Genomic DNA, 57671 nt, shown 5'->3' with positions numbered 1-57671 from the left:
GCGCAAGGACTACCCGCTCGGCGGGATCCCCGTCGAATACAAGGGCGCGGAGATCCCGCCGCCGGACCAGCGGAGGTCGTACTCGTGAGCACCGAGAACCTGTCCGACGTCACCACGGGCACGTCGACCACCGAGACCGGCAGCGACAGCACCGACGACGTCAACTACGCCGATTCCCGCGACACCACCGAAGGCCGCGTCTACTCGGTCTCCGGCGGCGACTGGGACGACGTCGTCGCCGACGCGGCGCACGACGAGCGCATGGTCATCAACATGGGCCCGCAGCACCCGTCGACGCACGGCGTGCTCCGGCTCGTGCTGGAGATGGAGGGCGAGACCGTCACGCAGCTGCGGTCGGTCATCGGCTACCTCCACACCGGCATCGAGAAGAACTGCGAGTACCGGACCTGGACCCAGGGCGTCACCTTCGTGACGCGGATGGACTACCTGGCCCCGCTTTCGACGGAGATGGCGTACTGCCTCGGCGTCGAGAAGCTGCTGCAGATCGAGGCCCCGCGCCGCGCGCAGCTGCTGCGGGTGCTGCTGCTGGAGATCAACCGGATCGGCTCGCACCTGGTCTACATCGCCACCGGCGGCATGGAGCTCGGCGCCACCACCGCGATGACGCTCGGCTTCCGCGAGCGCGAAGAGGTGCTGCACCTGCTGGAGCACCTGACCGGCCTGCGGATGAACCACGCGTTCATCCGTCCCGGCGGCCTCGCGCAGGACATGCCGGCGGACTACCGCGAGAAGGTCACCGAGTTCGTCAAGACGATGAAGCAGCGCCTTCCGCTGTACGACAAGCTGTTCACCGGTCAGCCGATCTGGCGCAACCGGCTCAAGGGCGTCGGGTACCTGCCGGTCGACGCGTGCCTCGCGCTCGGCGTCACCGGCCCGGTGCTGCGGTCGGCCGGTCTCCCGTGGGACCTCCGCAAGACCGAGCCGTACTCCTGCTACGACGAGTTCGACTTCGACGTCCCGGTCGACAACGGTGCCGACTGCTGGTCGCGCTACCTGATCCGCGTCCACGAGATGCACGAGAGCCTCAAGATCATCGAGCAGTGCCTCGAGAAGCTCGAGCCGGGCCCGGTCATGGTCGAGGACAAGAAGATCGCGTGGCCCGCGCAGCTGTCCATCGGCAGCGACGGCATGGGCAACTCGCTCGAGCACGTCAAGAAGATCATGGGCCAGTCGATGGAGTCCCTGATCCACCACTTCAAGCTGGTCACCGAGGGCTTCAAGGTGCCGGCCGGCCAGGTCTACACGTCGGTCGAGTCGCCGCGCGGCGAGCTGGGCGCGCACCTGGTCTCCGACGGCGGCACCCGGCCGCTGCGGGTCCACGTGCGCGAACCGAGCTTCGTGAACCTGCAGTCGATGCCCGCAATGGCCGAAGGCGGCCTGGTCGCGGACGTGATCGCCGCGATCGCCTCGATCGACCCCGTCATGGGGGGAGTGGACCGATGAGCACAGCAGTTCCCGAGCCGGGCCCGAACTACTCCGCGACGACGCACGCCGCGGCCGGGCCCGACACCGACGTCGTCGCCATCGCGCCCGACCCGGAAGTCGCCGCCGGGATCATCACCGAGACGCCGCTGGAAGACATCTTCGACGCGGACATCCACGCGAAGGCGCAAGAGCTGATCGCGCGCTACCCGATGTCCCGCTCGGCGCTGCTGCCGATGCTGCACCTCGTGCAGTCGGTGCAGGGGTACGTCAGCCAGGAGGGCATCGCGTTCTGCGCGAAGCAGCTCGACCTGTCCGACGCCGAGGTCAGCGCGGTCGCGACGTTCTACACGATGTACAAGCGCAAGCCGTGCGGCGAGCACCTCGTGAGCGTCTGCACCAACACGCTCTGCGCGGCCATGGGCGGCGACGCGATCTACAAGCGGCTCCAGACGCACCTGGGCTCCGACGCGGAACCGCTGGGGCACAACGAGACCGCGGGCACGCCGAACGAGCCGGGCTCGATCACCCTCGAGCACGCCGAGTGCCTCGCGGCCTGCGACCTCGCACCGGTCATCCAGGTCAACTACGAGTACTTCGACAACCAGACCGAGGACAAGGCCGTCGCGCTGGTCGACGCGTTGCAGGCGGGGAAGAAGCCGGCCCCGACGCGCGGCGCGCCGCTGACGAGCTTCAAGGGCGCCGAGCTGCAGCTCGCCGGGTTCTTCCCGGAGGACGAAGCGGCCTACCGCCGGGACGTCGACGGCCCGTCGCAGGCCGTCGAGACACTGCGGGGCGCGAAGCTCGCGCAGGACCGCGGCTGGGTCGCCCCGGTGGCGTCCGATGTCCCGCTTCCCGAAGTGGAGAAGAAGTAATGGCTGACCCCATCACTCCGGTCCTCACGAAGCGCTGGCTGTCCCCGAACTCCTGGCAGATCGGGACGTACGAGGCACTCGAGGGCTACACCGCCGTCCGCAAGGCCCTGGCGGGGACGCCGGAGCAGCTCGTCCAGCTGGTCAAGGACTCCGGCCTGCGCGGCCGCGGCGGCGCGGGCTTCCCGGCCGGCATCAAGTGGTCGTTCATGCCGCCGAACTTCGACAAGCCGCACTACCTGGTGATCAACGCCGACGAGGGCGAACCTGGTACCTGCAAGGACATCCCGCTGATGATGGCGGACCCGCACTCGCTCATCGAGGGCTGCATCATCGCCTCGTACGCGATGCGGTCCAACCACTGCTTCATCTACGTCCGCGGCGAGGCGCTGCACTGCATCCGCCGGCTCAACGCGGCCGTGCGCGAAGCCGAAGCGGCGGGTTACCTGGGCGAGAACATCCTGGGCTCGGGCTTCGACCTCAAGATCACCGTCCACGCGGGCGCGGGCGCGTACATCTGCGGTGAGGAGACGGCGCTGCTCGACTCGCTCGAGGGACGTCGTGGCCAGCCGCGGCTCAAGCCGCCGTTCCCCGCGGCCGCCGGTCTCTACGCGGCGCCGACCACGGTCAACAACGTCGAAACCATCGCGAGCGCGCCGTTCATCGTCAACGGCGGCTCCAGCTGGTTCCGCGAGATGGGCCGCGAGAAGTCGCCCGGCCCGAAGATCTACTCGATCTCCGGCCACGTCGAGAAGCCCGGCCAGTACGAGTGCCCGCTCGGCACCACGCTGCGCGAGCTGCTCGACATGGCGGGCGGCATGAAGGACGGCATCCCGCTCAAGTTCTGGACCCCGGGCGGCTCGTCCACCCCGATGTTCACCGCCGAGCACCTCGACGTTCCCCTGGACTTCGAAGGCGCGGCGGAAGCAGGCTCCATGCTCGGCACGACCGCCGTGCAGGTCTTCAACGAGACCGTGTCGGTGCCGTGGGCCGTGATGAAGTGGACGCAGTTCTACGAGCACGAGTCCTGCGGCAAGTGCACGCCGTGCCGCGAAGGCACGTACTGGCTGGCGCAGATCCTCGAGCGCATGGTCGAGGGCCACGGCACCGAGGAGGACATCGACACCCTCCTCGACGTCTGCGACAACATCCTCGGCCGGTCGTTCTGCGCCCTCGGCGACGGCGCGGTGTCGCCGATCCAGAGCGGCATCAAGTACTTCCGCGAGGAGTTCCTCGCGCTGTGCGAAGCGAACCGGCACGAACAGACCAAGCCCGAACTCGTGGGAGCGCAGGCATGACGATCGCGCCCGACAAGCCAGAGACCACCGAGACGCCGGTCCCCGAGGGCCACGTCAAGCTGGTCATCGACGGCGAAGAGGTCATCGCCCCCAAGGGCGAGCTCCTCATCCGCACGGCCGAACGCCTCGGCACGGTCATCCCGCGGTTCTGCGACCACCCGCTCCTCGACCCGGCCGGCGCCTGCCGCCAGTGCCTCGTCGAGGTCGAGATGGGCGGCCGGCCGATGCCGAAGCCGCAGGCGTCCTGCACGATGACCGTCGCCGACGGCATGGTCGTCAAGACGCAGCTGACGTCGCCGGTCGCGGACAAGGCCCAGCAGGGTGTGATGGAGCTGCTGCTCATCAACCACCCGCTGGACTGCCCGATCTGCGACAAGGGCGGCGAGTGCCCGCTGCAGAACCAGGCGCTGGCCCACGGCCGCACGGAGTCGCGGTTCGTCGACACCAAGCGGACGTTCCCGAAGCCGCTGCCGATCTCGACGCAGGTGCTGCTGGACCGCGAGCGCTGCGTGCTCTGCCAGCGCTGCACCCGGTTCTCCCGCGAGATCGCCGGCGACCCGTTCATCGAGCTGCTCGAGCGCGGCGCCCACCAGCAGATCGGCACCGCGGAGACGGCGGACGTGCTGGACATGGCGTCACGGACGACCAGCGGCCAGCCGTTCCAGAGCTACTTCTCCGGCAACGTCATCCAGATCTGCCCGGTCGGCGCCCTCACGAGCGCGGCCTACCGGTTCCGGTCCCGCCCGTTCGACCTGGTGTCCGCGCCGAGCGTCTGCGAGCACTGCTCGTCCGGCTGCGCCGAGCGCACCGACTTCCGGCGCGGCAAGGTCCAGCGCAAGCTGGCCGGCGACGACCCCGAGGTCAACGAGGAGTGGATCTGCGACAAGGGCCGCTTCGCCTTCCGCTACACCGGCGCCGAGGACCGCATCAAGCGGCCGCTGGTCCGCAACCGCGAGACCGGTGAGCTGGAAGAGGCGTCCTGGACCGACGCGCTGCGCGCCGCTGCCGAGGGCCTCACCGCGGCTCGCTCGAACGGTGGGGTCGGCGTCCTGCCCGGTGGCCGGCTGACCGTCGAGGACGCCTACGCGTACTCGAAGTTCGCCCGCGTCGCCCTGCAGACCAACGACGTCGACTTCCGCGCCCGCCCGCACTCGGCCGAGGAGCTCGCGTTCCTCACCTCGCACGTCGTGGGCGTGACGCCGGAGTCCGGCGTCACCTTCGGCGAGATCGAGCGGGCGCGCACGGTCCTGTGCGTCGCCTTCGAGCCCGAGGACGAAGCGCCGATCGTGTTCCTGCGGCTGCGCAAGGCGGCCCGCAAGAACCGCACCCGGGTCGTCCACTTGGGACAGTGGACGACGTCGTCGGTGCGCAAGACGTTCGGCGAGCTGCTCGCCTGCGTCCCCGGCCAGGAGGCCGCGGCCGTCGAGGGCATCGCCAAGCACGCGCCGGACCTCGACGAGGCCCTGCGCGGCGAAGGTGCGGTCGTCCTGGTCGGCGAGCGCGCCGCCCAGGTGCCCGGCCTGTTCTCGGCCCTGCACGACCTGGTCGAGCGCACCGGCGTCCGGCTCGCGTGGATCCCGCGCCGCGCCGGCGACCGGGGTGCGCTGGCCACGGGCTGCGTGCCGACGCTGCTGCCGGGCGGGCACCGGGTCGGCGACGACGCCGCGCGCGTCGCCGTCGAAAACGCTTGGGGCGTCCCGATCCCGGCCACGCCGGGCCGCGACACCACCGGCATCCTGCGGGCGGCTTCGGCCCGCGAGCTCGGCGGCCTGGTCGTCGGCGGCGTCGACCCGTTCGACCTGCCGGACCCGGACCTCGCGCTGCGCGCGCTGGACAACGCCGGCTTCGTCGTCAGCCTCGAGCTCCGCCACAGCGCGGTGACCGAGCGCGCGGACGTCGTGCTCCCGGTGGCGGCGTCCGACGAGAAGGCGGGCAGCTACCTCAACTGGGAGGGCCGCACCCGCCCGTTCGACGTCACGCTCGAAGGCACCGGCGCCCTGCCGGACTGCCGGGTGCTCGACACCCTCGCCGTCGAGATGGACGCCGACCTGTTCACGCAGACGCCGGCCGCCGCCCGCGGCGACTTCGAGAAGCTCGGCCCGGCCTCGGCGTTGCGCTGGGGTCCGGTCGAGGCGGAAGCCGGCGGAGCCACGAAGGTCCCGGGTGCGGGCCAGGCGGTCCTGTCGACTTGGCGCCAGCTCATCGACAACGGGTCCCTGCAGGACGGCGAGCCGCACCTCAAGGGCACCCAGCGCACGCCGGTCGCGCGGCTGTCCGCGAACACCGCGGAAGGGCTGGGCGTCACCGTCAAGGTGAGCACCGAACGCGGCGCGATCACGCTACCGGTGGAGATCGCGGACCTGCCCGACGGCGTCGTGTGGCTGCCGGGCAACTCCGACGGCTCCGCCGTGTTGAAGACGCTCGGCGCCGGGCACGGCGCCGTCGTGAACCTCGCTGGAGGTGGGCAATGACCCCGCTGCTGACCACGCTTTTAGGGGACACTGCCGCAAGCAGCGTCCCCGACGCGGCGACGCGGGCGGCGCTGCTGGCGGACGACCCGTTGTGGCTGATCCTGCTCAAGTGCGTGGTCATCCTGCTGATCGGGCCGATCATGACGATCTTCCTGATCGTCTGGGAGCGCAAGGCGGTCGGCCGGATGCAGAACCGGCCCGGCCCCAACCGGGTCGGCCCGGGCGGCTACCTGCAGTCCCTCGCGGACGCGATCAAGCTGCCGTTCAAGGAACAGATCATCCCGGACACGGCCGACCGCAAGGTGTACTTCCTCGCGCCGGTCATGTGCGTGGTGCCGTCGCTGATCGCGCTGTCGGCCATCCCGTTCGGCCCGGTCGTGTCGATCTTCGGCGAGCGGACCGTGCTGCAGCTGCTCGACCTGCCGGTCAGCGCGCTGGTGATCCTGGCCTGCTCCTCGATCGGCGTCTACGGCATCGTGCTCGCCGGCTGGTCGTCGGGCTCGCCGTACCCGCTGCTCGGCGGCATGCGCAGCGCGGCGCAGGTGATCTCCTACGAGATCGCGATGGGTCTCTCGATCGTCGCGGTGATCCTGCAGGCCGGCTCGCTGAACCTGGCCGACATCGTCGGCGCGCAGCACAAGGTGTGGTTCCTCTACCTGGTCCCGAGCTTCGTGATCTACCTGATCTCGATGGTCGGCGAGACCAACCGCGCCCCGTTCGACCTCCCCGAGGCCGAGTCGGAGCTGGTCGGCGGCTTCCACACCGAGTACAGCTCGATGAAGTTCGCGATGTTCTTCCTCGCCGAGTACGTCAACATGGTGATCGTCTCGGCGTTCGCGACGACGCTGTTCCTCGGCGGCTGGATGGCCCCGTGGCCGCTGTCGCTGATCGGGAACAACGTCCTCAACACCGGCTGGTGGCCGGTGCTGTGGTTCTTCGCGAAGATGTTCGTCCTGCTCTTCGGGTTCATCTGGCTGCGCGGCACGCTGCCCCGCCTGCGCTACGACCAGTTCATGCGCCTGGGCTGGAAGGTCCTGGTCCCGCTGAACCTGGTGTGGATCATCATGGTGACCTTCGCGAAGGTCATCGCCTGGAACACCGCGTCCATCATCATCGCCGCGGTCGCCATCTTCATCGTCCTCGCCCTGTTCTTCTACGTCCGCGCGTCGGGCCGCGAAGAGGAGAGCGAGACGATCCCGGTGACCGGCGGCGGTTTCCCGGTCCCGCCGCTGGACCTGAAGGTCCCGCAGACCACCCCGCGTCAGAAGGCCCTGGCCAAGGCCGAGGCGAAGGCGGCCCGCCGCAAGCCGGCGGCCGTCGGTACCGCACAGGAAGGAGCGCAAGATGGGGTTTCTTGATCCCGTCAAGGGCTTCGGCGTCACCTTCGGGATGATGTTCAAGAAGGTCGCCACCGAGGAGTACCCGGAGGCGGGCGCGCCCGCCGCCCCGCGCTACCACGGCCGGCACCAGCTGAACCGCCACCCGGACGGCCTCGAGAAGTGCGTCGGCTGCGAGCTGTGCGCGTGGGCGTGCCCGGCGGACGCGATCTTCGTCGAGGGCGGTGACAACACCGAGGAGGCCCGGTACTCGCCGGGCGAGCGGTACGGCGCGGACTACCAGATCAACTACCTGCGCTGCATCGGCTGCGGTCTCTGCATCGAGGCGTGCCCGACGCGGTCGCTGACGATGATCAACTTCTACGAGCTGGCCGACGACGACCGCCAGCGGCTGATCTACACGAAGGAAGACCTGCTCGCCCCGCTGCTGCCCGGCATGGAGCAGCCGCCGCACCCGATGCGGCTGGGCGAGAACGAGCAGGACTACTACGTGAACGGCCCCGAACTGGCTCGCGGGGAGGCTTCGAAGTGATCACCGCACTTCTGGCCCAGGCCCCGACCGGTGCCGCCGCCGGCGTCACGACCGGCGAGGCCATCGCGTTCTGGATCCTCGGGCCGCTGTCCCTGCTCGGCGCGCTCGGCATGATCTTCTCGCGCAACGCCGTCCACTCGGCGTTGTGGCTCGTGCTGACGATGCTGAGCCTGGGCGCGCTGTACATGATCCAGTCGGCGCCGTTCCTGGGCTTCACGCAGATCATCGTCTACACCGGCGCGATCATGATGCTGTTCCTGTTCGTGCTGATGCTGGTCGGCCGCGAAAGCTCCGACTCGGTCGTCGAAGTCCTCCGTGGACAGCGGCTCGCCGCCACCGTGCTCGGCATCGGGATGGCCGCGCTGCTGGCCACCGGCATCTACCGGGCGATGGAGAACGTCACCCCGGCGACCCCGCTCGACTCGACGACGTCGGCCGGCGGCGGTCCCAAGGGCCTCGGCAAGCTGATCTTCACCGACTACCTGTTCCCGTTCGAGCTGACGTCGGCGCTGCTCATCACCGCCGCCATCGGCGCGATGGTGCTGGCCTTCACCGACCGGCACGCCAAGGGCGGCAAGAAGACGCAGAAGGAACTGGTCGTCGAGCGCTTCCGCGGCGAGCACGACCGGCCCTCGCCGCTGCCCGGCCCGGGTGTCTTCGCCACCGCCAACTCGGTGGCGACGCCGGCGCTGCTGCCGGATGGCTCGGTCGCCCCGGAGTCGCTCTCGGCGATCATCGAGTCCACCTCGGCGATCGAGCTGGCGAAGGAACGCAAGCTCGTCAAGGACGAGGGCCCGCACCCCGACGCGCACGCGCTGGTCGGCTCCGAGGGCGCTTCGGAAGGGGAGAAGGAATGACCCCCACGTACTACCTGCTGCTGTCGGCGCTGCTGTTCGCGCTCGGCGCGGTCGGCGTGCTGGTGCGGCGCAACGCGATCGTCGTGTTCATGTGCATCGAGCTGATGCTCAACGCCGTGAACCTGTCGCTGGTCACCTTCGCCCGGATCAACGGCGGGCTCGACGGCCAGATCATGGCGTTCTTCGTCATGGTCGTCGCGGCCGCCGAGGTCGTGGTCGGCCTGGCGATCATCATGGCCATCTTCCGCACCCGGCGCTCGGCTTCGGTCGACGACACCAACCTGCTGAAGTACTAGGAGACACCGAGTGACCGCATCATCGTGGCTGCTGGTGGCCCTTCCGGCTCTCGGCGCGCTCGTCCTGTTGCTGGCGGGCAAGCGTTCCCGGGCGTGGGGGCATCTGCTCGGCTGTGCCACCGTCACCCTGGCTTTCATCTACGGGCTGATCCTGTTCTTCAGCGCGAACACGAGCACGGCGACCGACGTCAAGGTGTACTCGTGGATCCCGGTCGGCCAGCTGCAGGTGGACTTCGGGCTGCGGATCGACGCGCTGTCGCTGACGTTCGTGCTGCTCATCACCGGCGTCGGCATGCTGATCCACTACTACTCGATCGGCTACATGGCCGACGACGAGGGCCGGTACCGCTTCTTCGCGTACCTCAACCTGTTCGTCGCGTCGATGCTGATCCTGGTGCTGGGCAACAGCTTCGTGACGCTGTACCTCGGCTGGGAGGGCGTGGGTCTCGCGTCCTACCTGCTCATCGGCTGGTACCAGGGCCGCCCGTCCGCCGCGACCGCGGCGAAGAAGGCGTTCCTGATGAACCGCGTCGGTGATGTCGGGCTCGCGCTGGCGATCTTCATCATGTTCAAGTACGCGGGCTCGACCGGCTACGCGCAGGTCTTCCAGGCGGTCGGCGACGGCAAGTTCTCGCCGGCGGCGATCACCGCGATGGCGATCCTGCTGCTGCTGGGCGCCTGCGGTAAGTCCGGCCAGTTCCCGCTGCAGGCGTGGCTACCGGACGCGATGGAGGGCCCGACCCCGGTGTCGGCCCTGATCCACGCGGCGACGATGGTGACCGCCGGCGTCTACCTGGTGGCCCGCTCGAAGGACATTTTCAACGCCACCGAAGACGGCCGTTTGATCGTGACGCTGGTCGGCACGGTGACGCTGTTGCTCGGGTGCATCATCGGCTGCGCGTACGACGACATCAAGAAGGTCCTCGCGTACTCGACGGTCAGCCAGATCGGCTACATGATGCTCGCCGTCGGCCTCGGGCCCATCGCGTACGCGCTGGGCATCATGCACCTGGTGGCGCACGGCTTCTTCAAGGCCGGGCTCTTCCTCGGGGCCGGGTCGGTCATGCACGGCATGAACGACGAGGTCGACATGCGGAAGTTCGGCGGCCTGCGCAAGAAGATGCCGATCACCTTCATCACCTTCGGCCTCGGCTACCTGGCCCTGATCGGCATCCCGCCGCTGTCGGGCTTCTTCACCAAGGACGCGATCATCGAAGCGGCGTTCAGCCAGGGCGGCTGGCGCGGCTGGGTCATGGGCGGCGCGGCGCTGCTCGGCGCCGGACTCACCGCCTTCTACATGACCCGCCTGATGGTGATGACGTTCTTCGGCAAGGAGCGCTGGAAGGACATCAACACAGCGTTGGAGCTCGATCCCGCAAGCGGATCTTCGGGCGACGGCCCACGGCCTTTCCACCCGCACGAGTCCAAGGCCGTCATGTGGGTCCCGATGGCCGTCCTGGCGGTCGGCTCGGTCGGCGCCGGCGCGTTCTTCGCCCTCGGTGACCGCTTCGCCGAGTGGCTGACCCCCTCGGTCGGCGAGCTGGTGGAGGAACACCACGCGCCGTTCGACGCCTGGGTGATCTCCGCGGCCGCGATCGTGTTCTCCGTGCTGGGCGTGCTGATCGCGTACCTGATCTTCCGCCGCGACGTCCCGGTCGAGCAGCCCCAGCGGGTCTCGTTCGTCACCCGGGCCGCGCGCAAGGACCTGTACGGCAACGCCCTCAACGAGACGCTGGTCGCCCGTCCCGGCACCTGGCTCTCGCGGGCGCTGGTGTTCGTGGACAACCGCGGCGTCGACGGCGCGGTCAACGGCCTGGCCGCCGGTCTCGGTGGCGGTTCCGGCCGGCTCCGGCGGCTCCAGACCGGGTTCGTCCGGTCCTACGCGCTGTCGATGCTGGGCGGCACGTTCCTGCTTCTGGCGGCTCTCCTGCTGGTGAGGTTCTCCTGATGACCTGGTTGCTCATCCTCATCCTGGTGCCGCTGGCCGGCTCCCTGGTGCTGGCGTTCCTCAAGGGGAACGACCGCGCCGCGGTGCTGGCCGCGCTGGGGTTCTCGATCCTCGAGTTCCTGCTGGTGATCCCGTTCTGGGCGAGCTACTCGCCGTCCGGCGCGCGGCTGCAGCAGACGTCGAGCTTCGACTGGATCCCCAGCTTCGGCGTGCACATCGCGTTCGGCACCGACGGCATCTCGCTGATCATGATCGCGGTGATCGCGCTGCTGGTGCCGATCGTCGTCGGCGGGCTCGGCACGCTGGACAAGCTGCCGCCGGGCCGCAGCGCGGGCGGGTTCCTCTCGCTGATCCTGCTGCAGGAGGCGCTCACGATCGGCGTGTTCGCCGCGACCGACGTCTTCCTGTTCTACGTGCTGTTCGAGATCATGCTGATCCCGATGTACTTCCTCATCGGCGGTTACGGCGGCGCGAACCGGCAGTACGCGGCGGTGAAGTTCTTCCTGTATTCGTTCCTCGGCGGCCTGATCATGCTGGCGTCGGCGATCGGGGCGTACTCGCTGGCGTCGGACAAGCTCGGCAAGGGCACGTTCGACTGGGCCACGCTGGTGACGGTCGTGCGCGACGCGCCGCTGTCCACGCAGATCTGGCTGTTCCTCGGCTTCTTCCTCGCCTTCGCGATCAAGGCGCCGCTGGTGCCGTTCCACACCTGGCTGCCGGACGCGGCGGGGGAGGCGCCGATCGGCGTCGCCGTCCTGCTGGTCGGCGTGCTGGACAAGGTCGGCACGTTCGGCTTCCTGCGCTACTGCCTGCCGATGTTCCCGGACGCGAGCAAGACGCTGGCGCCGCTGGTGCTGGTGCTCTCGGTGATCGGTGTCCTTTATGGATCGATCCTCGCGGCGGGGCAGCGGGACATGAAGCGGTTCATCGCCTACGTCTCGATCGCCCACTTCGGGTTCATCTCGCTCGGTATCTTCGCGTTCAACGAGCAGGCGATGGTCGGCTCGGCGACGTACATGCTCAACCACAGCATCGCGACCGGCATGCTGATCGTGGTGATCGGCCTGGTGATCGCGCGCGGCGGGTCTTCCCGCATTTCGGACTACGGCGGCATGGCGAAGGTGACCCCGTTGCTGGCCGGGCTGTTCCTGCTCGCGGGTCTGTCCACATTGTCCCTGCCGGGCACCAACTCGTTCGTCTCCGAGTTCCTGGTGCTGATCGGGGCGTTCGTGGACCAGCCGGTGTACACGATCCTCGCCACGGTGGGCATGGTCCTGGCCGCGGCGTACGTGCTTTGGCTCTACCAGCGCGTCATGCAGGGCCCCGTCCGCGGTGACGCCCTGATCGGCGTCGGCGGGGGCCCGGGTACGGCTCTCGCGCCGGAACTGGGCGCCAAGAAGGCGATTCGCGACCTTTCCGGTAGGGAGATCGCGATCCTCGCGCCGCTGGTCGTGCTGGTCCTCTTCCTCGGCTTCTACCCGAAGCCGGTGCTCGACACAGTCAGCCCGACGGTGCAGCAGACGCTGACCGCGGTCCAGGGAGGCAAGTAACCGTGCTCGACATCCTCCTGACGCAGGCGCCGGAGGCGGTGCAGGTGCCGTCGGTCGACTACCCGGCCGTGCTGCCGATGCTGATCGTCTTCGGCGCGGCGTGCGTGAGCGTGCTGGTCGAGGCGTTCGCGTCGAAGCGCTCGCGGTTCGGCCTGCAGGTCGGGCTGAGCCTGGCGGCGATCGTCGCGGCCGGCGTCAGCCTGGTCCTCTACGCGACGGGCAGCGCGCCCGCGGGCGGCGTCAAGACGTTCAGCGGAGCGATCTCGATCGACAAGCCGGCGCTGTTCCTCTGGGGCACGCTGCTGGCGCTGGCGGTCGGCGCGGTGCTGCTGGTTTCCGACCGCGTGGTCGAGCCGGGCGGCGCACTGGTCGCGCAGGCCGGCATCCGCCCGGGCACGGTCCAGGACCGCGCCCAGACGGCGACGGTCATGCAGACCGAGGTGTTCCCGCTGACGCTGTTCGCGCTCGGCGGCATGATGGCGTTCTGCGCGGCGAACGACCTGCTGACGATGTTCATCGCGCTGGAAGTGCTGTCGCTGCCGCTGTATCTGATGTGCGGCCTGGCCCGTCGTCGCCGGTTGTTGTCCCAGGAAGCGGCGGTCAAGTACTTCCTGCTGGGCGCGTTCTCGTCGGCGTTCTTCCTTTATGGACTGGCGCTCCTGTACGGCTACGCGAACTCGGTGAAGCTGGCGGACATCGCGGCCGCGGCGGCGGGTTCGGACCGCTCGGACACGCTGCTGTTCGCCGGGCTGGGTCTGCTGGTGGTCGGCCTGCTGTTCAAGGGTTCGGTCGGCCCGTTCCACACGTGGACCCCGGACGTGTACCAGGGCGCGCCGACACCGGTGACGGCGTTCATGGCGGCGTGCACGAAGGTCGCGGCGTTCGGCGGGATCCTGCGGGTGCTGTCGGTGGCGTTCTCGTCGACTTCGTGGGAGTGGCGCGGAGTCCTGTGGGGCGTGGCGATCATTTCGATGGTGATCGGCGCGGTGCTGGGTCTGACGCAGACGGACGTCAAGCGCATGGTGGCGTACTCGTCGATCGCGCACGCGGGCTTCCTGCTGGTGGGCGCGATCGCGATGACTCGCGATGGACTCTCCAGCACGCTGTTCTACTTGCTGGCGTACGGTTTCACGACGCTGGCGGCGTTCGGCGTGATCAGCCTGGTGCGCGATTCCTCGGGCGAGGCAACGCATCTCTCGGCGTGGGCCGGTCTGGCCAAGCGGTCGCCGTTGGTGGCCGGCGTGTTCACGTTCTTGCTCTTGGCTCTCGCGGGCATTCCGTTGACGTCCGGTTTCGTGGGGAAGTTCGTGGTGTTCTCGGCGGCGCTGTCGGACGGAATGGCGCCGTTGGTGGTCGTGGCGCTGGTGTTCAGCGCGGTGGCGGCGTTCTTCTACCTGCGGGTGATCGTGCTGATGTACTTCTCCGAGCCGGCGGCGGACGGGCCCTCGGTCTCGGTCCCGGGCTTCGGCACGGGAACGGCGATCTTCCTCGGCACGGCGGTGACGCTGGTGCTGGGCCTGGTCCCGGCGTTCGCGCTGGGCTGGGCCGGCGCGGGCGGTTTCGCTTCTTGAGGTTTTCTCTTCAGGCCGCCACCCCGTTCACTTGGGGGTGGCGGCCTTCAGTTTGTGGCTCAGCTGGCTGTTCTCCCCGGGGACGACGCTGATGTAGCCGTTCGCGAGGGCGATCCCGACGCGTCCTTCGTCGAGGTCGAGGTAGCTGACGGAGTTCTCGTCGGCGTACAGCTGCCCGAGGCCGAAGTGGGGCTGCTGAAAGAAGGCGTCGAGCTGCTGAGCCGCCCGGCTCCGCGCGGGGGCGTCGTCGAAGACGTCACTGACGGCCTGGGTGTCCTGGAACTCTTGTTGCGGCAGCGAAAAGGGCTTGATCGGCGCCGGACGGCACGGTGGTAGTTCGGCGACGAGGGCGTCGGCGGGATGGCTGTCGGGCGAGACACCAGTCAGTTCGACGTGTTCGCCCCGGCAGACCACGGTGACGGCGGTCCGCCCCCGCGAGGCGGTGAGAATTCCGATCTGCTCGGTGACGTCGCGGGCGTAGGCGTAGAACTGTTTTGAAGGCCGGTCGAGCAGGTGCAGAACGTCTTCGAATTCGGGCGTGAAGCGATCGCCTTGGGTGAAGCCGTATTCGCTGAGTTCTTCGAAGGCTTCCCGATTCACTCGCGCGGCCGCGGACGGCGGGACGTAGCGCAACCCACCGGCGAGGACCGGGTGCGGATCACCGCACCCGGTGGCGCGCATGGCGGTGAGCAGGGTGGTCAGCGAGAATCGTGCGTCGATCACTTCTTGGACCGGTTTTCGCCGATGACCGGGGGCATGGGCTTTTCGGTGAATCCGCCGAAGGTTTCGTCGGGATCGGGGTTGCGGAGGTAGGGGGCGGACTTCTTTTCCTTGTCTTCTTCTTTGCCGCCACGCCCGCCGGCGAGGCCGCCCATGGGCATGCCGTTGGCGCCTCGTGCACCAGCGGCGCCTCGGGCGGTGCCCCCGGGGAGCCGTTCTTCCGGCATACGGGCACCGGTGCCGGTGCCGGTGCCGCGTCCGCCGGTTCCTGCTCCTGGCCCTGCTCCTGTGCCGCGTCCTGTTCCGGTGCCTGGCCGGTAGCCGCTGCCGGTGTTACTGCCGTAGCCGCCGGTGCCGGGCCCGAAGCCGCCGGTGTAGCCACCGGTGCCGGGTCCGAAGGGGGCGTAGGTGTTGGCCCCGCCGAGGTTGCTGACGGACTGCCCGGTGGGCCCGAACTGATACCCGCCTTGAGCGGCGGGAGGCAGGACGGGCTTGGGGACGTAGCTGTTGGCGTGGGTGTTGTCGATGTTGGTGGTGCCGGGCTGTTGGACCTGGTTCTGGAACTGGTTTTGATTCTGGTTCTGAGCCTGGTTGGTGAACTGGTTTTGAACCTGGCGCTGTCCGGGTTGGACGGTCTGCCGGTCCTGCTGCGCCGGAATCCGAGTCTGGTTGGGATTCCGGGCCCACTCACCGGTATCGGTGGGTCCGGAGGTCTTGGATTGCGTGCCGTCCACGGGAGTGGTCATGGAGACGGGGGCACCGGAGCCGGCGAGTTGGGCGTACTGGGCGGGCATCTGACCGCCATTGGTGCTGCTGGCGGAGTGATAGGCGCTGAAGGCTTCGATGTTGGCCTGGCTGTCAGCCTGCCAGCCGGCGACCTTGGTGTCGTAGCCAGGCCCTTGCCCGGTGAAGACGTGAAGAACGTCCGCAGCGGTGATGGGCGGGGGCTGAGGAGCAACGGGCTTGACGGAGTTCTTTGCGGTCCCAAAGGCATCCATCTGAGCCCCGACGGCGGTCTGGGCAGTCTTGAGGTGAACGGCATCATCAGCGGCGGCTTGCACAAGGGGAAGGGTGGCGTCAGCGGCAGCTTCTCCAGCGCCACCCTGCCACCCGGACAGCGTCTTGGCGCGCAGGGCGCTGATCCGTTGGGCCCGTTCAACCATGCGCGTGGTCAGGTGTCCCGCGCTGTCCTGAGCATCAGCGAGCGAGCCGATGCCTTCGCCGCCAGTGATTTGTTCGTAGATTTGCGCTGCAGTCAGCGGGCCCTCGGTTGCCATTAGTTCGCTCCGCGGAGGTTGCCGAGCACCTGCGAAGCGATGTCGTGGGCCGCATCACAGGGATCTTTCTTGCCGATGTTGCCCTCGGACTGAGCAACGTGGATGTCGACTGCTTGGGTGTCGCTCACTCCCAGGGCCACAGCACAGCGGCCGCGAGTCGTTCGCTCGTCGTTCACGCCGTACGCGACAACTGGGAACCCGTCGATAGCTGCCAGGGGCTGGAAGAACCGGTACTGCTTGCCCTGGGCTGCATAGACACTGGTCAGACCGAGTTGGTCTGCATTGGTGAAGACGACTGTGACGCCTGCCTGGGAGACGCGAGGTGAATCCCAAGCACAACTGGGCCCGGCGGGCGCTTGCAAGTCGGATTTCCCAGAAACTCCGGGGCCGAGTAGCTCTGCGACCTGTGCGGCTTTCAGCGCATCACAGGGAGCCTGCTTGAATCGTGTCACATCAATCGGATTTGGCACCTTTGGTACTCCCGGACCTGGAACGGCGCTGCCGCTCTCCGGCGGGGTAGTCGTGCTAGCTGTATCGGTCGAAGGCGAGGGTGTACCCGGGTTCGTGGTCGAGCATGCCGTAATGGCGAGCAGCAATGCGCTGAGCATGAGGACGGTGCGGCGCATCAGAGACTGCCTCCGGCTTGCTTGATTTGGGTGGTCTGGTCGTCCTCGGCCCGCGCGTACTTTCCCAGAGCGGCCTTGAACTTGGCAGCCATACTCCGGCAGTACTCTTCGCGCTGGCTCAGTGTCTGGAGCAAAGCGTCGCCCGAACACTGAATCCTCTCCGCATTGCCACCGCTCGCGTACTCGGTGCCGGGGCCCTGAGTACGTGCGAGGATGACCGCGTACTCCTGGTCGAGCTTGAACTCGTTCGCCAGGTCGTTCCACTCGTGCATCAAGGCACGAAGCGTGGCCTCGTCGTACTGGAACCCCGCCCCGCCGCCGGCGGAAGCCCCACCGACCTCGCCCCCATAAGACCCCGCGGGTCGCGTAACCGGACGCAGCGGTGCCCGCCGTGTCCCATGCGGGTCATACACCTCAGACACCACAGAACCCCGTCGTCATCAGCTCTCCCCTAGCTCGCAGTGTGCTCCAACCCCAACACCCTGCGTATCCGACGGCCAGCACACTACCAGGGTTCCCACCCCGAAAAACCCGAACGACGAGGGCCGCGGCCGTCCTCTCGAGAACCTCCCCGGCCGCGGCCCTCGAAGCCGCTATGGCGTCGGTGAACAGGAAGTGTGACCCAGCACCACCTGGCCGCTCACCCCCGACGCCGGCAGGAAGTCGATCCGGAGCATCGTCAAGCCGATGCTCCCGTCGCCCGGGAGGTTCTGGATGTTGAACACCGCGTTCGCCAGCACCGTCCCGTTGGACTTCTTGATCGGCGACACGTATCCCACCGGGACCGGGCTCGGCGGGTTCGGGATGCCCGACATCCCGCCATAACTCCAGTTCGCGTTCGTCTGCGTCTGGGTCGCCACGCACTTCACCGTGAACGTCGACAGCTTGACGCGGGGGCCGCCCGCGCTCACCAGGGCCGACAGCTCGAAGTTCTTGCCCGTTGCCGTCGACGTCGTCGACGTCGCGTCCGTGTTCGGGTCCGTCACCGTTGTCGTGCAGGACGACGTCCCGCCGCCGAACGTGATGCCCGTCTTCGTCACCACCTGGGCCGTTGCGCTCGTCGGGCCTTCCACCGAACAGTGACCCTGCGTCGGCACCGTGATCGTCGAGCCCGCCTTCGTGAACGATGCCGAGCCGATGTTCGCCACGCCCGCCTGCGGCTCGGCCTGGGCCGGCGCGACGCCGGCGCACAGCCCGGCCACCAGCAGTGTTCCCGCGAGCCCGGCCCGCCCCGCGATCGTGTTGCGCATTCCGAGTCCTCCTTGAGTGATCTCCCTGGAGGCAATATCCGCCCGCCGGAGACGTCCGTTGCGCCCGAAAACGCTGATCACTCCTTCGGGGATCGCGAACCACCCGTCGGTGGCGGGGGCCCGGGTGTCGTGTTCGTCACCGTTTCCGCTGGACAGCGGGTAAACGACCGCGCGGGGTAGCCACTACGCTCAAGGCATAACCCGACCGGTGCACGAGTAGAGCGGAGCCGACGTGTCTGTGCCTTCCCCAGCCCCCGGGGCGGGATCCCTCCCCGCTGCGCCGGGTGGCGCCCTCGAGGACCTGCGCGCGTCGGTTGGCCTGCAGATCGCCGACGAGACCCTGCTGCGCGCCATCGCCGGCGGCCTGGCCGACGTCGAGAAGCTGCTGCGCGAGGTCGTCCGCAGCGACGTCCAAGCCGTCAACGACGCCGCGTTGCACCTGGTCGAGGCGGGGGGCAAACGTTTTCGCCCGCTCTTCACCCTGCTGTCCGCGCAGTTCGGGCCGAAGCAGGACGACCACGTCGTGATCGCCGCCGCCGCGGTCGAGCTGGTGCACCTCGCCACGCTCTACCACGACGACGTCATGGACGAGGCCGACATGCGCCGCGGCGCCGAGAGCGTCAACGCGCGCTGGGACAACACCATCGCCATCCTCACCGGCGACTTCCTCTTCGCGCACGCCTCGCGCCTGGTCGCCGACCTGGGGACGGACGCCGCGCGGATCATCGCCGAGACCTTCGGCGAGCTGGTTACCGGCCAGATGCGCGAGACCGTCGGCCCCGGACCGGGTGACGACGCCGTCGCGCACTACCTCACCGTGATCGCCCAGAAGACCGGCTCGCTGATCGCCACGTCGGGCCGCTTCGGCGGCATGATGTCCGGCGCCGCCGAGGAGCACATCCAGGCGCTGCGCCGCTTCGGCGACATCATCGGGACCGCGTTCCAGATCTCCGACGACATCATCGACATCGCCTCGCCGTCCGACGAGCTCGGCAAGGCGCAGGGCACCGACCTGCGGGAAGGCGTCCGGACGCTGCCCATGCTGTACGCGCTGGCCGACCCGGGGACCGACCCGCGCCTGATCGAGCTGCTGTCCGGCCCGATCGCCGACGACGACCTCGTCCGGGAGGCGCTGGAGCTGCTGCGGGCCAGTAGCGGACTCGAACGCGCACGCGTCACCCTTTCCGACTACGCTCAGCGCGCGCGAGCCGAGCTGGCCGCGTTGCCCGCGTCACCCGCCCGGGACGCGTGCGAGTCGGTCGCCGACTACCTGGTCGCGCGCACGCACTAAACAGGGGCTGGAAAGAGATGTCCATTTTCGGACAAGTTTGGCTGTGGAGTCTCGCGGCGTTCTTCGTCGGGGTGCTGCTCACCTGGCTGGTGCTGGTGCTGCCGCTCCGCAAGAGCGTCCGCAAGCTGGAGAGCTCGCTGGCGCAGGCCCACGCCGACGCCGCGCGCACGCCCGCGAACGCCGCCGGGCTGGCCACGCCGGGCACCGAGGTGTTCACCCGGCCGGAGCCGCGGCCCGAGCCGGTGCCGGCGCGCGAGGAGACCTCCTACCCCGGCACGCTGGTCGCCGCGGGGCCGTTCAACCGCGACGACGTCCACGACGACATCGACGCGGACTTCGCCGAGCTGGACTCGCAGGTACCGCCGGGGACGCACGACCCCGACCAGGCCTTCCGGCCGGAGCCGCAGCCGGAGCCGGAGGACGACGCCGCGTACCGGGCGTCGGAGACGCAGATCCTGCCTTCGCTCGCCCAGCCGGAGACCGACGACCCGTACCGCGCCGCCGCGACCGAGTACCTGGCGCCGGAGGAGGAGGCGGAGCCCGCGACGCCGGCGCTTTCGCGGCTCGAGCAGCAGCTCGACCCGGAGCCCGCCGCCGGTTCGCTCTTCCAGACCCCGGCGGACGAGCCGGTCCGGCAGGCGCCGGACTGGTTCGACGACGACGTGCCGTCCGAGCGGTCGGCGTTCGAGGAGCCGGTGGAGCGCACGCGCTACCTCGGTTCGGTCGGCGGCGAAGCCCCCGAAGCACCCGAAGCCCACGAAGAAGCCGAGGAGGCGCCGCAGCCGCAGTACGCGTTCGGCGGCGACGACGCGGCGAACGGCGACCTGGACGTGCCGCCGGAGACCCCGGCCGAGGCGACGCAGGTGCTGCCCAAGCGGCAGCCGCGCGAGGCGCTGCGCGGCGGGTTCGACTCGCCCCAGCCGATCCAGCCGTCGATGCGCACGGTCGAGCGGCGCGAGACCGACCTGGCCGGCGCCCACAGCGGTTCGCTGTTCGAGCCGTCGGTGCAGCCGAACCAGGCGGCCGTCGCGGCGCCGGAGCCGCCGCCCGCGCGGCAGGCGGCCGGCGACGCGGTGCCGCCCGGCCCGTTCGGCCCCGGCTCGGCGATGCCGCGGCCCGGCGGCGGCCGGCCGAGCGACGCGTTCGAGGTCAAGGCCAGCGTGACGGCATTGCGGTACTGCACCGAGGAATCGGCGCAGTTCCCGAAGATGGTGGCCGAGGTGTGGTTCCGCACCGCCGAAGACGCCGAGCGCGTCGGGTTCCGTCCGCTCAGCTGACGTCAGGCCGCCTGGAACAGGACCATTGCCGCGCCCCCGGGATCGGTGACGACGACCAGTGAGCCGACGGGGAGGTCGGTGCGTTCCCGCACCACCTTTCCGCCCAGCTGCACGGCTTTCGCCGCCGCGGCGTCCACATCGGACACCGGCGCGTAGGGCAGCCACTGCGGTGCGCGGTCGTCGTCCGGCGCCAGCTCGGTCAGCCCGCCCCAGGGTGCGCCGCCGTCGGTGAGCAGCGCGCCGGACGACTCCCAGCCCAGCAGGTCGGCGAAGAAGCGCTTGGTGCCGTCCACATCGGACGTCCGGACGTCGAAGAACACGAAAGGTCGCATGACCCAAAACTTAGGACACGTGTCCCAATTGAGCAAGCCCCCGAACCGACGAAGGCCGCCACGCACCAGGGCGTGGCGGCCTTCGGGGGACGAGAACTAAGCGACCGTCCAGGTGTCCTTGCCGCGCAGCAGGGCCTGCAGGTCCGGCGTGCGGGCCGCGCGGGCCTGCTCGACCTGGGCGCGGGCGCCGTCGTCGTACGTCGGGCGCTCGACCTGGCGGAGGATGCCCGTCGGGACGTGGTTGAGGTTCTGGTCGCCGAGGCGTGACAGCGCGAACGCGTACGACGTGTCGACGATCGACGGGTCGTGCACCACCACGTTGTCCTCGCCGATGTCGGCGACCTTGGCGACGTCCAGGCCGCCCCAGTCGCCGCGCTTGACGCCGAACTCCTGGTTGGGGCCGAAGCGGATCGGCTCGCCGGCGCGCAGCGGGATCAGCCGGGCAGCGGCCTCGTCGGCGTCCTTGAGGACGTCGAACGCGCCGTCGTTGAAGATCGGGCAGTTCTGGTAGATCTCCACCAGCGCCGACCCGCGGTGCTCGGCCGCGGCCTGCAGGACCTCGGTGAGGCCCTTGCGGTCGGAGTCCATCGCGCGGCCCACGAACGACGCTTCCGCGCCGATCGCCAGCGAGAGCGGGTTGAACGGCGTGTCCACCGACCCCATCGGCGTCGACTTCGTGACCATGCCCTGGCCCGACGTCGGGGAGTACTGGCCCTTGGTCAGGCCGTAGATCCGGTTGTTGAACAGCAGGATCTTGATGTTCACGTTGCGGCGCAGCGCGTGGATCAGGTGGTTGCCGCCGATGGACAGCGCGTCGCCGTCCCCGGTGACGACCCACACCGACAGGTCCGGGCGCGTGGTCGCGAGGCCCGTCGCGATCGACGGCGCGCGGCCGTGGATCGAGTGCATGCCGTAGGTGTTGAGGTAGTACGGGAAGCGCGACGAGCAGCCGATGCCCGAGATGAAGACGATGTTCTCGCGCTTGAGGCCGAGCGTCGGCAGGAACGACTGGACGGCGTTGAGGACGACGTAGTCGCCGCAGCCCGGGCACCAGCGGACTTCCTGGTCGGACTTGTAGTCCTTGGCCTTCTGCGGCTCGTCGGTCGTCGGCACAAGGTCGAGGCCGCCGACGGTCGGGAGCCCGATGTCGATCGCGGTCATTTCGCCGCCTCCGTAGTGATGATCTCCGCGAACAGGTTCTGCAGCTCTTCGGCCTTGAACGCCATGCCCGCGACCTTGGTGTGGCTGTGGACGTCGACCAGGTACTTCGCCCGCAGCAGCAGCGCGAGCTGACCCAGGTTCATCTCCGGCACCACGACCTTGTCGTAGCTGCGCAGGATGTCACCGAGGTTGGCCGGCAGCGGGTTGAGGTGCCGCAGGTGCGCCTGCGCGATCGGCATCCCGAGCTTGCGCACCCGGCGGCACGCGGCCCCGATCGGGCCGTAGGACGAACCCCAGCCCAGCGCCAGCACGCGTGCCTTGCCGCCGGACGGGTCGTCGACCACGACGTTCGGGACGTCGATACCGTCGATCTTGGCCTGCCGCAGCCGGACCATCTTGTCGTGGTTGGCGGGGTCGTAGGAGATGTGCCCGGTCTTGTCGGCCTTCTCCAGCCCGCCGATGCGGTGCTGCAGCCCCGGCGTGCCCGGGATCGCCCAGGCGCGGGCGAGCGTCTCGGGGTCGCGCACGTACGGCCAGAACTCGCCCGAGTCGTTGTCGGCGTTCGGCTCGGACGCGAAGTCGACGTGCAGGTCGGGCAGCGTCTCGACGTCCGGGATCAGCCACGGCTCGGAGCCGTTGGCGATCGCGCCGTCCGAGAGCAGCAGCACCGGGGTGCGGTACTTCAGCGCGATGCGGGTGGCCTCGACGGCCGCGTCGAAGCAGTCCGCGGGGGACAGCGGCGCGACGATCGGGACCGGCGACTCGCCGTTGCGGCCGAACATCGCCTGCAGCAGGTCGGCCTGCTCGGTCTTGGTCGGCAGGCCGGTCGACGGGCCACCGCGCTGGACGTCGATGACGACCAGCGGCAGCTCGACCATCACGCCGAGGCCGACGGCTTCGGACTTCAGCGCGACACCGGGGCCGGACGTCGAGGTGACGCCGAGCGCGCCGCCGTAGGACGCGCCCAGCGCGGCGCCGATGCCGGCGATCTCGTCCTCGGCCTGGAAGGTGATGATGCCGAAGTTCTTGTGCTTGGACAGCTCGTGGAGGATGTCCGACGCCGGGGTGATCGGGTACGTGCCGAGCAGGATCTGCAGGCCGGAGCGCTGCCCGGCGGCCACGATCCCGTAGGCGAGCGCGGTGTTGCCGGTGATCTGCCGGTAGGTGCCCTGCTTGAGCTTGGCCGGGGCGACCTGGAACGTCGTCGCGAACGACTCGGTGGTCTCGCCGTAGTTCCAGCCCGCCCGGAAGGCCAGGATGTTCGCCTCGGCGATGTCCGGCTTCTTCGCGAACTTCTCGCGCAGGAACTGCTCGGTGCCCTCGGTGGGCCGGTGGTACATCCACGACAGCAGGCCGAGCGCGAACATGTTCTTGCAGCGCTCGGCGTCCTTCTTGCCGAGGCCGGTGTCGGCGAGCGCGCCCTGCGTCAGCGTCGACATGGCGACCCGGTGCACCTGGTAGGGCGCGAGCGTGTCGTCGTCGAGCGGGTCGGTCGCGTAGCCGACCTTGGTCAGGTTGCGCTTGATGAAGTCGTCGGTGTTCAGGATGATCGTCCCACCGTGCGGGACGTCGCCGAGGTTCGCCTTGAGCGCGGCGGGGTTCATCGCCACCAGCACGTCCGGGCGGTCGCCGGGGGTGAGGATGTCGTAGTCGGCGAAGTGCACCTGGAAGCTCGAGACACCGGGGATGGTGCCCTGCGGCGCGCGGATCTCGGCGGGGAAGTTCGGCATCGTCGACAGGTCGTTGCCGAACGCGGCGGCCTCGGACGTGAAGCGGTCGCCGGTCAGCTGCATGCCGTCACCCGAGTCGCCGGCGAACCGGATCACGACCCGGTCCAGCTTGCTGACCTCGGTCGGCCTGGTCGCGGCGAGCGAGCCGTGACCAGCGCCGTTGCCGTTCGCACTCGTGCTCATGGGTCAGGGATTCCCTCTCTCCCGACGTTGCGGCCATCGGTCGCCTGCCCGGTGCAACGACACGCCGATCACCAGGCCCTACCACGAGGTTAGCTCGCGCTGAACAACGATGTTCCTAGAGACCCGGGGTCCGGAACGACCTCATAACTGCGCTGACGGTTCTTCTGTGCTGGTCCGACAAATACCTGTGACCGATGGTAACGGGTAGACCCCTGTCTTCGTTGTGACGCGGGTCTCGGACTCAGGGGTCCACCTGCTGGGATCAGGGGTGGGACCGGATCCGCGCCTGGATCGCCGCCAGCCGCTCGGCGAACTCGGGCGAGGCCAGCGACGCGAGCTGCGGCTGGATCTCGACGTCGACGGCGTCGGCGTGGGTGGCCAGCGAGGCGGTCGTCCGGAGGCTGCGCTTGGTGGCGAGCAGCGCCTCGCGCGGCGCGGCGACGGCGGGCGCGGCGAGCTCTTTCGCGGCGGTGACGACGTCGTTCTCGATGCTCAGTGCGAGCCCGGAGCGGACGGCGGCTTCGGCGTCGAGCGGCTGCCCGAACAACGTCATCGCGGCGGCCACCTGCGGGCCGGCCAGCCGCTGCGTCATCCACGTCATGCCGCCACCGGGGTGCAGCCCGAGCTCGAGGAACCGGGCGACGAACTTCGCGCGCGGCCCGGCCAGCCGGACGTCGGCGGCGAGGGCGAGGTTGAGCCCGGCCCCGACGGCGGCGCCGTTGACCGCGGCGATGGTGGGCAGGCCGCAGCGCGCGACAGCGAGGAAGCCTTCGTAGATGGCGCGCAGGCCGGCCTCGTCGGCTTGGCCGAGCGCGGATAGGTCGGCGCCGGCGCAGAAGGCAGGCGGCGTACCGGTGACGACGACGGCGTGGACGGTTTCGTCGCGTTCCGCGGCTTCGACGGCGGCGGCGAGCTGGGCGGAGAGCTCGAGGGTGAGCGCGTTGCGGCTGCCGGGGGCGTCGACGGTCAGCAGCGCGATGCCGGCCGAGTGCTCGCTGACGATGCTGTCGGTCATCGGGTCAGGGTATTAGTGGGGTATGGGGGAAGTGCTGGTGGTGCTGGTCGGCAACCTGCTGACGATGATCGACATGTCGGAGCTGTTCGGCGGCCGTCGCCGGAGGGCCCGGGCGGCGGCTTTCGCGCGGGGTTCGCGGGTGTCGGTGCCTTGCGTGGTGCGGTCGGAGGAGCTGACGTCGGGTCGTGAACAGCGCGGCTGGATCGGGGTTGGCGAGGGGCCGGCGACGTGGCGGGTCCCGGGCGGTTCGCCGGTGGCGTTCGAGCCGGGGGAGTTGACGATGCAGGCGGTGGATCGGCAGTCGGTGACGTTCCACGCGGCGGGTGGGCGGACGGAGCTGCGGCTGCACCCGGATGAGGCGCCGCTGGTGCTGCGGGCGTTGGCGGGTTGAGGGTGGCCTCCGGCCCCGGTCGCCAGAGTAGTGGCGAGGGCGGACAGTTTCGCGCTCTCGGCGGCTCGGAGCCGCCGTTGCTCCCCAACCTGCCGGGTCTGTGGATAGCCGGGGGCATCGGCCGCGCAGCAGCCCGAAACCGTCGGTCCCCGCCACTAAGCTGGAAGACGGGGGCCGGAGGCGTCACCCCTCCGGCGTAGGCGGTCGCTCCAGCAGCCGTGACAACACGACCGTCGACACCGTCCGGTCCACGATCTCCAACCCGCGCAGCCGCTCCAGCGCCGTCTCCAGGTGGTGGATGTCCGCCGCCCGCAAGTGGACGATCGCGTCCGCCGCCCCCGACACCGTGTAGGCCGCGACCACTTCGGGCAGCGGCTCCAACCGCGCTCGGATCCGGGCCGGCGTGATGTTGCCCTGGCACGTGACCTCGACGAACGCCTCCGTGCCCCAGCCCAGCGCCTCCGGGTCGACCACCGCCGTGAAGCCCCGCAGGATCCCCGTTTCCAGCAGCCGGTCGACGCGCCGCTTCACCGCCGGCGCGGACAGGCCGACCACCTTGCCGATCTCCGCGTAGCTGCTTCGCGCGTTCGCCACGAGACACGAAACGATTCGCTGGTCGATGGTGTTCACACGCAACAGATAGCACAGATGCACGCAGCGAACAGCGATTGATTGCGATATTAGGCGCGCCTTACCCTGCAACCATGCAGGAGATGCGCGTACCGACCACCCGTCGATACCTCATGTGTCCCCCACGCCACTTCGCGGTGGACTACGTGATCAACCCCTGGATGGACCCGACCCAGCCGGTCAGCGCCGAGGTCGCCATGGCGCAGTGGACCGAGCTGCGCGACACCTACCGCCGCCTCGGCCACACCGTCGAGGAGATCGACGCCCAGCCCGGCCTGCCCGACATGGTCTTCGCCGCGAACTCCGGCACCGTCGTCGACGGCCGCGTGCTCGGCTCGCGGTTCCGCGCGCCGCAGCGGGCCGCCGAGGCCGAGCACTTCCGCCGCTGGTTCGTCGAGCACGGCTACCGCGACATCACCATGCCCGAGAAGATCAACGAGGCCGAGGGCGACTTCGCCTGGACGGGCACCCTGCTGCTCGCCGGCACCGGCTTCCGCACCGACCCGGCCGCGCACGCCGAAGCCCAGGAAGTCCTCGGCGTCCCGGTCGTCTCGCTGCACCTGGTCGACCCGCGCTACTACCACCTCGACACCGCGTTGTTCGTCCTCGCCGAGGCGACGGACACCACGCGCGCGCAGATCGTCTACTACCCCGAGGCGTTTTCGGCCGGTTCGCGACGCGTGCTCGAGCGGCTGTTCCCGGACGCCGTGCTCGCGACGCGTGAGGACGCCGAGTGCTTCGGCCTCAACGGCGTGTCCGACGGCCGCAACGTCGTCCTGCCCGTCGAGGCCACCCGGCTGGGTGAACTCCTCGCCGATCGTGGCTACGAGCCGGTCTACGTCGACATCTCCGAGCTGCGAAAAGCCGGCGGCGGCCCGAAGTGCTGCACCCTGGAAATCCGCAAAGGGTGAACAACGCCGAAAACCTGTAACTCACCCGTTTGCCACCGCGATTAGTCGAAGTAACAAATCGACTACTCGCGGTGGCAGGCGGTGGGAATGGTGGCGGTGAACCTCGCTCTGCACGGGATCGGCCGGCCGGCCCGGCAGCTCGACCCCGGCGAGGACGAGCGCTGGGTGACGGTCGAGCAGTTCGAGCAGGTGCTGGACGCCGTCGCCGAGCGCGACGACGTCCACCTCACGTTCGACGACGGCAACGAGTCCGACGTCGAGATCGCCCTGCCGCGGCTCGTCGACCACGGGCTGACGGCGGAGTTCTTCCCGCTCGCCGGCCGCCTCGGGCAGCGCGGCTACCTCGACCGCGACGGCCTGCGCGAACTCACCCGCGCCGGCATGGAGATCGGCTCGCACGGCTGGGAGCCGCGCGACTGGCGCCGCCTCGACGACCGCCAGGCGAGCCGCGAACTGACCGAGGCCCCGAAGCTCCTCGGCGACCTGTGCGGCCGCCCGGTCCGGCGGTACTCGCTGCCGTTCGGCGCGTACGACCGCCGCGTGCTGACGCGGTTGCGGCAGGCGGGCGCGACGCGCGTCTACACGAGCGGCGGCGGTCCGGCGAGCCGCGACGGCTGGCTGCGGGCGCGCACCGAGCTTCGCCACGACCTCGACGGCGAAACCCTCGACGGCGTGCTCGCGGCCGGCCGGCGGCGGGGGAACTGGGCGGGCCGCCTGTTCCGCCGCGGCTGAAGATCCGTCCCGGTGATCGGCACGGCGAACGGGACCGGTTTCCGCGCCCGCGCCCGGTGAGCAGCGTTTTCGTCAAGACCGGCCGCATGATGGGAAATTCCCGCACCGGAACCTCTTGTCCGGACCACCGCCCGGGTGCATCCTGGTCGCCTCGCCGCCGTAAGGAAAGTTTCCTAACTAAAGGGAGCAACCAGGAATGCGGAAACTGATCCTGCTCGCGACCATGGCGCTCGCCGCGGCCGTGCTGCCCTCGGCCCTCGCGCAAGCGGCCCCGGCGCCGGCCCCCGTCGCGCCCGCCACCACCGCGGCCGCCCCGACCGCGGCCCAGCTGCTCGCGAAGACGAACAGCTGCAAGCAGATCTCCAACGGCAAGTACAAGACCGACGAGGACGTCTCGGCCAAGACGGTCGCCGTCTGCGACGCGAACGGCGCGGTCTTCTGGAAGGCCGACATGGACATCGACTGCGACGGCCAGCGCAGCACGCAGTGCAACGAGGACACCGACTGCTGCTACCAGGACGACACGGCGTTCCACCAGTCCGACGGCAAGCCGCTCAACGCCGCGAAGCTGCCCTACATCGTCGTGCCGAGCTCGAGCAGCATCTGGAAGTACACCTCGTCGCAGCTGAAGGGCGGGGGCTCCTGCGCGGTGATCTACAACGGCAAGGTCGAGTACGCGGTCATCGGCGACACCGGCCCGTCGCAGATCATCGGTGAAGCCTCGTACGCGACGGCGAAGGACCTCGGCATCAACCCCGACCCGTCCAACGGCGGCACCGACTCCGGCGTCACCTACATCTGCTTCAAGAACTCGACGGTCTCCCCGATCGAGAACCACGCGAACGCGGTGAGCAAGGGCCAGAGCCTCGCCTCCACGTTCGTCAACAACAACTGACCGCACGCGAGCCGGGGCCGATCCGTTCAAGACGCGGACCGGCCCCGGCTGCTGTGCTGGGGGACATGAGCAAGGAACTGCGGAAACTCGCCAACATCGGACCCGCGATGGTCCGCGACTTCGCGCGCCTCGGCATCACCGAACCCGCGCAGCTGGCCGGCCGCGACGCCGTCGAGCTGTACGAACGGCTCTGCGAGATGGACGGCGTGCGGCACGACCCCTGCGTCCTCGACACGTTCATGTCGGCCGTCGACCAAGCCGACGGCGCGCCGCCGCGGCCGTGGTGGACCTACACCCCGGAACGGAAACGCCTTTTCGGGACCCGCTGACGACAATCGCGCCGACCGTGTCGATCACCCACGGCAAGATGCATTTCGAGACCCGATTTTTACGCGAAAACCGTTACGCCTGACGGCGGACTCACCTTTTACGCCGTTCGCCGCCCTCCCGGTAACGATCCAAGGGGCCACGCCGACCAACTTGAGGGTCGCGCGGAATAGCGGAGGTTTGGCGTGAAGATCAGTGTCTTCGGGCTCGGTTACGTGGGCTGTGTCTCCGCCGCGTGCCTGGCGGGGCAGGGGCACCGGGTGGTCGGCGTGGACGTCAACCCGGTCAAGATCGACCTCATCATCCAGGGCAAGGCCCCGGTGGTCGAGGAGCGGATCGGCGAGCTGACCGCCGAAGTCGTCGCGAGCGGGGCACTGAGAGCCACGACCGACGTCGCGGAAGCCGTCGCCGACAGCGAGATCTCGCTGGTCTGCGTCGGCACGCCGTCGGCGCCGAACGGCAGTCTCTCCACGGTCTACCTCGAGCGGGTCGCCGAGGAGATCGGTGAAGCGCTCGCGGAGAAGAGCGAGCGGCACACCGTCGTCTTCCGCAGCACGATGCTGCCGGGCACCTGCCTCGACCTGCTGGTCCCGATCCTGGAGAAGTCCTCGGGCCGCACGGCCGGCGTCGACTTCGGCGTCGCGGTGAACCCCGAGTTCCTGCGCGAGGGCACCAGCGTCCGCGACTTCTTCGACCCGCCGAAGACCGTCATCGGCGAGATCGACGCCGCGAGCGGGGACGCCGTCGCCGGGCTGTACGAGGGGCTGCCCGGCCCGGTGTTCCGCGTGCCGATCCCGGTCGCGGAGATGACGAAGTACGCCGACAACTCCTTCCACGGCCTGAAGATCGGCTTCGCGAACGAGCTCGGCTCGATCTGCCGCGCGCTCGGCCTCGACTCGCACCAGGTGATCGACGTCTTCCTCGCCGACACCAAGCTCAACATCAGCCCGGCCTACCTCAAGCCCGGGTTCGCGTTCGGCGGCTCGTGCCTGCCGAAGGACCTGCGCGGGCTGGTCTACGCCGCGCACCGCGCCGACGTCAGCGTGCCGATCCTCTCGCACGTGCTCGCCTCCAACGACGACCACCTGCAGCGGGCGTTCGACCTGGTCGCGCGCACCGGCAAGCGCAAGGTCGGGCTGTTCGGGCTGTCGTTCAAGCCGGGCACCGACGACCTGCGCGAGTCCCCGCTGGTCGAGCTGGCCGAGAAGCTGCTCGGCAAGGGCTACGACCTCAAGATCTACGACGCGAACGTCAGCCTCTCGCGGCTGATGGGCGCCAACCGCGAGTACATCGAGGGGCGCCTGCCGCACCTCGGCCAGCTGCTCGCCGGGTCCGTCGGAGAAGTGATGGACCACGCCGACGTCCTGCTCGTCGGCACCAAGGACCCGGACGTCCTGGCGGCGCTGCCGCGCGGCGGCGACCGGGAGATCGTCGACCTCGTCCGCCTGCCCGACGCCGCCGAGCGTCGCCTTGAAGAGGGATACGCCGGCCTTGCCTGGTAAAGCGCTCATCCTCGTCGAAAATCTCTCCGTCCCGTTCGACCGGCGCGTGTGGCAGGAGTCCACGACCCTGCGCGACGCCGGGTGGGAAGTCCACGTGATCTGCCCGCAGGGCACGAAGCGCGACACCGAGGCCGAAGCCGTCGTCGACGGCGTCCACATCCACCGCTACCCGCTGAAGGCGGCGACCGGCGGCCCCGCCGGCTACCTGCAGGAGTACGGCAGCGCGCTGTGGCACACGCTGCGGCTGGCCCGCAAGGTCGGGCCGGTCGACGTCGTGCACGCCTGCAACCCGCCGGACCTGCTGTACCTGGTCGCGAAGGTGCTCAAGCGCCAGGGCGCGCGGTTCGTCTTCGACCAGCACGACCTCTGCCCGGAGCTGTACCTCTCGCGGTTCGACCGCGGGCAGGACCTGCTCTACCGCGGGGTGTGCGCGCTCGAACGCGCCACCTACCGCGCCGCCGACGTCGTGATCTCGACGAACGAGAGCTACAAGCAGGTCGCCCGGATCCGCGGCGGCAAGAAGCCCGAGGACGTCTTCGTGGTGCGCAGCGCCCCGGTCGTCGAGCGGTTCCACGAAGTTCCCGTCGAGCCCGAGCTGAAGAAGGGCAAGCCGCATCTGCTCGCCTACCTCGGCGTGATGGGCCCGCAGGACGGCGTCGACTACGCGTTGCGCGCGCTCGCGAAGCTGCGGGACGAGGTCGGGCGCACCGACTGGCACGCGGTGTTCGTCGGCTCCGGCGACGCCTTCGACGACATGGTCGCCCTGTCGGCGAAGCTCGGGCTGGCCAACCAGGTCGAGTTCACCGGCCGGATCCCCGACGAGGACCTGGTCCGCTACCTGTCCACCGCCGACGTCTGCCTGTCGCCGGACCCACTGAACCCGCTCAACGACGTCTCCACGATGAACAAGGTCATGGAGTACATGGCGATGAGCAAGCCGATCGTCTCGTTCGAGCTGCGCGAGGCGCGCGTCTCGGCCGGCGACGCGGCGGTCTACGCCCCGGCCAACGACGAGTCGGCGTTCGCGAAGCTCGTGTCGCAGCTGCTCGACGACCCGGAGGAGCGGGTCCGGATGGGCAAGCTCGGCCAGGCTCGGGTCGCCGGCGCGCTTTCGTGGGAGAACTCGGCGAAGAACCTGCTCGCCGCATATGAGCACGCTGTGAAGTCCTGATCGCCGTTCGGTCAAGAAGTCACCGGACGTGTAACCAAAGCTCCCGGTCCGACGACGGTTCGGGTAACCGGCCGATCGAGTGACATCTGTTCGGCGTACCCGGCTCAGGAATGGAGATACCGCCGTTGACTGACGACACGGTGCGCCTGGCCCTGGTCGGGCAGGTCCTGAAACGACGGTGGCGGCTGCTGGCCGCCCTCGCCGTCCTGGGCGCGGCGGTCGGCGCCGGCGCGTCGGTGTTCTTCTCACCCGGCTACCAGACCACCTCGAACGTGCTGCTGCAGGGACCGCGGCAGGCCGACGAACTGCTGACGCAGGCCGAGGTCGCGATCAGCTCGGTCGTGCTCGACCGGGCGGCCGCGGCGCTGCCGTGGCACCCGAGCGGCGCGGACCTGAAGAAGCAGGTCGACGCTTCGGCGACGAACGGCAACGTCCTGACGATCACCGCGTCCGCGGGCACCGCCGAGCAGGCCCAGCAGCTCGCCGACCAGGTCGCGCAGCAGTACGTGAAGTACTCCGGGCAGCTGGCCACCAACTCGGGCGACTCTTCGGCGCAGCTCGCCGGTGAGCAGCAGGAAGCCCTGCGCCAGCAGGTCAAGCTGGCCACGGAGAAGATCGAGGAGCTCGCCAAGGGCATGGACGGCGGCCTCACCGTGGAGAGCGTCCAGGCCCGCACCCAGCTCGAAGGCCTGCGGGCGTCCCTGGACTCGGCGGTCAAGACGCTCGGCGAAGCCGAGGCCACCGCCAGCCGCAACAACGCGGTGGCCATGGGCAACGCGCCGCTCCCGCCGGGCCGCGCCACGCCGACGCCGACGCACTTCATCGCCGGCGGCGCGGTGCTGTTCCTGATCGCCGGCATCTTCGGCCACCTCGTGGCGTTCCGGCGCGACCGGCGGCTGCGCAACCAGGACGAAATCGCTTCGGCGCTCGGTACCCGTGCGCTCGGCGTCCTCGACGTCGAACTGGCGCCGCCGAGCGGGCCGAAGGCGAAGGGCGCGCTCGGCACGCTCCGGTGGCTGGTCGGTGCCGACCGGCCGTGGTACCAGCCCCCGGTCGCGGTTCCGGGCAGCGACGCCCAGCGCGACCTGCGTTACCGCCGGGTGCTCGACCACCTCGACGCCGGCGCCCGCGGAGTCCTCCTGCTCGTGCCGGAAGACGACGCGAGCGCGGGGAAGGCCGCCGAGCGGCTCGCCGAGTTCGCGCAGCGGACCGCCGTCGCGGCGCGGGTGTGCCTGGTGTCGCCCGAGCGGCCGCTCGTCCCGGACGGCCACGACGTCGCGGTGGTGATGTCCAGTCCCGGCACCCGGATCGCCTGGGAGCTCGCCGAACTCGCCGCGGCGTGCGCCGAGTCCGGGCGCGAAATCGCCGGCGTGGTCGTGACGGCTCCCGTGCAGCCGTCCGGCCGCGCGTCTTCGTCCACGGCCGGGGCTCCCGGCGAAGCACTGGCAGGTCGACCGTGACGAATCCCGGCTCACAGGCAGCGCCGCTGATCGACCTCCAGCGGCTGGTCGTCGCGATCCGCCGCAAGAAGCGCTTCTGGCTGGCCACCGCGCTGCTGGGGCTGGTCGCCGGGGCGCTGGTCACGGTGTTCCTGCCGCCGCCGCCCACCGCGGTGGTGACGGTGATGGTCACGCACGCCCAGGACTCGCCGACCGACAGCGGCTCCCTGATCCGCACCGACGTCACGGTGCTCCAGACGACCCAGATCGCCGGGGAAGCGCTCAAGGCGATCGGCAGCGCCGACAAACCCGAGGCGTTCGCCAAGGAGTACACGGGACTCGGCCTGAGCAACAACATCATGCAGATCACGGTCAAGGCGAAGACCGGCGCGGACGCCGTCGCCAAGGCGAAGGCGCTGGCGGACACGTTCATCGCCGACCACGTGAAGCGGGACAAGGCGGTCGCCGACGCGCAGGCCAAGGCCCTGCTCGACCAGCGCAAGAACGCGCAGGACGAACTGGCCACGGTCGACCAGCAGGTCAACGACGAGCAGAGCAAGGGGCGCCAGGCCAACCCGAGCACCCTCGAGCAGCTGTACAGCCGCCGCGCCGCGTTGCAGTCGCAGGTCTCGGACTTCACCAACCGGGCCCAGCAGGCCGGGATCGGGGATCCGCGCGTGACCGCGGGCACGCAGGTCGTCGACGCGGCCCGGCTGCTCCCGAGCGCCCTGCTGAAGACCGGTGGCCTGAACAGCGGCATCGGGTTCGGGCTCGGCCTGGCGCTGGGGCTCGCGTTCGCCGCGGTCAGCGCGATCTCGAAGGACAAGCCCGTGCTCCGCGGCGAAATCTCCGCCGAACTCGGTGCCTCGGTCATCGCGCAGCTGCGGAGCCGGCTGCCGCTGTTGTCCCGGTTCCTCCGGCGGTCCCGCACTGTCGACGAACGCAAGCGCGTCGCCACGACGCTGGTCCGCGCGATCAGGAAGGACCGTCCTTCGGTCTCGCTGCTGGAACTCGGCGCGCCGAAGGTCGCCGCCGCGCTCGCCCTCGACATCGCCGGGGAGCTGGCCGCCGACGGCAAGGCGAGCGTCCTCGACGACCTGCCGGACGAGGACGTCCGCAAGCTCGTCGCCGAGACGAAGAGCGAGGTCGCCGTCGTCGGCGCCGGCGACCCGGCCGCCGGGCCGGACGAGCGCCGGATCGGCGTCGGCACGGTGTCGCCGGGCACGGCGTGGACCGATCTGGAGCACCTCGGCGCGGAGACCGTGCTGGTCGTCAAGGCCGGGCACGCGAACACGCTGTGGCTGCACACCGTGGCGCGGCAGCTCGCCGACCAGCGGATCCCGATCGTCGGCGTGGTGCTGGTCGACCCGGACCCGCGCGACAAGTCCGACGGCACGCTGTGGGACGGCCTGCACACGGCCCTGCGCGGCCGCGCCGGGCTGGCCCCGGCGCCGCACCTGGTCCGGACCGAGGACGAGGACCGGATGGACGAGCTGGTCGCCCGCCTCGCCGAGCGGGTCGCGGTCGCGGAGCCGCCGAGCCACCGGGCCAGTGTCCGGCCGATCGTCCCGCCGGCCCTCGCCGGGCCGAAGCCGCCGGTGGTGCCGCTGCCGGAGCCCGGGAAGGTCAGCGTCGGCGACCACCTGGACGCGCCGACGAAGAAGTTCGCCCCGGTCAAGCCGCCGAAGCGGCCGACGCCGTTCAAGCGCGACCACGCCGAACCGGCGCACAAAGGCGAGTTGAACGCCGAGCTCGAGTCCGAAAAGAGTGCGGAGGTCTCCTGACCCCCGCGCGCCGAACGAAGGGGACGCACTCGAGATGTGCGGCATCGCAGGCACCTACCTCTGGCCGGACGGCGGGCCGCTCACCGACCGGCTGACCAAGACGCTGGCCCACCGCGGCCCGGACGGCTCCGGCCGCTACGAGCACCGCGCCGGCCCCGGTGAAGTCCACTTGGGACACCGGCGGCTGTCGATCGTCGACCTGACCGAGACCGGCGCGCAGCCGATGGTCCTCGACGGCCTCGCGCTGAGCTACAACGGCGAGCTGTACAACGCGCCCGAGCTGCGCGCCGAGCTGGAAGCCGCGGGCGTGCGCTTCCGCGGGACGTCCGACACGGAGGTGCTGCTGCAGGCGTGGCGGCGCTGGGGCACCGACTGCCTGCCGAAGCTGCGCGGGATGTTCGCGTTCGCCATGTTCGAGGAGGGCACCGGCGAGCTGTTCCTGGTCCGCGACCAGCTGGGCATCAAGCCGCTGTTCTTCGTCCAGCGGGGCGGCGGGGTCGCGTTCGCGTCCGAGCTGAAGGCGCTGGCCGGCGAGCTCGGCGGGTCGCTGCAGGTCGACAGCGGGGCGCTGATCGCGTCGCTGCTCTACTACTGGGTGCCCGACAGCCGGTGCGCCTACCAGGGCGCGGAGAAGCTGCCGCCGGGCACGTGGCTGCGCTGCCGTCCGGACGGGCAGGTCGACCGCGGCCGGTTCTGGTCGCTGCGGGAGGTTGCCGAGGAGGGCGCGGCCTTCGACGGCGACGTCGACCTGCACGCCGTGATCGCCGAGTCGACCGCCAAGCACCTGATCTCGGACGTCCCGGTGGCGACCTTCCTTTCGGGTGGCCTTGACTCCAGCTACCTGACGGCGCTGGCCGCGCGGTCGCGGCCCGGGATTTCGGCGTACACCATCGGTTTCCGGGCCGAAGACGCGAAGTTCGAGGCCATGCCGGACGACCTCGAGTACGCCCGGATCGTGGCCGAGAAGTTCGGCGTCGACCTGCACGAGATCGAGATCGCGCCGCAGGTGCTCGACCTGCTGCCGAAGATGACCTACCACCTCGACGAGCCGATCGGCGACCCGGCGGCGATCAACTCGTTCCTGATCTGCTCGGCCGCGCGCGAGGCCGGCGTCAAGGTGATGCTGTCCGGAATGGGCGCCGACGAGCTGTTCGCCGGCTACCGCAAGCACCTCGCGAACCTGATCGCGCTGCGCTACCACAAGGTGCCGGGCGCGGTCCGGCGACCGGTGGAGTCCATTGTGGACCGGCTGCCGGTGGCGTCGGCCAAGCGTGGGTACCGGTCGGTGCGGTTCGCCAAGCGGTTCCTGTCCTTCGCGGGCCTGCCGGAGGAGACGGCGTTCCGGCGCAGCTACACGATGTACGACCGCGCCGAGCTGCTGTCGCTGGTCAACCCGGACCTCGCGCCGGTCGTCGACGACGTCCTGACCGAGCACGCGGACACCTACAACGACCAGGCGCTCGACGACTTCGTCAACCGGATGTGCCTGGCCGACTCGCGGCTGTTCCTGCCCGGCCTGAACCTGACCTACACCGACCGCTCCACGATGGCGGCGTCCACCGAGGTGCGGACGCCGTTCGTCGACGTCGAGGTCGTCCGGGCGGCGTTCAAGATCCCGGGGAACAAGAAGATCGTCGGCCGCGCCGGGAAGGTGGCGTTGAAGAACGCGGCGCTGAACATCCTGCCCAGCGAGATCGTGCACCGGCCCAAGGGCCTGTTCAGCGCGCCGCTGCGGGCGTGGATGAGCCGCGACCTGGCACCGCTGGTGCGCGAAGTCGTCAACGACGGCGTGCTCGTCTCCTCCGGTTTTCTGCAGCGGGAGGCGTTGCAGCGCATGGTCGCCGAGGACGCCGCCGGTCAGGAAGACCGCGGCAAGCACCTCTGGCACGTCTTGACCCTTGAGTACTGGTACCGGAACGCGATGTCTGGAGCGGGAGCGAAGTGAAGCAGGTAGTCCAGAACTACAAGAGCGGTGAGCTGGCGCTCCTCGAGGTCCCCGAGCCCGCCTGCAAGCCGGGGGGCGTGCTGGTGCGGACGGTGTACTCGCTGATCTCGACCGGCACCGAGATGATGAAGGTGTCCGAGGCCAGCATGTCGCTGGTGGGCAAGGCGAAGGCCCGCCCCGACCAGGTGGCGAAGGTGATGCAGAGCGTCGCCACGAACGGCCTGTCGGCGACCTACCGCAAGGTCACGTCCAAACTGGACTCCTACACCCCGCTCGGCTACTCGCTGTGCGGCATCGTCGAGCAGGTCGGCGACGGCATCACCGACGTCAAGGTCGGCGACCTCGTGGCCTGCGCGGGCAACGAGCACGCGCTGCACGCCGAGCTCAACTGGGTGCCCAAGAACCTCTACTCGCCGGTGCCCGCCGGCGTCGACCCGCGGCACGCGGCGTTCGGCACCGTCGGGTCGATCGCCATGCAGGGCGTCCGCCGCGGCGAGCCGCAGATCGGCGACGTCGCCCTGGTCATCGGGCTCGGCCTGATCGGCCAGCTGGTCGTGCAGCTGCTGGCGTCGTCCGGCGTGCGCGTGGTCGGCGTCGACCCCGACCCGGAGCGCTGCAAGCTCGCCGAGAGCCTCGGCGCGCTGACCTGCGCGCACCCGGCGTCCGGCATCGTGGACACCGCGGTGGACGAGCTGACGCACGGCGCGGGCGTCGACCAGACGTACCTCGCGGCCGGCGGCAACACGAACGACCCGGTGGAGCTGGCGGCGAAGCTGTCGCGCGACCGCGGCCGCGTGATCGACATCGGCAAGTGCAAGCTCGACCTGCCGTGGAACGCCTACTACGAGAAGGAACTGGACGTCCGGTTCTCGCGGTCCTACGGGCCGGGCCGCTACGACCCGTCGTACGAGCTGGAAGGCCGTGACTACCCGATCGGCCAGGTCCGCTGGACCGAGCGCCGCAACCTCGAGTGCGTCCTCGACCTGATCGCGCGGGACCGGCTGGACGTCGAGCCGCTGATCACGCACGTCTCGGACTTCTCCGACGCGGTTTCGACGTACAAGTCCTTGAACGAAGGGGATTTGAAGGCCGTCGCGGTGCTGTTCCGCTACCCGGACGCCGTCGCGAAGACCGAGCCGGTCGTGACGTCCGCGCGCGTGGCGCCGGTGACTCGCGCGGTCAAGGCGCTCCCGGCGGGACAGCCGGTGCGCCTGGGCTTCGTCGGGGCGGGCAACTACGCGTCGTCGATGCTGCTGCCGCACCTGGTCGAGCGCTCGGACGTGCAGTTGAAGCACGTCGCGACGACGTCCGCGCTGTCGGGCGCCAACGCGAAGCGCAAGTTCGGCTTCGCGGCGGCGTCGACGGACATCGACGACGTGCTGGGCGACTCCTCGATCGACGCGGTGTTCGTCGTGACGCGGCACAGCTCGCACGCGGAGCTGACGCGCCAGGCGCTGCTGGCGGGTAAGACGGTGTTCGTCGAAAAGCCCCTGGCGCTGTCGCCTGCGGAGCTGCAGAAGGTCCTGGACGCGATCGAGGAGTCGGGCAACGACCGCCTGCAGGTCGGCTTCAACCGCCGGTTCGCGCCGCTGCTGCACGAGGCCCGCGACCAGTTCGGCCCGCGCGTCGGCCCGGCGACGGTCCGGTACCTGGTCAACGCGGGTCGTCTCGACCACGGCAGCTGGTACAACCAGACCGACTCCGAGGGCTCCCGGTTCGCGGGCGAGGGCGGGCACTTCATCGACACGGTGAGCTGGCTCCTCGACGCCGACCCGGTCTCGGTGTACGCGACCGGGGACCTCCAGGTGACCCTCGGCTACCCGGACGGCTCGACGGCGGTCATCACGTACGCCGAGACGGGCTCGTCGGGCTTCCCGAAGGAAACGCTGGACTTGACGGCCGACGGCAAAGTCCTGAAGTTCGACGACTTCGTGCGTGCCTCGGTGTACTCGCGCAAGAAGTGGGCGAGCTCGCGGATCCCGAAGGGCCGCGACAAGGGGCAGGCCGCGGAGGTCAACGCGTTCCTCGACGCGGTGCGGACGGGCGCGCCGATGCCGATCTCGATCGCTTCGCTGGCGGCGACGACGCTGGCGACGCTGGCCGCGCAGACCAGCGTCGCGAACGCGGCCCCGGTCCGGATCGAGCTGCCGGCCGAGGCGGGTGCCCCGGCATGACGAGTCCCGGCTGGTACTTGCGCCGGCTGTCCCGGATGGGGCCGGCGGAGGTCGTCGGCCGCGCGCGGCACGCCGTCGTCCAGCGGCAGTGGCGGTCCGCGCTGCCGGAGCCGCCGTTCTGGCCCTCGCACCCGCGCTTCACGGCGGTGCTTCCGGACGGCGTGCTGGGCGCGGTGTCCGGGGACGCGGTCAAGCGGCTGCTGGTCACCGCCGACGAGCTGATGGCCGGCCGCGCCGAGTACTTCGGCGTGGTCCGTGAGGACATGGCCGACCCGGACTGGTTCCTCGACCCGAAGACCGGTCGCCGCGCGCCCGGCGACCGCTACGCCTTCGACGTGCCGTACCGGTCGGAGGACACGGTCGGCGACATCAAGCAGATCTGGGAGCCGTCGCGCCACCAGCACCTCACCGTGCTGGCCGCGGCGTACGCCCTGACCGGCTCCGACGCGTACGCCGAGCGCGTCGCCGCGCACCTGCGGTCGTGGTGGGCGGCGAACCCGCCGTTGCGCGGCCCGCACTGGGTGAGCGGCATCGAGCTGGGGATCCGGCTGCTGTCGTGGGTCTGGACCCGCCGGCTGCTCGACGGCTGGGCGGGCGTCGACGCGCTGTTCGAGGACAACCCGGAGTTCCAGCTCCAGCTGTGGCACCACCAGAACTGGCTCTCGACGTTGCGCAGCCACGGCTCGTCGGCGAACAACCACGTCATCGCCGAGGACGCCGGGCTGCTGGCCGCGGCGTGCGCGTTCGGCTGGTTCCCGGAGTCGGCGGGCTGGCAGGCCGAAGCGACGCGGTCGCTGGACGCCCAGCTGGCGCGCAACACCTTCGAGTCCGGGCTGAACGCCGAACTGGCGTCCGAGTACCACGGCCTGGTGCTGGAGCTGGGGCTGGCCGCGGCGGTCGAGGCCGACGCGGCCGGCAGGCCGGTGCCGGAGCGCACCTGGGCGGTGCTGCTCCGGATGACCGACGCGCTGGCGTCCATTGTGGACGATCGGCTCCGGCCGCCCCGCCAGGGCGACGCCGACGACGGCTTCGGCCTGGTCGTCGACGGCGAGGAGACCGGCCGCTGGGCGTCACTGCTGGCCACCGGTGAGGCGCTCTTCGGCCGCCGGGACTGGTGGCCGGCGGTCCCCGGCGACGACGTCCGGACGCCGCTGCTGGCCGCGCTCGCCGTGCGGGTCCCGCGGGCCACGGGGGTCCGTCCCGACCGCCGTCCCGCGCAGCTGCGGGACGCCGGCATGACGATCCTGCGGTCGGGCCCGGTGTGGGTGCGCTGCGACGGCGGGCCGCACGGCTTCCTGTCGATCGCCGCGCACGCCCACGCCGACGCGCTGTCGGTGGAAGTCCGCCACGACGGCGTCGACATCCTCGCCGACCCGGGGACCTTCTGCTACCACGGCGAGCCGGAGTGGCGGGCGTACTTCCGGTCCACGCTCGGCCACAACACCCTCGAACTGGGCGGGCGCGACCAGTCGGTGTCCGGCGGGCCGTTCCTCTGGACGCGGCACGCCGTGACGAAGGTCCTCGAAGTGCGGCCGTCCCGCTGGGTGGCGGCCCACGACGGCTACGCGCCCGCCGTGCACCGCCGCACGGTGGAACTCGACGGCGACGAGCTGAAGATCACCGACGAGGTGCTCCGCGCCGCGGGCACGGGCTTCCGGCTCGCGTTCCACTTCGGACCGGACGTCCGGGTCGTCCTGGCCGGCGGCCGCGCCCGGCTGTCGTGGGACCGTGACGGCGAGCGCCGGACGGCCACGCTCGTCCTGCCCGGCTCCGTCACGTGGACCGCCCACCGCGGGCAGGAGGATCCGCCGCTCGGCTGGTACTCGCCGGGGTTCGGCAGGCGCGAACCCGCCACGACGCTCGTCGGCACGGGCACGGCGAAGCCCCGCGAGACCCTGACCACGCTCCTCGGTTTCGGCTCATGACCGCCCGGGCGAGCCGCAGGCCGCACTTTCACGTGAAAGTGCGGCTCCCTGGTGCGCACTTTCACGTGAAAGTGGCGTTGGGGGCACTCCTGCTCGCGGTCGGCGGCTGCTCGGCCGCTCCCGCGCCCGAGCCCGCGCCGGCGGTCGCCGCCGTCTGCGGGCACGTGCCGCCGGGGCCGGCCGCCGCGCCGGCCGGCGCCGTGGCCGTCGACCCCGCGGTCCGCGGAGACCTGCTCGCCAAGACCGAGGCGAGCCCGCCCGGGACCACGTTCTGGCTCGCGCCCGGGACGCACACCCTGGGCGACGGCGAATACGACCAGGTGGCGCCGAAGGACGGCGACCACTACCTCGGCGCCCCCGGCGCGGTCGTCGACGGGAAGCGGGTCAACCGGTACGCCTTCACGGGCAAGGCGGGCAAGGTGACGATCGAGCACCTGACGATCACCGGGTTCGTCCCGCCCGACAACGAAGGCGCGGTGAACCACGACTCCGGCGCGGACTGGACGATCCAGGGCAACGACCTCACCGGCAACTCCGGCGCGGCGGCCATGGCCGGGACCCGGCAGGTGCTCAAGGGCAACTGCCTGCGGAACAACGGCCAGTACGGCCTCAACGGCTGCTGCGGCGATCTCGCCGGGCTCGTCGTCGAGGGCAACGAGTTCGTCGGCAACAACGCCGAGGACGTCGAGAAGAAGTACCCCGAGGGGTGCGGCTGCAGCGGCGCGATGAAGCTCTGGGCGGTCAACGGGGCCGACATCCGCGGGAACTGGATCCACGACAACCGCGGCCCCGGCATCTGGGCGGACACGAACAACAACGACTTCCTGATCGAACGCAACGTCATCGAGAACAACGATGACAACGCCATCTTCTACGAAACCAGCTACAACGCGATCATCCGGGACAACGTGATCCGGCGGAACAACCTCGTCGCCGGGCGGAAGTACGTCGCGGAGGACGACAGTTTCCCGGTGGCCGCCATCTACATTTCCGAGTCCGGCGGGGAACCGCGCGTCAAGGCGCGCACGGCGAAGATCGAAATTTCCGGTAACACGCTGGAGAACAACTGGTCCGGTATCACCCTGTGGGAGAACGCGGACCGCTTCTGCAACAGCCCGGCCAATTCGTCGACCGACATCTGCACGCTGCTCGTGCCCGACGTGGCGAAGTGCGCGGCACCGGGCGTCGAAACCGAGCCCCTGCGCGGCGACTGCCGGTGGAAGACGCAGAACGTGGACATCCACGACAACCGGTTCTCCGTCGACCCGGCGGCGATCGACTGCCGCGAGATGTGCGCGCGGATGGCGCTGCTGTCCAACTACGGCACCGTGCCCGACTGGTCGCCGTACAAGGCCGAGGTCGTCGAGCAGGCCATCACGTTCCGCCAGAACAACCGCTGGCACGACAACCGCTACGCCGGGCCGTGGACGTTCGTGCCCGAGGAGGCCAGCAAGGTCGTCGAGCCGGGCGGCTGGCAGGGGACGCCCTACCAGCAGGACGACGGCAGCACGTTCGAAGCCGGAGGCGGGTTCCGATGAGCGACGGCAGCACCGCGCCGGACGTGCCGCGCACCACCCAGGCGCTCAAGGTCATCAGCGTCGTGTGGGCCCTGCTGGTCTTCAACACCTTGGGCTCGCTCGGCGCGTCGATCCTGCCGATCCCGCGCTCGGTGCTGCAGATGCTCACCATGTCTTCGGTCGGCTTCGCGTTCGTGCTCGCACTGGCGGTCAACCCCAGGTTCAAGTTCCGGCCGAGTGCCTACCTGCTGTTGCTGAGCCTGCTCCTCGTGGGCAGCCTGGCCAGCAGCGTGCGGCTGTCTTCCGGCTGGGGCTCGCTGTTCCGGTGTGCCCGGTTCGGCCTCTTCATCGGCACGCTGTGGCTGGTCAGCCCGTGGATGGACAACGCGCTGCACTTCGTCAAGCACCACGTGCGGGTGCTGTGCGCGTTGCTGGCGTCCGTCGCGATCGGACTGGTCGTCGCGCCCGGGCTGGCGCTGGCCCCGATCAACGACGGCAGGCTCTTCGGCGTGCTGTGGCCGCTCACGGCGACGCAGGTCGGGCAGTACGCGGCGATCGCGATCGGGCTCACCGTGCTGCTCTGGCTGAACAAGCTCACCACCGGCAAGAGCGTCATCCTCATCTCGGGTGTCGCGACGGTGCTGCTCGTGCTCACCCACACCCGCACCGCGACGGCGGGCCTGGTGGCCGGCCTGGCGGTGGCGGGCCTGTCGATGCTGCTGACCAACGCCCGGGCCAGGAAGGTGCTGGCCTGGGCCATCGCGGTGGCCGTGGTCGGGGTGCTGCTGCTCGGCGCGTTCCTGCAGGCCTGGCTGCTGCGCGGGCAGGACAAGGAGAACTTCGCCAACCTCACCGGCCGGGCGAAGGTGTGGGACCGGTTGCTGGACATGCCGCGGACGTGGTTCGAGCAGGTTTTCGGCACGGGATTGTCCAACAAGTCGTTCGACGGCTTGCCGATCGACAACAGCTGGCTCGCCATTTTCCACGAACAGGGCTACCTGGGTGTCGTGATCGTGGTGCTTTTCCTGCTGGCGCTCGTCGTCACCGCGATTTCGCGGCCGCCGTCCCCGGCCAGGGCGTGCGCGCTGTTCCTGATCAGCTACTGCCTGCTCGCTTCCTACACCGAAGCCGGCCTCGGCGACGCGTCGCCGTATCTGCTCCACCTGGCGCTCGCTTCCTGGCTGCTCGCGGCCCCTTCGCCCGACCGGGAAGCCCTCGTTTCCGTGCGCGCCGAGCACCTGAGCGGGGCGACGTAACGATGCCCCGGGCCAGGACGACCTCATTGTGGCAACGCGGGAAATCTCCGGCGCCGGGTCGTCCCGGGTCCATTCCGAAACAATGGAAGGTGGTCGAACGGTGAGCCGACCAGGGGTGCTGCTCGACCGAGACGGCACGATCATCGTGGACACCGGGTACGTCGGTTCGGTCGACCGCGTCGAGTTCATCGACGGCGCGATCGAAGCCATCGCCGCGCTCAACCGCGCCGGGCTGCCCGTGGCGGTGGTGACCAACCAGGCGGGCGTCGCCCGCGGCTACTACGGCATCGAAGACGTGGAGCAGGTCCACAAGTACATGATCACGGAGCTCGCCCGGCACGGCGCGCACGTCGACCTGTGGCTGTTCTGCCCGTACCACACCGACGGCATCATCCCGGCCTTCTCCCGCCCCAGCGCCGACCGCAAACCCGGCCCCGGCATGGCGCTGGCCGCCGCGCAGGCCCTCGACCTCGACCTGACCGCCTCGTGGGTGGTCGGCGACAGCCCGTCGGACGTCGGGCTCGCGGAAGCCGTGGGCGCCCGTGCCCTGCACGTCGGCCCGCCCAGCTCGGCCGTGCACGGCGTCGACACGTACCCGGACCTCGCCGCCGCCGTCCGGGTCATCCTCGGCGCCGAAGACCTCACGCCGCCGCCCGGGCACACCACCGAGGCCGGCGTCCCGAAGTTCCCGTCCGCGCGCTTCCACCGGGCGGATTCCTACGGCGGCGCGTACGTCAACGAGATCACCCGCGCGTTCGGCACGGTCGACCTCGAGCAGATCAGCCGGGCGGCGAAGGTCCTGACGGAAGCCCACGACCGGGACGCGACGATCTTCGCCTGCGGCAACGGCGGATCGGCCTCGATCGCCAACCACCTCCAGTGCGACCACCTGAAGGGCGTCCGCAACGGGACCGGGCTCACCACGCGGGTGCACAGCCTGTCCACCAACGTCGAGCTGTTCAGCGCGATCGCCAACGACCTCGGGTACGAGCAGGTCTTCGAGTACCAGCTGCAGTCCCAGGCCCGTCCCGGTGACGTCCTCATCGTCATCTCGTCGTCCGGCCGGTCGCCGAACATCGTGCGCGCCCTCGAGTGGGCCGCCGCCCACGAGGTGCCGACGATCGCGTTCACCGGCTTCGAAGGAGGCCCGGCCCGCACCAAGGCGACGGTCTCGGTGCACGTCGACTCCGTCAACTACGGGGTGATCGAAGACGTCCACCAAGGCTGCATGCACTTGCTGGCCCAGTACGTCCGACAAGCGAGGATGACCCCCGATGCCGTTGTCACCCAGACGTTCTGACCGCATGCGCGTCGCGATCAACCTGCTGACGGACGATCCCTTCAACCCGTCGGGCGCGCACTGGTTCTGGACGCGGGTCATCCCGGAGATGGCCAAGCGGCTCGACGACGGCGAGTCGTTCCACCTGCTGGTGAGCCCGAAGTCGAAGCCCACGCACCAGGGCTACGGCGAGCGCGTCAAGTACATCACTTTCCCGTGGTCCAACGAAAAGCGGAACCTGCGGACGCTGTCGGAGCACCTCTTCTCGCCCGTCCGGCTGCCGCTCGGGCGCATCGACGTGCTGAACACGCTGATGGCGCCGATCGTGAAGTCGGCACCCGGGCTGGTCGCGCACATCAAGACGTTGCACGCGTACACGACGCCCGACGCGATCTCGCGCGGCGCCCGGCTGTACCGGCAGTTCAGCTACCCGCGCACGGTGGAGAAGGCCGACGCCGTCATCCTCAACTCCGACAGCCTCGTCGAAGAGGCCAAGCGGTACCTGGACATCGACCCGGCGAAGATCCGGCTGATCCCGGAGGCCGTGGACCACGACCTCTTCAACCCCGGTGACCGCGAAGAAGCGTTCAAGCACGTGTCGCAACGGTTCGGCGTGCGCAAGCAGTTCGTGCTGTTCGTGTCTTCGCTGTGGCCGTACAAGAACTGCGAGGGCCTGATCCGCGCGTTCGCCGCGGCGAAGGCCGAGCTGGGCGACCGGCAGCTGGTCGTGGTCGGGCCGGGCCGCGACACCGAGTACGTCGGCGGGCTCAAGGCCCTCGCCGACAGCCTCGGCGTCGGGAACGACGTGCTGTGGGTCGGCGGCGTGCCGCTGAGCGAGACGGTGCACTTCTACCGTGCGGCGGACGTATTCGTGTACCCGTCGCACAACGAGACGTTCGGCCTGCCGATCCTCGAAGCGATGGCCGCGGCCTGCCCGGTGGTGACGTCGAACGTCACGGCCATGCCGGAAACGGCCGGCGGTGCCGCGCTGCTGGCCGACCCCGGCGATCCCGACTCGATCGCCGACGCCATCGTCAAGGCCTGCGGGCCCGAGAACGAGCGCCTGCGCAAGGCCGGCCCCGAGCGGGCCGGCGAGTTCACCTGGGCGGCCACCGCGGAGAAAACCCTGGCCGTCTACCGCGAAGTACACGCCCTCCGGAGTGGACGTTGAGAATCCTGGTCACCGGCGGCGCCGGGTTCATCGGTTCGCACACGTGCGACCGGCTCGTCGCGCTCGGGCACGAGGTCACCGTGCTGGACGCGCTGGTCTCGCCGGTCCACCGCGACGGCAAGCCCAACCACCTCACGCCGGGGGTGGACTTCTTCGAGGGCGACGTCCGCGACCGCGACCTCGTGCGCAACCTGCTGCGCCGCACCGACGCCGTCTACCACTTCGCCGCCTACCAGGACTACCTGCCGGACTTCGCGAAGTTCACCGACGTCAACGTGACGTCGACGGCGATGATCTACGAGATCATCGTGGCCGAGAAGCTCGACATCTCCCGCGTGGTCGTGGCCTCGTCGCAGGCGGCGATGGGGGAGGGGCTCTACTGGTGCGCCGAGCACGGCGAGCAGACGCCCGGCATGCGCCCGGAGAGCCGGCTGAAGATCGCCGACTGGGACGTCCGCTGCCCGGAGTGCGACGGCGAGCTCAAGATGCTGGCCACCCCGGAGCGGGTTTCGAACCCGCAGAACGCCTACGGCATGTCCAAGCACGGCGAGGAAGTCGTGGCGGTGAACCTCGGGCGCCGGTACGGGATCCCGACGGTGGCGCTGCGCTACAGCATCGTCCAGGGCCCGCGGCAGTCGGTGTACAACGCGTACTCCGGGGCCTGCCGCATCTTCAACCTGCACTACCTCCTCGGCACCGCGCCGACGCTGTACGAAGACGGCCAGGCGATCCGCGACTACGTCAACATCCACGACGTCGTCGACGCGAACGTCCTGGTGCTGACCGACCCGCGGGCCGCGGGCCGCGTGTTCAACGTGGGCGGCGGCGAGGCCTACACCACGCAGCAGTTCTCCGAAGTCGTGCAGAAGCACTACGGCTCTTCGGAGCCCGGCGTGATCAGCGGCGAGTACCGGTTCGGCGACACACGGCACATCCTGTCCGACATCGACGCGCTCAAGCAGCTGGGCTGGGCACCGCAGCGCACGCCGGCCGAGTCCGTCGCCGAGTACGCCGCCTGGCTGCGGGACATGCCCGGCCTCGACGAGATCCTCACCGAGGCGAACGCGAAGATGCGCTCGCTCGGCGTCGTCCGGAAGGCCGGGGGATGAAGGCGTTCCTGCTCGCCGCCGGCCTCGGCACCCGGCTGCGGCCGCTGACCGACCACCTGCCGAAGTGCCTCGTGCCGGTCGGTGGCCGTCCGATGCTCGACATCTGGCTCGACGCGCTCGCCGAAGCGGGCGTCGACGAGGTGCTCGTCAACCTGCACCACCTGGCCCCGCTGGTGCGCGCCCACCTGGCGGACCGGCGCGGCGGGCCCGTGGTGCACCTGGTCGAGGAGGAAGAACTCCTCGGCAGCGCGGGAACGCTGGCCGCGAACCGGGAGTTCGTCGAGCACGAGGAGAGCTTCCTCGCCCTCAACGCGGACAACCTGACCGACTTCGACCTCCGGACGCTGATCGACGCGCAGGCCGCCGGCGGCGCGCTCGCGACGCTGTCGGTGTTCCACGCGGCCGAGCCTTCGCGCTGCGGCATCGTCACGGTGGACGGCGAGGGCGTCGTCACCGCCTTCCTCGAGAAGCCCGAAGACCCGCCGGGGAACCTCGCGAACGCCGGGATGTACGCGTTCACGCCGGCGGTGCTCGACCTCATCGGGCCGGCGCCGCGGGACATCGGCTACCACCTGCTGCCCCAGCTGGTCGGCAAGGCGCGGACGGTCTCGATCGGCGACTCGTACTTCCTCGACATCGGCACGCCCGCCGCGCTCGCCCGCGCGCGGGAACAATGGGAGAGGCGAGCAGGATGATCATCACCCGCACCCCACTGCGGATCGGCCTCGTCGGCGGCGGCACGGACCTGCCGGTGTACTACCGCGAACACGGCGGCCGCGTCCTCAACGCCGCCATCGACAAGTACATCTACGTCGTCGTGAAACAACGGTTCGACGACGACATCTACGTGAACTACTCGAAGAAGGAAATCGTCTCGCGGGTCGAGGACCTGGAGCACGAGCTCGTGCGCGAGGCCATGCACATGACCGGGGTGCGCGGCGGGGTCGAGATCACCACCCTCGCCGACATTCCCTCCGCAGGTTCCGGCCTCGGCTCGTCGTCTTCGGTCACGGTCGGGCTGCTGCACGCGCTGTTCGCCTACCAGGGCCGTCAGGTGACGGCCAAGGAGCTGGCGGACCGGGCGTGCGCCATCGAGATCGACCGCTGCCGCAAGCCCATCGGCAAGCAGGACCAGTACGCGGCGGCGTTCGGCGGGCTGTGCGACCTGCGCTTCGGGCCCGGCGACGAAACCGAGGTGGAGCGGATCGAGCTGCCGCGCCCGCAGTGGCGGGAGCTGCAGAGCGAGCTGATGTTGTTCTACACCGGGATCACGCGCAGCGCGAACACGATCCTGGGCGAGCAGACCGCCAACGTGGCCGACCGCCTGCCCCAGCTCAAGCAGCTGGTCGATCTCGCCGGTGAAGCGGCCGACGGGCTGCGCGCGCTGGACGTGAGCGCGCTGGGCACCGCGCTCCGCAAGAGCTGGGACGCCAAGCGCGCGCTGGCTTCCGGGGTGTCGAACGCGCAGATCGACGAAGCCGTGGAGGCGGCGCTCGCGGCGGGGGCGTCCGGGGCCAAGGTGACCGGGGCCGGCGGCGGCGGCTTCCTGCTCGTGACCTGCCCGCTGGAACACCAGCACGCCGTCCGGGGGCGGCTGGCCGGGATGAAGGAGCTCCCGATCCAGCTCGAACGGCAGGGTTCGCGCGTGATCTTCAACGTGCACCAGGACATTTGGAGCTGACGGGGCGCCGTGCGCCCGTATGATCGCGTCGTGACGAGCGTGGATGACCGGGCGGCCGCGCCCGTCGTGCCGCCGCCGGTGCGGGTGCCGCTCTTCGTGGTCGCGGTGATCGCCGCGGTGACGGCCGTCGTGCTGGGGATCCTGTTCAGCGGGCACACCCTCGGCACTTCGCTGGACGAGTCCGTCTATCGGGCGCTCCACGGGAGCATCGAGCCGCCGGTCGCCTACGCCGTGGCGTGGGTCGTCGGCTCGGCCGGCGACCCCGGCCCGGCCGCCGTGCTCGTCCTGCTCATCGCTTTCCTGTTCCGCCGGGCCGGGCAGACCCGGCCGGCCGTCCTGACCATCGCGGGCCCGGTCGTCACCGGTGTCGTCACGACGGTGGCCAAGCCGATCGCCGGGCGGTACATCAACGGCGACAACCTGTCCTACCCCAGCGGGCACACCGCCTTCGTGACGTCGATCGGCGTCGTCCTCGGCCTGTACCTGGCGGGCCGGTTCGGGCTCGGCCGGATCGGCGGGACGGCCGTGGTGCTGGCGCCCGCCCTGCTGTTCGCGGCGGCGATGTCGTGGTCGCAGGTTTCGGACCGGGTGCACTACCTGACCGACACCTTCGGCGGTTTCTGCGTCGCCGTCGCCCTGGTGACGGCGGCCGGGGCCACTGTGGACGCTTTCCTCGGACGGGTGAAACCCGGCCGCTGACCGGTTTCCCGGCCTTAGGGTTTCCGGTGTGATGGGGAAAATGGCGTGGTTTCGCGGGTCGCTGGTGGTTTTCGTGCTCGCCTCCGGTGTCGCCGTGGCGGCTCCCGCGCAGGCGGCCACGGCCCGCGTCTGCGGCAGCGACGATCTTGCGGGGCCTTCGGCACCACCGTCCGGCGCCGTCGTCGTCCCGGCCGGGTCCGCGACGGGCATCGACTTCGCGGTCCCGGGGGCGACGTACTGGTTCGCGCCCGGCACGCACACGCTGACACCCGGTGAGTACTCCCAGATCTCCCCGGCCGACGGCTCGACGTTCGTCGGCGCACCCGGCGCGGTCCTCGACGGCAAGCACGACAACCGGTACGCGTTCACCGGGCGCGCGAAGAACGTCACCATCCGCCACCTCACGGTCACCGGTTTCGCCGCCCCGCGTGACGAAGGCGTGGTCAACCACGACTCCGGCGACGGGTGGCTGGTCGAGCACAACACCCTGGTGGGCAACGACGGCGCGGCCCTGATGGCGGGCGCGGAGAACCGGATCACCGGCAACTGCCTGCGCGACAACGGCCAGTACGGCCTCAACGCCTACCAGGCGGGCAACGGGATCCGGCGGCTCGTGGTCGAGGGCAACGAGTTCACCGGCAACAACACGGCCGACTGGGAGTCGAAGGTCCCGGGGTGCGGCTGCACCGGCGCGATGAAGTTCTGGGCCGTCGACGGCGCCGACGTGCGCGGCAACTGGATCCACGGCAACCACGGCCCGGGGATCTGGGCCGACACCAACGACAACGACTTCCTCGTCGAGGACAACGTCATCGAGGGCAACGACGACGTCGGCATCTTCTACGAGATTTCGTACAACGCGACGATCCGCGGCAACGAGCTGCGCGGCAACGGCTGGGTCGCGGGCCGGCACGCGGCCGAGACGGGCGACCCGTTCCCGGTCGGCGCGATCTACCTGTCCGAAGCGGGCGGCGAGGCCCGCGTCCCCGCCCGGACCGCGAAGCTCGAGGTGAGCGGCAACCGGCTGGAGAACAACTGGGACGGCATCGTCGCCTGGGCCAACGCGGACCGGTTCTGCAACTCCCCGGCGTCGACGACGTCCGACTGCACGCGGATCGTCGGACCCTCGGACACGGCCCGGTGCGCGCCACCCGGGATCTCGTCGGCACCGTTGTACCGCGACTGTCGCTGGTGGACGTCCGAACTGGACATCCACGACAACGCGTTCACCTTCGACCCGGCGGCGGTGGGTGGCTGCCCGGCCCGGCGGTGCGGGCGGATGGGGCTGTTCGCGAACGTCGGCACGGTGCCGGACTGGTCCCCGTACCAGGGTGACGTGATCCAGCGGGACATCGTCCACACGGCGGGGAACCGCTGGCACGACAACAGCTATTCGGGACCGTGGTCGTTCACGGTGGTCGACATGGCGACGACGGTGCCGGCCGCCGACTGGACCGGCCCCGCCTACGGCCAGGACGCCGGGAGCACCTTCGCGTCCTGACCCGCGCGTCTGTCAGGCGTAGGGCCGGAACACGGGCTTGACGGCCCGGCCGCCCATCCACGGCGCCGGGTCGCCCGCGTCGAGCGCCTTGCGGTACACCACGCACGCCTGCGCGACGACGTCGATCGTCTTGTCGATGTCCGCCTCGGTGAGCGCCGCACTGACCACGAAGGACGGTCCGAGCACGCCGCCGGCGATCAGCTCGCGCAGGAACAGCGTGCGGTACGGCTGGGACGGCTTGCCCGCTTCGTCCAGCGTGCCGAAGACGAGGTTGCTCGCCCGGCCGCGGACCACCACGTGGTCGCCGACCCCGATGCCGGCCGCCACCTCGCGGACGCCGGCCGCGAGGCGGTCGCCGAGGGCGTGCAGGCGGCCGATGACGTCCTCGTCGCGGTAGACGTCCATCACCGCCATCGCGGCGGCGAGGGAGTGGGTCTCGGCGCCGTGCGTCGTGGAGAGCAGGAACACCCGTTCGCCGCCGCCGCGGAGCCCGCCCAGCTCCATCAGCTCGCGCTTGCCGGCGAGCGCGGAGACGGCGAAGCCGTTGCCGAGGGCCTTGCCGAACGTCGAGAGGTCGGGCGTGACGCCGTAGAGCCCCTGCGCCCCGTGGGCGGACCAGCGGAACCCGGTGATCATCTCGTCGAAGACCAGCACCACACCGTGCCGGGTGGCCAGCGAGCGCAGGCCTTCCAGGTACCCGGGCGGCGGCTCCACCGCGGCGGCCGCCTCCAGGATCAGGCACGCGATCTCGCCCTCGTGGCGCCGCAACAGCTCCTCGGCGGCCGGCAGGTCGCCGTACGGGAAGGACACCACCGCTTCGGTCGTCTCGTCCGGGATGCCGGCGTTCATCGGCGTGGTGCCGATGAACCAGTCGTCGGTGGAGAAGAAGGCGTGGTCGGCGCACTTGGCGACCAGCTTGCGCCCGGTGGCGGCGCGGGCCAGCCGGACGGCGGCGGTCGTGGCGTCGGAGCCGTTCTTGGTGAACTTCACCATGTCGGCGGTCGGCACGTTCTCGAGGAACCGCTCGGCCGCTTCGGCCTCGATGATCGACGGGCGGATGAAGTTGCTGCCCTTGCCGAGCTCGTCCCGTACCGCTTCGAGGACCCGCGGGTGGGCGTGGCCGAGGCTGACCGCTCTCAGCCCGGCGCCGTACTCGACGTATTCGTTGCCGTCGACGTCCCAGACGTGGCCGCCGAGGCCGTGGGAGATGACCGGGGCCATCCCTTCGGGATACTGGTCCGAGCCCTTGGCGTAAGTGTGCGCACCGCCCGGGATGACCCGGTGCAGCCGCTCGTTCGCCGTCGTGGAGCGGGGCAGGTTCGTTCCCATGTCCTGGCTCACCTCGTTGGTTTCAACGCCTCTCCGAGAGACGGCGCGCGTTCGTCTCGGTCACTGACCATTGTGACGGAAAGAGGCCACGAGATGTCCAATTCGGGGTCTTTGTACGAAATCGTAATGTCTTCGTTCGGATCATGCGCGCGGTCGATGCGGTACGAAACATCGGACGGATCGGTGAGCGACTGGAATCCGTGCGCGCAGCCTGCCGGGATGTACACGGAAACCTGCGTTTCACCCGAGAGTTCGAATGTCTTGATGTTCCGGAACGTCGGCGAATCCGGTCGGAGATCCACCACGACGTCGAAGATCGCGCCGTGCGAACACCGCACCAGCTTCGCTTCGCCGGCCCCGCCGCGCAGGTGCATCCCGCGCACGACTCCCTTGCGGGAGCGGGAAAGGCTGTCCTGCGCGAAGCCGTCGGGGTCGATCCCCACCGACGCGACGACGTCGCGGTCGAACGTCCGGCTGAAGAACCCGCGCTCGTCGGCGTGCGGGGTCGGCTCGAACAGGTACGCGCCCTCGATCTCGGGCACCGGAATGGCTTTCACGACGCGCCTCCGTCGATGACGAGCTTCGACAGCTCGGTGAACTGGTCCTCGACCCTGGCCGTCATCTCCTCGGCTCGCCGCCGCAGATTTCCGGTCACTTCGTCGCGGTTTTCCTCGAGGGTGCGGAAAAGCTCCACGAGCCGGTCGAAGTCGGGCTCACGGGCCGAGATGCAGAACTCGCCGACACCCAGCGACGCCATCAGCACGTCGCTCTTGCGCGCGTAGCCGAACGACACCGTCGGTTTCGCGGACTTCAGCGCGCACAGCACGTTGTGGTAGCGCGTGGCCACGACGGTGTCGACCGCCGCCATCTGGTGCATGAGGTCGCCCAGCGACGTCAGCGGCTCGGTGGTGACGTCGGCGTCCGGCCGGTGGGCCCGGGCGTCCGCGATCACCTCGCCGGGCACCTCGAGGTCGGCGACGTCGCCGATGAACAACCGGACCGGGCGGCCCTCGTCCACCATCAGCCGCACGAAGCGCTTGACCGTGCCGAGGTACGCCGCGTTGATCCGCTCGGCCCGGGCACGGTCGTCGTTGCTGCCGTGGAACTCCATCAGGCCGACGCCGACCGCCCCGGTCGACGGCCGCGGCTGCGGGTCGGGCAGGGCGAAGGCGAGGTCCGGGAAGACGTGGTCGTCGCGGACGTCCACGCCCATCCGGCCCAGCGCCGCCCGGGAGTGTTCGTCGCGGAACGAGCGGTAGTGCGCGAGGCGGGCCGCGCGGCTGACCACCCACCGGGTCGCGCGTGCCTTGACGTAGTCGGCCCCGACGCTGACGAGCGCGACCTTGGCGCCGGTCAGCCGCGCGGTGAGGCCCAGCCAGAGCAGGGAGTACGGCAGCGCCCACGGCCGGATCGGCAGGGTCGCTTCGAGCACACCCATGCCGGGCACGATGACGACGTCCTGCCGCCGGACCCAGCGCCACGTGCGGTAGGGGTCGAGGAGCTTGCCGAGCACCTTGAGCGCCGCGGCCCGCACGCCGGTGGCGTCGCCGGCGTGCGGCTCGTACCACTGCAGGTGCGTCGCGGGCGCGTGGTAGCGCTCGGTCAGCTGCTCGGGGCCCATCGCGAGGAAGTCGAGCTGGACGTCCGGGTAGCGGCGGCGCACGTAGGCGACCACCGCCTCGAGCGAACCGTCGTTGCCGAGGTTGCCGGAGCCGAGGATGCCGAAGAAGCCGATCCTCGTCACGCCATCAGCCCGATCTTGCGCAACGGCTTGCCGCCGAGCCACTCGGCCATGACGCCGTAGCAGTCCCGGCGCTCGGTCGCGGTCAGCGGCGCGTTCCGGATCGCGTTGACGTACCCCGCCGCGAACTCGGCGTAGAGCCGGACCTTCGACTGGCCCGCGCGGCGCGGGTCGAGGTTGGTGCACACCTTCTGCACGGTGCCGAGGTTGTCCCCGCGGCCCGGGTGCTCCCGGCGGAAGAACATCACCTCGGGCACCTGGACGAACGTGCCGTGGAGCGAGAGTTCGCCGACGAGCTTGCGGCCGGCGTTGTGGTAGCTGTCGTGCGGCGCGATGCGGCGGAGCACGGACAGCCGGATCACGCCGTAGTAGTCGTCGCCGCCCTCGCCGAATATCAGGCTGCGGAACCGGCGCGCGGGGTTCGGCGAGTCCGTTTCCAGCTCGTAGTCGTAGTTCTCCAGGACCTCGCCCCGCTCGTCCACGATCGCCATGTACGAGTGGGCGAGCACGGCTTCGGGGTGCTCGTCGAGCGCCCGGACGCAGGCCTCGATCAGCCCGGGGGCGAAGAGGTCGTCGTGGGCCGCCCACTTGAACAGCTCGCCTCGGGCGGCGCGGACGAGGAAGTCGTGGTTCGGCGCGGCCCCGATGTTCTTCGGCTGGCGCACGTACCGGATCCGGTCGTCCTTCGCGGCGTACTTCTCGCAGATCTCCCGGGTGCCGTCGGTCGAGGCGTTGTCCGAGATGATCAGCTCGTAGTCGGTGTAGGTCTGCGCGAGCAGGTTCTCCAGGGCTTCGGCGAGGTAGTTTTCCCCGTTGTAGACCGGCAGCCCGATGCTCAACCGTGGTGCGCTGGTCATGGTGTCCTCGTTTCCTGAGGGGTTCGGGTGTGTGCGCGAACCGCGAGGTGGAGCTGGATCCACCAGATGAAGGCGGCGATGAAGGTGGCCGAAGCGACGCCCCAGCCCGAGCCGACCGCGCCGCCCACGACGGCGCCGATCAGCCCGCCCGCCACGTAGAGCCCCGACGCGATCAGCTGGCAGCGCATGCTCCGCTTGGCCGCGCCCAGCGCGCGGAGCCCGGTCGCCGCGCCGCCGATGAAGCTGGCGTTGAACACCGAGAGCGTGGCCGGGATGATCATCAGCTTCGCGGTGTGCCAGACGTCGCCGAGGACGAACTCGCCGAGCCGGTCGTTGAGCACGAGCAGCAGCGCGCCGCCCCAGAGCAGCGCGGCGAAGGCCTGCGCGCCGCCGAGGTAGAAGCCGAACCGGGGCAGCTTGCGGACGTCGCGCTTCACGACCCGCGCCGCCTCCGGCACGGCCACGAAGGCGAGTCCCATGAGGACGGCGACGAAGGGCCCGAGCAGCAGTTCGCCGCCGCGGACCGTGCCGACGGCGGCGACCCCGGCGATCGCGCCGAGCCCGTACATCCGGATCTGGGAACCGCTGCTGTTGCTGACGTTCTCGATGAGGTACCGCGTGCCGAGGTCGCGGTGGTCGCGCAACCAGGTGCGGACGCCGGCGAGGGCCGGTCGCAGGCGGGTCTGCGCGTAGCCGTAGCCGGCGGCCGCCGCCGCGCCGCCGCCCCACGCCAGCAGGAACGTGACGACGGTGGGGTGGAGTTTCGCCAGCAGCATGGTGGGGATCATCGCGACGCCCCAGACAACGTCGTTCAGGAACGCCTTGCGCGGTTCCCCGGCGGCGAAGAACGCGAACCGCCAGCTGTCCTGCAGCAGCAGCGCCGGCAGGATGATGCCGAGGGCGACGAACGCGGAGCCGAAGGTCCCGCCCGCCGCGATCCCGAACACGACGCTGACGGCACCGGCGAGGAGGCCGACGACGAGCGCGGTCGCCGACGCCCTGGCCACGGCCGGGCGCCAGACGTCGACGTCGACGTGGCTGAACCGGACCATCAGCGGGTCGGTCGCCAGCCCGCGGGAGACGTTGATCAGCACGCCGTAGGTCACCCAGGCCAGGCTGAACAGGCCGAACGCGGTGACGCCCAGCTCGCGGGCGACGAAGACACCGATGGCGAAGTTGGTCAGGCTGGACACCGCCTGGTCGCCGAGGCCCCAGGAGAGCCGGCCGGCCATGGCTTTCAGGCCGGCGTGCTTGCGGCGGACCGCGCGGTGCTGCCCGGTGGTCATCCCGTTCACTCCTTGACCAGGCCGGCGTCGTGCAGGGCCCGCGCCGCGACGTCGACGATGCCGAACGGCAGCCCGGCCCGTTCGGCGATGTCCAGGAGGCTGTGCTCGCCGTCGGAGAGGTTGAGCACCCACAGCATCGCCATCTGGGCCTGCTTGGCGTCGCTGCGGCCGCCGAGGGAGTCGTACAGCCCGCGCTTGCCGAGCTGCGGCTCGCCGTACGGGCTGAGGTTGACGTACCGGCGGTTGCGGTCGAGGACGCCGAATGCGTCCTTCAGCGCGCCGAGCGTGTCCTCCATCGCCTGCGGGGAAACGAAACCCGGGTTGTCGGCCGAGGTGTGGTACTCGGGGTAGCCCGCGTACGGCGTGCGCGTCAGCGAGCCGACGCCGAGGTTGAAGCCCGGCGAGCAGAACTGGCGCTCGTCGTAGCCGTACGGCGAGAAGTCGACAACTCGATGTTCGCGCGACTTCAGCACGTGCTGCAGGACGCGGTCGATCTCGGCGTCGCCGCGGCGGGACTTCTTGTACGTCAACGATCCCGGGTCACCCGCGCAGGCCAGCACCAGGCCGTGCTTGACCTTTTCGATCCGGGACGAGTTGCGCGCCAGCCACGTGATCGAGCCGATCGTGCCCGGCATGAACAGGAACCGGTAGGTGTAGTGCGGCTGCGTCTCGGCCAGCTGCTGGGCCAGCGAGATCGCCACCGCGATGCCGGCGAGGTTGTCGTTGGCCAGCGACGGGTGGCACACGTGGCACGACACGATGACCTCGTCGGTGACCCGCCCCGGGACGACGTGCTCGCCGTACGTCAGCGAGCCGTCTTCCAGGGTCGAGTCGACGACGACGTCGTACTCGCCGTCGGGCAGCGCGTCGAGCTTCTCCTGCGCCAGGCAGAAACCCCAGGCCGGGGCGTAGTAGCTGGTCCGGTAGGGCACCCACGACGGCTGGTCCGGCAGCGTGTGCAGGTGCTCCCGCAGCTCGCTCAGCGGCATCCGCCGCCGCACCGGGACGCTGTACCCGACGACGTGCAGGTTCAGCTCCTGGAAATCGATGACGCGCTCACCCGAAGGCGCGGCGACGTACGCGTCCCGGATGTTCCACTCCTGCGGGATCGTCCAGTCCAGCACGGCCGTGCCGGTCGGAACCTCGTGCCGTTCCAGCGCGATGTGCTCGCCGATGATGTCCAGGGTCTGCCGCACACCGTCGCCGGTGATGCTGCGGCAGATCGGGTACAGCCGCTCGACCAGGGCGTGCAGCTCCGCCCCCGTCCGCAGCCGCGGGCCCGCCACTAGCGCCGCCGCATGGTGTCGTCGACGCGGCCGGCTTCGCCCTCGCTCTTCAGCCACGCGAGCCGCGTGAACAGCTGCTGGAACGACTCCCGCGTG

General features: G+C 70.1%; 52 protein-coding genes (2 of these 52 cut by a window edge). 35 read left to right on the top strand and 17 right to left on the bottom strand.

What is annotated here, in order from left to right:
• The 12 genes in view from ABFJ78_RS41765 to nuoN are tightly spaced (at most 10 nt apart) and all read left to right on the top strand, a layout consistent with a single transcriptional unit that may run on beyond the window.
• A protein-coding gene (locus ABFJ78_RS41765) for an NADH-quinone oxidoreductase subunit C (RefSeq protein WP_436392976.1) crosses the window boundary here: on the top strand, positions 1-88 show its end. Its footprint begins 662 nt before the window's first position; the window shows 88 of its 750 coding nt (coding positions 663-750); its start codon lies beyond the left edge, outside the window; its stop codon occupies positions 86-88.
• Positions 85-1464, top strand: a complete 1380-nt coding sequence (locus ABFJ78_RS41760; RefSeq protein WP_436392975.1) for an NADH-quinone oxidoreductase subunit D — start codon at positions 85-87, stop codon at positions 1462-1464. The genes ABFJ78_RS41765 and ABFJ78_RS41760 overlap by 4 nt, the downstream gene beginning before the upstream one ends.
• The gene (gene nuoE, locus ABFJ78_RS41755; RefSeq protein WP_436392974.1) at positions 1461-2318 is read left to right on the top strand and encodes an NADH-quinone oxidoreductase subunit NuoE; all 858 of its coding nucleotides are present in this window, start codon (positions 1461-1463) and stop codon (positions 2316-2318) included. The genes ABFJ78_RS41760 and nuoE overlap by 4 nt, the downstream gene beginning before the upstream one ends.
• A complete protein-coding gene (nuoF, locus tag ABFJ78_RS41750) occupies positions 2318-3613 on the top strand; it encodes an NADH-quinone oxidoreductase subunit NuoF (RefSeq protein ID WP_364460768.1) in 1296 nt (431 codons plus the stop codon). The genes nuoE and nuoF overlap by 1 nt, the downstream gene beginning before the upstream one ends.
• A complete protein-coding gene (locus tag ABFJ78_RS41745; protein ID WP_436392973.1) occupies positions 3610-6084 on the top strand; it encodes an NADH-quinone oxidoreductase subunit G in 2475 nt (824 codons plus the stop codon). The genes nuoF and ABFJ78_RS41745 overlap by 4 nt, the downstream gene beginning before the upstream one ends.
• Positions 6081-7442, top strand: a complete 1362-nt coding sequence (gene nuoH, locus ABFJ78_RS41740) for an NADH-quinone oxidoreductase subunit NuoH (RefSeq protein ID WP_436392972.1) — start codon at positions 6081-6083, stop codon at positions 7440-7442. The genes ABFJ78_RS41745 and nuoH overlap by 4 nt, the downstream gene beginning before the upstream one ends.
• Positions 7429-7953 carry an NADH-quinone oxidoreductase subunit NuoI gene (nuoI, locus tag ABFJ78_RS41735; RefSeq protein WP_091303924.1) on the top strand — a complete coding sequence of 175 codons (525 nt, stop codon included), beginning with the start codon at positions 7429-7431 and terminating at the stop codon, positions 7951-7953. Before nuoH ends, nuoI begins: the two co-directional genes overlap by 14 nt.
• Positions 7950-8810: an NADH-quinone oxidoreductase subunit J gene (locus ABFJ78_RS41730; protein WP_436392971.1), complete on the top strand. Its 861-nt coding sequence runs from the start codon at positions 7950-7952 to the stop codon at positions 8808-8810. The genes nuoI and ABFJ78_RS41730 overlap by 4 nt, the downstream gene beginning before the upstream one ends.
• Complete coding sequence (gene nuoK / locus ABFJ78_RS41725) at positions 8807-9106, top strand: NADH-quinone oxidoreductase subunit NuoK (RefSeq protein ID WP_003081840.1); 300 nt, start codon at positions 8807-8809, stop codon at positions 9104-9106. Before ABFJ78_RS41730 ends, nuoK begins: the two co-directional genes overlap by 4 nt.
• A 10-nt stretch (positions 9107-9116) precedes the next feature.
• Positions 9117-11054: an NADH-quinone oxidoreductase subunit L gene (gene nuoL, locus ABFJ78_RS41720; RefSeq protein WP_436392970.1), complete on the top strand. Its 1938-nt coding sequence runs from the start codon at positions 9117-9119 to the stop codon at positions 11052-11054.
• Positions 11054-12604, top strand: coding sequence for an NADH-quinone oxidoreductase subunit M (locus ABFJ78_RS41715; protein ID WP_436392969.1), 1551 nt, complete (start codon positions 11054-11056; stop codon positions 12602-12604). The genes nuoL and ABFJ78_RS41715 overlap by 1 nt, the downstream gene beginning before the upstream one ends.
• A 2-nt stretch (positions 12605-12606) precedes the next feature.
• Entirely contained in the window at positions 12607-14175 is a 1569-nt protein-coding gene (nuoN, locus tag ABFJ78_RS41710) for an NADH-quinone oxidoreductase subunit NuoN (RefSeq protein ID WP_436392968.1), read from the top strand.
• 27 nt (positions 14176-14202) lie between these two features.
• Here nuoN and ABFJ78_RS41705 read toward each other — a convergent pair whose 3' ends face one another.
• From ABFJ78_RS41705 to ABFJ78_RS41685, 5 genes are all read right to left on the bottom strand, one after another.
• Entirely contained in the window at positions 14203-14898 is a 696-nt protein-coding gene (locus ABFJ78_RS41705; protein ID WP_436392967.1) for an ESX secretion-associated protein EspG, read from the bottom strand.
• On the bottom strand, positions 14895-16172 hold the full coding sequence (locus ABFJ78_RS41700; protein WP_436392966.1) for a PPE domain-containing protein: 1278 nt from the start codon (positions 16170-16172) through the stop codon (positions 14895-14897). The genes ABFJ78_RS41705 and ABFJ78_RS41700 overlap by 4 nt, the downstream gene beginning before the upstream one ends.
• A complete protein-coding gene (locus tag ABFJ78_RS41695) occupies positions 16172-16798 on the bottom strand; it encodes a DUF3558 domain-containing protein (RefSeq protein ID WP_436392965.1) in 627 nt (208 codons plus the stop codon). Before ABFJ78_RS41695 ends, ABFJ78_RS41700 begins: the two co-directional genes overlap by 1 nt.
• A complete protein-coding gene (locus tag ABFJ78_RS41690) occupies positions 16798-17070 on the bottom strand; it encodes a hypothetical protein (RefSeq protein WP_436392964.1) in 273 nt (90 codons plus the stop codon). The genes ABFJ78_RS41695 and ABFJ78_RS41690 overlap by 1 nt, the downstream gene beginning before the upstream one ends.
• 321 nt (positions 17071-17391) lie before the next feature.
• Positions 17392-18048 (bottom strand): hypothetical protein, encoded by a 657-nt coding sequence (locus tag ABFJ78_RS41685; protein ID WP_436392963.1) that lies wholly within the window; start codon positions 18046-18048, stop codon positions 17392-17394.
• 238 nt (positions 18049-18286) lie between these two features.
• Between ABFJ78_RS41685 and ABFJ78_RS41680 the strand changes: the two genes are divergently transcribed.
• Both ABFJ78_RS41680 and ABFJ78_RS41675 read left to right on the top strand, forming a co-directional pair.
• A complete protein-coding gene (locus ABFJ78_RS41680; RefSeq protein WP_436393039.1) occupies positions 18287-19339 on the top strand; it encodes a polyprenyl synthetase family protein in 1053 nt (350 codons plus the stop codon).
• Positions 19340-19356: 17 nt separating this feature from the next.
• Positions 19357-20616: a sunset domain-containing protein gene (locus ABFJ78_RS41675; protein WP_436392962.1), complete on the top strand. Its 1260-nt coding sequence runs from the start codon at positions 19357-19359 to the stop codon at positions 20614-20616.
• A gap of 2 nt (positions 20617-20618) precedes the next feature.
• On the opposite strand, the gene ABFJ78_RS41670 is transcribed toward ABFJ78_RS41675, so the two are convergent.
• From ABFJ78_RS41670 to ABFJ78_RS41655, 4 genes are all read right to left on the bottom strand, one after another.
• Positions 20619-20948: a VOC family protein gene (locus tag ABFJ78_RS41670; protein WP_436392961.1), complete on the bottom strand. Its 330-nt coding sequence runs from the start codon at positions 20946-20948 to the stop codon at positions 20619-20621.
• Positions 20949-21044: 96 nt separating this feature from the next.
• Positions 21045-22109, bottom strand: coding sequence for a 2-oxoacid:ferredoxin oxidoreductase subunit beta (locus tag ABFJ78_RS41665; protein WP_436392960.1), 1065 nt, complete (start codon positions 22107-22109; stop codon positions 21045-21047).
• Positions 22106-24022 (bottom strand): 2-oxoacid:acceptor oxidoreductase subunit alpha, encoded by a 1917-nt coding sequence (locus tag ABFJ78_RS41660; protein ID WP_436392959.1) that lies wholly within the window; start codon positions 24020-24022, stop codon positions 22106-22108. The genes ABFJ78_RS41665 and ABFJ78_RS41660 overlap by 4 nt, the downstream gene beginning before the upstream one ends.
• Before the next feature lie 262 nt (positions 24023-24284).
• Complete coding sequence (locus tag ABFJ78_RS41655) at positions 24285-25037, bottom strand: enoyl-CoA hydratase (RefSeq protein ID WP_436392958.1); 753 nt, start codon at positions 25035-25037, stop codon at positions 24285-24287.
• 22 nt (positions 25038-25059) lie between these two features.
• Here ABFJ78_RS41655 and ABFJ78_RS41650 point away from each other — a divergent pair, with 22 nt between their 5' ends.
• Positions 25060-25428, top strand: coding sequence for a hypothetical protein (locus ABFJ78_RS41650; protein ID WP_436392957.1), 369 nt, complete (start codon positions 25060-25062; stop codon positions 25426-25428).
• Between the two features lie 183 nt (positions 25429-25611).
• Here ABFJ78_RS41650 and ABFJ78_RS41645 read toward each other — a convergent pair whose 3' ends face one another.
• The gene (locus ABFJ78_RS41645; protein WP_086676042.1) at positions 25612-26058 is read right to left on the bottom strand and encodes an Lrp/AsnC family transcriptional regulator; all 447 of its coding nucleotides are present in this window, start codon (positions 26056-26058) and stop codon (positions 25612-25614) included.
• Positions 26059-26141: 83 nt separating this feature from the next.
• On the opposite strand from ABFJ78_RS41645, the gene ddaH reads away from it, so the two are divergent.
• The 20 genes from ddaH to ABFJ78_RS41545 all read left to right on the top strand — a co-directional run bounded on the left by ddaH (position 26142) and on the right by ABFJ78_RS41545 (position 51076).
• Positions 26142-26969 carry a dimethylargininase gene (gene ddaH, locus ABFJ78_RS41640; RefSeq protein ID WP_436393038.1) on the top strand — a complete coding sequence of 276 codons (828 nt, stop codon included), beginning with the start codon at positions 26142-26144 and terminating at the stop codon, positions 26967-26969.
• Positions 26970-27056: 87 nt separating this feature from the next.
• Positions 27057-27701: a polysaccharide deacetylase family protein gene (locus tag ABFJ78_RS41635; protein ID WP_436393037.1), complete on the top strand. Its 645-nt coding sequence runs from the start codon at positions 27057-27059 to the stop codon at positions 27699-27701.
• Between the two features lie 196 nt (positions 27702-27897).
• Positions 27898-28596, top strand: a complete 699-nt coding sequence (locus ABFJ78_RS41630) for a glycoside hydrolase family 75 protein (RefSeq protein ID WP_436392956.1) — start codon at positions 27898-27900, stop codon at positions 28594-28596.
• A gap of 65 nt (positions 28597-28661) precedes the next feature.
• Positions 28662-28925: a helix-hairpin-helix domain-containing protein gene (locus ABFJ78_RS41625; RefSeq protein WP_436392955.1), complete on the top strand. Its 264-nt coding sequence runs from the start codon at positions 28662-28664 to the stop codon at positions 28923-28925.
• A gap of 183 nt (positions 28926-29108) precedes the next feature.
• Positions 29109-30425, top strand: coding sequence for a nucleotide sugar dehydrogenase (locus ABFJ78_RS41620; RefSeq protein WP_436392954.1), 1317 nt, complete (start codon positions 29109-29111; stop codon positions 30423-30425).
• Positions 30415-31596: a glycosyltransferase family 4 protein gene (locus ABFJ78_RS41615; protein WP_436392953.1), complete on the top strand. Its 1182-nt coding sequence runs from the start codon at positions 30415-30417 to the stop codon at positions 31594-31596. The genes ABFJ78_RS41620 and ABFJ78_RS41615 overlap by 11 nt, the downstream gene beginning before the upstream one ends.
• Before the next feature lie 125 nt (positions 31597-31721).
• A complete protein-coding gene (locus ABFJ78_RS41610; RefSeq protein ID WP_436392952.1) occupies positions 31722-33056 on the top strand; it encodes an exopolysaccharide biosynthesis protein in 1335 nt (444 codons plus the stop codon).
• Positions 33053-34819 carry a Wzz/FepE/Etk N-terminal domain-containing protein gene (locus tag ABFJ78_RS41605; RefSeq protein WP_436392951.1) on the top strand — a complete coding sequence of 589 codons (1767 nt, stop codon included), beginning with the start codon at positions 33053-33055 and terminating at the stop codon, positions 34817-34819. The genes ABFJ78_RS41610 and ABFJ78_RS41605 overlap by 4 nt, the downstream gene beginning before the upstream one ends.
• A gap of 34 nt (positions 34820-34853) precedes the next feature.
• Positions 34854-36764, top strand: coding sequence for an asparagine synthase (glutamine-hydrolyzing) (asnB, locus tag ABFJ78_RS41600; protein WP_436392950.1), 1911 nt, complete (start codon positions 34854-34856; stop codon positions 36762-36764).
• The gene (locus ABFJ78_RS41595; RefSeq protein ID WP_436392949.1) at positions 36761-38938 is read left to right on the top strand and encodes a bi-domain-containing oxidoreductase; all 2178 of its coding nucleotides are present in this window, start codon (positions 36761-36763) and stop codon (positions 38936-38938) included. Before asnB ends, ABFJ78_RS41595 begins: the two co-directional genes overlap by 4 nt.
• On the top strand, positions 38935-40863 hold the full coding sequence (locus tag ABFJ78_RS41590) for an alginate lyase family protein (RefSeq protein WP_436392948.1): 1929 nt from the start codon (positions 38935-38937) through the stop codon (positions 40861-40863). Before ABFJ78_RS41595 ends, ABFJ78_RS41590 begins: the two co-directional genes overlap by 4 nt.
• A 65-nt stretch (positions 40864-40928) precedes the next feature.
• On the top strand, positions 40929-42401 hold the full coding sequence (locus ABFJ78_RS41585; protein ID WP_436392947.1) for a right-handed parallel beta-helix repeat-containing protein: 1473 nt from the start codon (positions 40929-40931) through the stop codon (positions 42399-42401).
• Positions 42398-43636 (top strand): O-antigen ligase domain-containing protein, encoded by a 1239-nt coding sequence (locus ABFJ78_RS41580; RefSeq protein WP_436392946.1) that lies wholly within the window; start codon positions 42398-42400, stop codon positions 43634-43636. Before ABFJ78_RS41585 ends, ABFJ78_RS41580 begins: the two co-directional genes overlap by 4 nt.
• 100 nt (positions 43637-43736) lie before the next feature.
• Complete coding sequence (locus tag ABFJ78_RS41575) at positions 43737-44936, top strand: HAD-IIIA family hydrolase (protein ID WP_436392945.1); 1200 nt, start codon at positions 43737-43739, stop codon at positions 44934-44936.
• Between the two features lie 4 nt (positions 44937-44940).
• Positions 44941-46086 (top strand): glycosyltransferase family 4 protein, encoded by a 1146-nt coding sequence (locus ABFJ78_RS41570; protein ID WP_436392944.1) that lies wholly within the window; start codon positions 44941-44943, stop codon positions 46084-46086.
• A complete protein-coding gene (locus tag ABFJ78_RS41565) occupies positions 46083-47195 on the top strand; it encodes an NAD-dependent epimerase/dehydratase family protein (protein ID WP_436392943.1) in 1113 nt (370 codons plus the stop codon). Before ABFJ78_RS41570 ends, ABFJ78_RS41565 begins: the two co-directional genes overlap by 4 nt.
• Positions 47192-47890, top strand: coding sequence for a nucleotidyltransferase family protein (locus ABFJ78_RS41560; protein WP_436392942.1), 699 nt, complete (start codon positions 47192-47194; stop codon positions 47888-47890). The genes ABFJ78_RS41565 and ABFJ78_RS41560 overlap by 4 nt, the downstream gene beginning before the upstream one ends.
• Complete coding sequence (locus ABFJ78_RS41555) at positions 47887-48876, top strand: GHMP family kinase ATP-binding protein (RefSeq protein ID WP_436392941.1); 990 nt, start codon at positions 47887-47889, stop codon at positions 48874-48876. Before ABFJ78_RS41560 ends, ABFJ78_RS41555 begins: the two co-directional genes overlap by 4 nt.
• A 30-nt stretch (positions 48877-48906) precedes the next feature.
• Positions 48907-49575, top strand: a complete 669-nt coding sequence (locus tag ABFJ78_RS41550; RefSeq protein WP_436392940.1) for a phosphatase PAP2 family protein — start codon at positions 48907-48909, stop codon at positions 49573-49575.
• 40 nt (positions 49576-49615) lie between these two features.
• Complete coding sequence (locus tag ABFJ78_RS41545) at positions 49616-51076, top strand: right-handed parallel beta-helix repeat-containing protein (RefSeq protein ID WP_436392939.1); 1461 nt, start codon at positions 49616-49618, stop codon at positions 51074-51076.
• A 12-nt stretch (positions 51077-51088) separates the two neighbouring features.
• On the opposite strand, the gene ABFJ78_RS41540 is transcribed toward ABFJ78_RS41545, so the two are convergent.
• The 7 genes in view from ABFJ78_RS41540 to ABFJ78_RS41510 are tightly spaced (at most 8 nt apart) and all read right to left on the bottom strand, a layout consistent with a single transcriptional unit that may run on beyond the window.
• Complete coding sequence (locus ABFJ78_RS41540; protein WP_436392938.1) at positions 51089-52405, bottom strand: glutamate-1-semialdehyde 2,1-aminomutase; 1317 nt, start codon at positions 52403-52405, stop codon at positions 51089-51091.
• 8 nt (positions 52406-52413) lie between these two features.
• Positions 52414-52962, bottom strand: coding sequence for a dTDP-4-dehydrorhamnose 3,5-epimerase family protein (locus ABFJ78_RS41535; protein WP_436392937.1), 549 nt, complete (start codon positions 52960-52962; stop codon positions 52414-52416).
• Entirely contained in the window at positions 52959-54149 is a 1191-nt protein-coding gene (locus ABFJ78_RS41530; RefSeq protein WP_436392936.1) for a polysaccharide pyruvyl transferase family protein, read from the bottom strand. The genes ABFJ78_RS41535 and ABFJ78_RS41530 overlap by 4 nt, the downstream gene beginning before the upstream one ends.
• A complete protein-coding gene (locus ABFJ78_RS41525) occupies positions 54146-55003 on the bottom strand; it encodes a glycosyltransferase family 2 protein (protein ID WP_436392935.1) in 858 nt (285 codons plus the stop codon). The genes ABFJ78_RS41530 and ABFJ78_RS41525 overlap by 4 nt, the downstream gene beginning before the upstream one ends.
• The gene (locus ABFJ78_RS41520) at positions 55000-56289 is read right to left on the bottom strand and encodes a hypothetical protein (protein WP_436392934.1); all 1290 of its coding nucleotides are present in this window, start codon (positions 56287-56289) and stop codon (positions 55000-55002) included. The genes ABFJ78_RS41525 and ABFJ78_RS41520 overlap by 4 nt, the downstream gene beginning before the upstream one ends.
• 5 nt (positions 56290-56294) lie before the next feature.
• On the bottom strand, positions 56295-57575 hold the full coding sequence (locus ABFJ78_RS41515; protein WP_436392933.1) for a DUF4910 domain-containing protein: 1281 nt from the start codon (positions 57573-57575) through the stop codon (positions 56295-56297).
• Positions 57575-57671: the 3' end of an NAD-dependent epimerase/dehydratase family protein gene (locus ABFJ78_RS41510; protein WP_436392932.1), read on the bottom strand. Its footprint extends 923 nt past the window's final position; 97 of the gene's 1020 nt are visible here — the last part of the coding sequence; its start codon lies beyond the right edge, outside the window; it ends in the stop codon at positions 57575-57577. Before ABFJ78_RS41510 ends, ABFJ78_RS41515 begins: the two co-directional genes overlap by 1 nt.

The organism is Amycolatopsis sp. MEPSY49 (genome assembly GCF_051337345.1).
Classification (GTDB): Bacteria; Actinomycetota; Actinomycetes; order Mycobacteriales; family Pseudonocardiaceae; genus Amycolatopsis.
The sequence above is the reverse complement of the archived record's forward strand: the minus strand, read 5'-3'. Positions and strand labels throughout refer to the sequence as shown.

Coding starts and splice junctions, on each gene's coding strand:
- nuoE (WP_436392974.1), top strand. CDS start 1,461: ATGAGCACAGCAGTTCCCGAGCCGGGCCCGAACTACTCCGCGACGACG.
- nuoF (WP_364460768.1), top strand. CDS start 2,318: ATGGCTGACCCCATCACTCCGGTCCTCACGAAGCGCTGGCTGTCCCCG.
- ABFJ78_RS41745 (WP_436392973.1), top strand. CDS start 3,610: ATGACGATCGCGCCCGACAAGCCAGAGACCACCGAGACGCCGGTCCCC.
- nuoH (WP_436392972.1), top strand. CDS start 6,081: ATGACCCCGCTGCTGACCACGCTTTTAGGGGACACTGCCGCAAGCAGC.
- nuoI (WP_091303924.1), top strand. CDS start 7,429: ATGGGGTTTCTTGATCCCGTCAAGGGCTTCGGCGTCACCTTCGGGATG.
- nuoK (WP_003081840.1), top strand. CDS start 8,807: ATGACCCCCACGTACTACCTGCTGCTGTCGGCGCTGCTGTTCGCGCTC.
- ABFJ78_RS41715 (WP_436392969.1), top strand. CDS start 11,054: ATGACCTGGTTGCTCATCCTCATCCTGGTGCCGCTGGCCGGCTCCCTG.
- ABFJ78_RS41700 (WP_436392966.1), bottom strand. CDS start 16,172: ATGGCAACCGAGGGCCCGCTGACTGCAGCGCAAATCTACGAACAAATC.
- ABFJ78_RS41695 (WP_436392965.1), bottom strand. CDS start 16,798: ATGCGCCGCACCGTCCTCATGCTCAGCGCATTGCTGCTCGCCATTACG.
- ABFJ78_RS41690 (WP_436392964.1), bottom strand. CDS start 17,070: ATGCACGAGTGGAACGACCTGGCGAACGAGTTCAAGCTCGACCAGGAG.
- ABFJ78_RS41685 (WP_436392963.1), bottom strand. CDS start 18,048: ATGCGCAACACGATCGCGGGGCGGGCCGGGCTCGCGGGAACACTGCTG.
- ABFJ78_RS41675 (WP_436392962.1), top strand. CDS start 19,357: ATGTCCATTTTCGGACAAGTTTGGCTGTGGAGTCTCGCGGCGTTCTTC.
- ABFJ78_RS41670 (WP_436392961.1), bottom strand. CDS start 20,948: ATGCGACCTTTCGTGTTCTTCGACGTCCGGACGTCCGATGTGGACGGC.
- ABFJ78_RS41665 (WP_436392960.1), bottom strand. CDS start 22,109: ATGACCGCGATCGACATCGGGCTCCCGACCGTCGGCGGCCTCGACCTT.
- ABFJ78_RS41660 (WP_436392959.1), bottom strand. CDS start 24,022: ATGAGCACGAGTGCGAACGGCAACGGCGCTGGTCACGGCTCGCTCGCC.
- ABFJ78_RS41655 (WP_436392958.1), bottom strand. CDS start 25,037: ATGACCGACAGCATCGTCAGCGAGCACTCGGCCGGCATCGCGCTGCTG.
- ABFJ78_RS41650 (WP_436392957.1), top strand. CDS start 25,060: ATGGGGGAAGTGCTGGTGGTGCTGGTCGGCAACCTGCTGACGATGATC.
- ddaH (WP_436393038.1), top strand. CDS start 26,142: ATGCGCGTACCGACCACCCGTCGATACCTCATGTGTCCCCCACGCCAC.
- ABFJ78_RS41635 (WP_436393037.1), top strand. CDS start 27,057: ATGGTGGCGGTGAACCTCGCTCTGCACGGGATCGGCCGGCCGGCCCGG.
- ABFJ78_RS41630 (WP_436392956.1), top strand. CDS start 27,898: ATGCGGAAACTGATCCTGCTCGCGACCATGGCGCTCGCCGCGGCCGTG.
- ABFJ78_RS41625 (WP_436392955.1), top strand. CDS start 28,662: ATGAGCAAGGAACTGCGGAAACTCGCCAACATCGGACCCGCGATGGTC.
- asnB (WP_436392950.1), top strand. CDS start 34,854: ATGTGCGGCATCGCAGGCACCTACCTCTGGCCGGACGGCGGGCCGCTC.
- ABFJ78_RS41590 (WP_436392948.1), top strand. CDS start 38,935: ATGACGAGTCCCGGCTGGTACTTGCGCCGGCTGTCCCGGATGGGGCCG.
- ABFJ78_RS41580 (WP_436392946.1), top strand. CDS start 42,398: ATGAGCGACGGCAGCACCGCGCCGGACGTGCCGCGCACCACCCAGGCG.
- ABFJ78_RS41570 (WP_436392944.1), top strand. CDS start 44,941: ATGCGCGTCGCGATCAACCTGCTGACGGACGATCCCTTCAACCCGTCG.
- ABFJ78_RS41560 (WP_436392942.1), top strand. CDS start 47,192: ATGAAGGCGTTCCTGCTCGCCGCCGGCCTCGGCACCCGGCTGCGGCCG.
- ABFJ78_RS41555 (WP_436392941.1), top strand. CDS start 47,887: ATGATCATCACCCGCACCCCACTGCGGATCGGCCTCGTCGGCGGCGGC.
- ABFJ78_RS41545 (WP_436392939.1), top strand. CDS start 49,616: ATGGCGTGGTTTCGCGGGTCGCTGGTGGTTTTCGTGCTCGCCTCCGGT.
- ABFJ78_RS41540 (WP_436392938.1), bottom strand. CDS start 52,405: ATGGGAACGAACCTGCCCCGCTCCACGACGGCGAACGAGCGGCTGCAC.
- ABFJ78_RS41525 (WP_436392935.1), bottom strand. CDS start 55,003: ATGACCAGCGCACCACGGTTGAGCATCGGGCTGCCGGTCTACAACGGG.
- ABFJ78_RS41520 (WP_436392934.1), bottom strand. CDS start 56,289: ATGACCACCGGGCAGCACCGCGCGGTCCGCCGCAAGCACGCCGGCCTG.